The sequence below is a fragment of the Microbacterium sp. 70-16 genome, from assembly GCF_001898315.1.
Classification (GTDB): Bacteria; Actinomycetota; Actinomycetes; order Actinomycetales; family Microbacteriaceae; genus Microbacterium.
In genome coordinates this window covers 56,177-113,847 of record NZ_MKTQ01000026.1, presented here as the reverse complement: position 1 = coordinate 113,847, position 57,671 = coordinate 56,177, and the positions used below count along the sequence as shown (strand labels likewise).

The 57,671-nt window shown below is 70.9% G+C and carries 41 protein-coding genes (2 of these 41 running past the window's edge); 27 read left to right on the top strand and 14 right to left on the bottom strand.

Features of this window, described 5'->3' with window-relative positions:
* Both BGO46_RS11330 and BGO46_RS11325 read right to left on the bottom strand, forming a co-directional pair.
* Positions 1-529 carry the 5' portion of a PadR family transcriptional regulator gene (locus BGO46_RS11330; protein WP_292673887.1) on the bottom strand. Its footprint begins 95 nt before the window's first position, so the window shows 529 of its 624 coding nt (coding positions 1-529); the start codon lies at positions 527-529; the stop codon falls past the left edge of the window.
* A gap of 2 nt (positions 530-531) precedes the next feature.
* On the bottom strand, positions 532-1,422 hold the full coding sequence (locus BGO46_RS11325; RefSeq protein ID WP_292673890.1) for a DUF4097 family beta strand repeat-containing protein: 891 nt from the start codon (positions 1,420-1,422) through the stop codon (positions 532-534).
* Between the two features lie 174 nt (positions 1,423-1,596).
* On the opposite strand from BGO46_RS11325, the gene BGO46_RS11320 reads away from it, so the two are divergent.
* Positions 1,597-2,355 carry a MerR family transcriptional regulator gene (locus BGO46_RS11320; RefSeq protein WP_292673893.1) on the top strand — a complete coding sequence of 253 codons (759 nt, stop codon included), beginning with the start codon at positions 1,597-1,599 and terminating at the stop codon, positions 2,353-2,355.
* A 61-nt stretch (positions 2,356-2,416) separates the two neighbouring features.
* Here the strand turns inward: BGO46_RS11320 and BGO46_RS11315 are convergent, their stop codons facing one another.
* Entirely contained in the window at positions 2,417-2,578 is a 162-nt protein-coding gene (locus BGO46_RS11315; RefSeq protein WP_292673896.1) for a hypothetical protein, read from the bottom strand.
* A gap of 170 nt (positions 2,579-2,748) precedes the next feature.
* Between BGO46_RS11315 and BGO46_RS11310 the strand changes: the two genes are divergently transcribed.
* The 4 genes from BGO46_RS11310 to BGO46_RS11295 all read left to right on the top strand — a co-directional run bounded on the left by BGO46_RS11310 (position 2,749) and on the right by BGO46_RS11295 (position 9,458).
* On the top strand, positions 2,749-3,180 hold the full coding sequence (locus BGO46_RS11310; protein WP_292673899.1) for a CrcB family protein: 432 nt from the start codon (positions 2,749-2,751) through the stop codon (positions 3,178-3,180).
* On the top strand, positions 3,177-3,554 hold the full coding sequence (crcB, locus tag BGO46_RS11305; RefSeq protein WP_292673902.1) for a fluoride efflux transporter CrcB: 378 nt from the start codon (positions 3,177-3,179) through the stop codon (positions 3,552-3,554). Before BGO46_RS11310 ends, crcB begins: the two co-directional genes overlap by 4 nt.
* A gap of 214 nt (positions 3,555-3,768) precedes the next feature.
* On the top strand, positions 3,769-6,993 hold the full coding sequence (locus tag BGO46_RS11300) for an efflux RND transporter permease subunit (RefSeq protein WP_292673905.1): 3,225 nt from the start codon (positions 3,769-3,771) through the stop codon (positions 6,991-6,993).
* A gap of 350 nt (positions 6,994-7,343) precedes the next feature.
* Positions 7,344-9,458 carry a DEAD/DEAH box helicase gene (locus tag BGO46_RS11295; RefSeq protein ID WP_299986070.1) on the top strand — a complete coding sequence of 705 codons (2,115 nt, stop codon included), beginning with the start codon at positions 7,344-7,346 and terminating at the stop codon, positions 9,456-9,458.
* 105 nt (positions 9,459-9,563) lie between these two features.
* On the opposite strand, the gene BGO46_RS11290 is transcribed toward BGO46_RS11295, so the two are convergent.
* Complete coding sequence (locus tag BGO46_RS11290) at positions 9,564-10,604, bottom strand: Rv2578c family radical SAM protein (protein WP_292673911.1); 1,041 nt, start codon at positions 10,602-10,604, stop codon at positions 9,564-9,566.
* 146 nt (positions 10,605-10,750) lie between these two features.
* Here BGO46_RS11290 and BGO46_RS11285 point away from each other — a divergent pair, with 146 nt between their 5' ends.
* Positions 10,751-11,914: an acyl-CoA dehydrogenase family protein gene (locus BGO46_RS11285; protein WP_292673913.1), complete on the top strand. Its 1,164-nt coding sequence runs from the start codon at positions 10,751-10,753 to the stop codon at positions 11,912-11,914.
* A gap of 73 nt (positions 11,915-11,987) precedes the next feature.
* Here BGO46_RS11285 and BGO46_RS11280 read toward each other — a convergent pair whose 3' ends face one another.
* From BGO46_RS11280 to BGO46_RS11255, 6 genes are all read right to left on the bottom strand, one after another.
* Positions 11,988-12,866, bottom strand: a complete 879-nt coding sequence (locus tag BGO46_RS11280; protein WP_292673916.1) for a siderophore-interacting protein — start codon at positions 12,864-12,866, stop codon at positions 11,988-11,990.
* Positions 12,867-12,881: 15 nt separating this feature from the next.
* Positions 12,882-13,703 carry an energy-coupling factor transporter transmembrane component T gene (locus tag BGO46_RS11275; protein ID WP_292673918.1) on the bottom strand — a complete coding sequence of 274 codons (822 nt, stop codon included), beginning with the start codon at positions 13,701-13,703 and terminating at the stop codon, positions 12,882-12,884.
* Positions 13,700-15,538 carry an ABC transporter ATP-binding protein gene (locus tag BGO46_RS11270; protein WP_292673921.1) on the bottom strand — a complete coding sequence of 613 codons (1,839 nt, stop codon included), beginning with the start codon at positions 15,536-15,538 and terminating at the stop codon, positions 13,700-13,702. Before BGO46_RS11270 ends, BGO46_RS11275 begins: the two co-directional genes overlap by 4 nt.
* Before the next feature lie 124 nt (positions 15,539-15,662).
* Positions 15,663-16,211 carry an ECF transporter S component gene (locus tag BGO46_RS11265; protein ID WP_292673924.1) on the bottom strand — a complete coding sequence of 183 codons (549 nt, stop codon included), beginning with the start codon at positions 16,209-16,211 and terminating at the stop codon, positions 15,663-15,665.
* Between the two features lie 167 nt (positions 16,212-16,378).
* Positions 16,379-17,329, bottom strand: a complete 951-nt coding sequence (locus BGO46_RS11260; protein ID WP_292674245.1) for a pirin family protein — start codon at positions 17,327-17,329, stop codon at positions 16,379-16,381.
* Positions 17,330-17,402: 73 nt separating this feature from the next.
* A complete protein-coding gene (locus BGO46_RS11255; protein ID WP_292673927.1) occupies positions 17,403-17,777 on the bottom strand; it encodes a GNAT family N-acetyltransferase in 375 nt (124 codons plus the stop codon).
* A gap of 130 nt (positions 17,778-17,907) precedes the next feature.
* On the opposite strand from BGO46_RS11255, the gene BGO46_RS11250 reads away from it, so the two are divergent.
* Entirely contained in the window at positions 17,908-19,116 is a 1,209-nt protein-coding gene (locus BGO46_RS11250) for a glycoside hydrolase family 3 N-terminal domain-containing protein (RefSeq protein ID WP_292673929.1), read from the top strand.
* Between the two features lie 340 nt (positions 19,117-19,456).
* Entirely contained in the window at positions 19,457-22,105 is a 2,649-nt protein-coding gene (locus BGO46_RS11245; protein ID WP_292673931.1) for a DEAD/DEAH box helicase, read from the top strand.
* 40 nt (positions 22,106-22,145) lie between these two features.
* On the opposite strand, the gene BGO46_RS11240 is transcribed toward BGO46_RS11245, so the two are convergent.
* Complete coding sequence (locus BGO46_RS11240) at positions 22,146-22,664, bottom strand: DUF4262 domain-containing protein (RefSeq protein ID WP_292673933.1); 519 nt, start codon at positions 22,662-22,664, stop codon at positions 22,146-22,148.
* A 111-nt stretch (positions 22,665-22,775) separates the two neighbouring features.
* Here BGO46_RS11240 and BGO46_RS11235 point away from each other — a divergent pair, with 111 nt between their 5' ends.
* The 17 genes from BGO46_RS11235 (at position 22,776) to BGO46_RS11155 (ending at position 53,215) form a co-directional block, all read left to right on the top strand.
* Positions 22,776-23,033, top strand: coding sequence for a type II toxin-antitoxin system VapB family antitoxin (locus tag BGO46_RS11235; protein WP_292673936.1), 258 nt, complete (start codon positions 22,776-22,778; stop codon positions 23,031-23,033).
* A complete protein-coding gene (locus BGO46_RS11230) occupies positions 23,030-23,437 on the top strand; it encodes a type II toxin-antitoxin system VapC family toxin (RefSeq protein ID WP_292673937.1) in 408 nt (135 codons plus the stop codon). Before BGO46_RS11235 ends, BGO46_RS11230 begins: the two co-directional genes overlap by 4 nt.
* A 94-nt stretch (positions 23,438-23,531) precedes the next feature.
* Positions 23,532-25,622, top strand: a complete 2,091-nt coding sequence (gene recQ, locus BGO46_RS11225; RefSeq protein WP_292673939.1) for a DNA helicase RecQ — start codon at positions 23,532-23,534, stop codon at positions 25,620-25,622.
* 214 nt (positions 25,623-25,836) lie between these two features.
* Entirely contained in the window at positions 25,837-27,942 is a 2,106-nt protein-coding gene (locus BGO46_RS11220) for an acyl-CoA dehydrogenase (protein ID WP_292673941.1), read from the top strand.
* Between the two features lie 217 nt (positions 27,943-28,159).
* The gene (locus BGO46_RS11215) at positions 28,160-28,738 is read left to right on the top strand and encodes a DNA-3-methyladenine glycosylase I (RefSeq protein ID WP_292673942.1); all 579 of its coding nucleotides are present in this window, start codon (positions 28,160-28,162) and stop codon (positions 28,736-28,738) included.
* A gap of 125 nt (positions 28,739-28,863) precedes the next feature.
* Positions 28,864-31,209 carry an excinuclease ABC subunit UvrA gene (locus BGO46_RS11210; protein WP_292673944.1) on the top strand — a complete coding sequence of 782 codons (2,346 nt, stop codon included), beginning with the start codon at positions 28,864-28,866 and terminating at the stop codon, positions 31,207-31,209.
* A gap of 303 nt (positions 31,210-31,512) precedes the next feature.
* Positions 31,513-37,611 (top strand): Ig-like domain-containing protein, encoded by a 6,099-nt coding sequence (locus BGO46_RS11205; RefSeq protein WP_292673946.1) that lies wholly within the window; start codon positions 31,513-31,515, stop codon positions 37,609-37,611.
* A 47-nt stretch (positions 37,612-37,658) separates the two neighbouring features.
* Positions 37,659-38,630 carry a MoxR family ATPase gene (locus tag BGO46_RS11200; RefSeq protein ID WP_292673948.1) on the top strand — a complete coding sequence of 324 codons (972 nt, stop codon included), beginning with the start codon at positions 37,659-37,661 and terminating at the stop codon, positions 38,628-38,630.
* The gene (locus BGO46_RS11195; RefSeq protein WP_292673950.1) at positions 38,630-40,003 is read left to right on the top strand and encodes a DUF58 domain-containing protein; all 1,374 of its coding nucleotides are present in this window, start codon (positions 38,630-38,632) and stop codon (positions 40,001-40,003) included. The genes BGO46_RS11200 and BGO46_RS11195 overlap by 1 nt, the downstream gene beginning before the upstream one ends.
* The gene (locus BGO46_RS11190) at positions 40,000-42,348 is read left to right on the top strand and encodes a transglutaminase-like domain-containing protein (protein WP_292673954.1); all 2,349 of its coding nucleotides are present in this window, start codon (positions 40,000-40,002) and stop codon (positions 42,346-42,348) included. Before BGO46_RS11195 ends, BGO46_RS11190 begins: the two co-directional genes overlap by 4 nt.
* Complete coding sequence (locus tag BGO46_RS11185) at positions 42,345-43,610, top strand: RDD family protein (RefSeq protein WP_292673957.1); 1,266 nt, start codon at positions 42,345-42,347, stop codon at positions 43,608-43,610. Before BGO46_RS11190 ends, BGO46_RS11185 begins: the two co-directional genes overlap by 4 nt.
* The gene (locus tag BGO46_RS11180; RefSeq protein WP_292673960.1) at positions 43,607-44,434 is read left to right on the top strand and encodes a protein phosphatase 2C domain-containing protein; all 828 of its coding nucleotides are present in this window, start codon (positions 43,607-43,609) and stop codon (positions 44,432-44,434) included. Before BGO46_RS11185 ends, BGO46_RS11180 begins: the two co-directional genes overlap by 4 nt.
* Positions 44,431-45,825, top strand: coding sequence for an FHA domain-containing protein (locus tag BGO46_RS11175; RefSeq protein ID WP_292673963.1), 1,395 nt, complete (start codon positions 44,431-44,433; stop codon positions 45,823-45,825). The genes BGO46_RS11180 and BGO46_RS11175 overlap by 4 nt, the downstream gene beginning before the upstream one ends.
* Positions 45,822-47,510: a serine/threonine-protein kinase gene (locus BGO46_RS11170; protein WP_292673966.1), complete on the top strand. Its 1,689-nt coding sequence runs from the start codon at positions 45,822-45,824 to the stop codon at positions 47,508-47,510. The genes BGO46_RS11175 and BGO46_RS11170 overlap by 4 nt, the downstream gene beginning before the upstream one ends.
* A complete protein-coding gene (locus tag BGO46_RS11165) occupies positions 47,507-48,289 on the top strand; it encodes a hypothetical protein (protein WP_292673969.1) in 783 nt (260 codons plus the stop codon). Before BGO46_RS11170 ends, BGO46_RS11165 begins: the two co-directional genes overlap by 4 nt.
* On the top strand, positions 48,286-52,761 hold the full coding sequence (locus tag BGO46_RS11160; RefSeq protein ID WP_292673971.1) for an FtsK/SpoIIIE domain-containing protein: 4,476 nt from the start codon (positions 48,286-48,288) through the stop codon (positions 52,759-52,761). Before BGO46_RS11165 ends, BGO46_RS11160 begins: the two co-directional genes overlap by 4 nt.
* Positions 52,762-52,918: 157 nt before the next feature.
* Positions 52,919-53,215 (top strand): WXG100 family type VII secretion target, encoded by a 297-nt coding sequence (locus tag BGO46_RS11155; RefSeq protein WP_292673974.1) that lies wholly within the window; start codon positions 52,919-52,921, stop codon positions 53,213-53,215.
* A gap of 214 nt (positions 53,216-53,429) precedes the next feature.
* Here BGO46_RS11155 and BGO46_RS11150 read toward each other — a convergent pair whose 3' ends face one another.
* The 3 genes from BGO46_RS11150 to BGO46_RS11140 all read right to left on the bottom strand — a co-directional run bounded on the left by BGO46_RS11150 (position 53,430) and on the right by BGO46_RS11140 (position 56,727).
* Positions 53,430-53,855 (bottom strand): dehydrogenase, encoded by a 426-nt coding sequence (locus BGO46_RS11150; protein ID WP_292673977.1) that lies wholly within the window; start codon positions 53,853-53,855, stop codon positions 53,430-53,432.
* A 61-nt stretch (positions 53,856-53,916) separates the two neighbouring features.
* Complete coding sequence (locus tag BGO46_RS11145) at positions 53,917-55,674, bottom strand: sodium:proton antiporter (protein WP_292673980.1); 1,758 nt, start codon at positions 55,672-55,674, stop codon at positions 53,917-53,919.
* Positions 55,675-55,704: 30 nt separating this feature from the next.
* Positions 55,705-56,727 carry a malate dehydrogenase gene (locus tag BGO46_RS11140; RefSeq protein WP_292673983.1) on the bottom strand — a complete coding sequence of 341 codons (1,023 nt, stop codon included), beginning with the start codon at positions 56,725-56,727 and terminating at the stop codon, positions 55,705-55,707.
* Between the two features lie 69 nt (positions 56,728-56,796).
* Between BGO46_RS11140 and BGO46_RS11135 the strand changes: the two genes are divergently transcribed.
* Both BGO46_RS11135 and pip read left to right on the top strand, forming a co-directional pair.
* On the top strand, positions 56,797-57,666 hold the full coding sequence (locus BGO46_RS11135) for a neutral zinc metallopeptidase (protein WP_292673986.1): 870 nt from the start codon (positions 56,797-56,799) through the stop codon (positions 57,664-57,666).
* A protein-coding gene (pip, locus tag BGO46_RS11130; protein WP_292673988.1) for a prolyl aminopeptidase crosses the window boundary here: on the top strand, positions 57,663-57,671 show its 5' end (the start). It continues 1,005 nt past the right edge of the window; the window shows 9 of its 1,014 coding nt (coding positions 1-9); its start codon is at positions 57,663-57,665; its stop codon lies beyond the right edge, outside the window. The genes BGO46_RS11135 and pip overlap by 4 nt, the downstream gene beginning before the upstream one ends.

Sequence of the window (57,671 nt, the reverse complement as noted above, 5' to 3'; positions counted from 1 at the left end):
CGAGGTGCGTGCGCAGGTCGGCCCGCACGTTCGCGCGGAACTCGCCCACGAGCGCTTCGGCCCGGCGCAGCTGCTCGCGCGAGTCGGCGCGCGTCGCGTCCTCGGCCGCGGTCGCGGTGCGGGCGTGCGATTCCGACGTCACGCGGTCGGTCTGGGCGGCCGCGGCCAGGTCGGCGCGCAGGCTCTTCATCGCCTCGCGCACGCTGCCGCGCACTTCGTCGGCGATGAGCCGCACGCTGTCGGCGAGGCCCGCCTCGATGCCCTCGAGGTCGCCCGCGCGGGCGGCGACTTCGGCGCGCCCGGCATCCGTGATCTCGTAGACGGTCTTGCGGCCGTCGACGGTCTTGGTGACGAGGCCCTCTTCTTCGAGCTTCGCCAGCCGCGGATAGATCGTGCCGGCGCTCGGCGTGTACGTGCCGCCCGTGCGGTCGGACAGCGCCTGCATCAGGTCGTAGCCGTGCCTCGGCGACTCGTCGAGCAGGTTCAGCAGGTACAGGCGCAGGTCGCCGTGGGAGAAGACCGGGGCCATGTTCACGCCTCCTCAGACGGGAACTCGGCCGGGAACTCCGCCGCCAGCTCGCTGGGCGCCTCGGCCGGGACCTCGGGCGCCGCATCGACCGTGCGCCGCAGCACCGTCAGCGCTCCCGACACCGAGTTGGCGCGCACGTCGGCGAAGCTGCCGCTGAGCTCGCCCACCGAATCGACCCAGTTGGTCGGGCCGCTGCTCGAACGCTTCACGCCGTCGACGAGAACCCGGCCGCTGACGCTGCGTAGCACATAGTTGGCCGGCAGCCCCTCGTCGAGGCGCACGGTGCTCTCGCCCGAGACGGTGTTGAGGTTGATGGCATCCACGCGCCCCGTCGTGTCGACGAGCAGATCGCCGGAGACGGTGTCGATGGATGCCTTTCGGATCTGCCCCGTCGCCGCGACGTCGCCCGACACGGAGTTCGCGCCGAACGTGCCGTCCAGCCCGCGGATCTGCACGTCGCCCGAGACGGCGTTGACCGACAGGTCGCCCGCGATGCCGTCGACGATGATGTCGCCCGACACGGTGTTCAGGCGCGCGCCGGACTGCAGCCCCGCGACGAACGCGCTCGCCGAGACGACGCCGAGGTTCAGGGCGATGCCGCGGGGGACCGCGACCGAGATCTCGGCCTTGGGGCCGGAGGTGCCGAAGTTGCGGAACACCTCGAGGAAGTTGTCCCAGCGCAGTTGCGGGTGGTCGATTTCGACGACGTCGCCGGATGCCTCGATGCGCAGATCCTTGATGGTCACACCGTGCACCTCGATGCGCACGCCCGGTTCGTCGTGCGCGACGACGTCGATCTGGCCGCCGACCATGCCGACCTTGAGCTTGCGGATGCCTTCGAGGTCGATCACCCGGGTCTCGCCCGGCTTGATGAGCCACTTCTCGAGTGTCATGGGTCCTTCTCCTGGGTTGATGCGGCGCGAATCGAGATATATCGCGTTTCACGACAATAACACGATATATCGCGAGTTGGAACCCCGCCCGGTCGTTGAGCGAGCGAAGCGAGACGAAACGTCGTGACCACAGCGCTTGACCTTGACGTGACGTCAACCTTTACCGTTGCTGTCATGAACGATTGGTCGATCCAGCAGATCGCGAAGCTCGCCGGAACCACGAGCCGGACCCTCCGGCACTACGACGACATCGGGCTGCTGACCCCCTCAAGCGTCGGCGCGAACGGCTACCGCCGCTACGACAGCACCGCCCTCGTGCGCCTGCAGCGCATCCTGCTGCTACGCGAACTGGGGCTCGGGCTGCCGCAGATCGGCGAGATCCTCGCCCGCCCGACGGCCGAAGAGGATGCCCTCGCGCACCATCTCGAGTGGCTGCGCGCCGAGCAAGACCGCCTCGCCCGGCAGATCGCCGCCGTGGCGTCGACCATCACCGCACTCAAGAAGGGAGAAGAGCCCATGGCCAAAGACATGTTCGACGGGTTCGATCACACGCAGTACCAGGACGAAGTCACCGAGAAGTGGGGAGAGCAGGCGTACGCCGACTCCGACCGCTGGTGGCGGGGGATGGATGCCGCCGAGCAGGCCGACTGGAAGGCCCAGGTCGCGGCCCTCAACGCAGCGTGGCAGGATGCGTCGTCCCGCGGCATCCTGCCCGACTCGGACGAGGGGCAGCAGCTCGCCGCCCGCCACGTCGCGTGGTTGCGCGGGATCCCGGGCACGCCGGCAACCCAACCCGACCAGCTCGCCGGGTACGTCCGCGGTCTCGGCGACATGTATGTCGCCGATCCCCGCTTCGCTGCGAACTACGGCGGCGCCGCCGGCGCGAGGCTCGTCCGCGATGCGCTCGCCGCCTACGCCGACGCGCACCTCTGAGCGTGACGACGATGCCCCTGCCGACCCGTCGGCAGGGGCATCGTCGTGGCGGGGACGGCGACTATGCCCGTCCGCCGCGGACGACGCGCAACAGGAACGCGATGAGGGCGATGACACCCACGATGACCGCAACCCAGAGCAGCCAGTTGAGCGCCGAGCTGAGGCCGCCGACGATGGCGAGCACGATGGCGACCACGATGATGATGATCAGGGCGATGTTCATGATTGTCTTCCCTTCCCCGGCTGGTGCGCCGGAAGCGATTTCAGAAACTACTCCTTGATGCGGCATCCGTCAGCCCCCTTGCGTGTGAGCGTGGGCGGGGGTAAGACACGCCCGCGCGAAGCGCCGTCGGGTGCACGGGGAATTCACAGGCGCGGCTCTACGGTGGGGGGATGACGGCGCCTCGCTGGTTCTCTCCGGCCGCGCTGCTGCTCGTGATGGCGGGCGGTGCGGCGGGCGTCGCGGCGCGCGCGCTGCTCACGGTTCCGCTGACCGGCCAGAGCCACCCGCTTGTGATCCCCGCGGTGACACTGGGGATCAACCTGCTCGGATCGTTGCTGCTCGGCGTCGTGATCGGCTGGCTGGATGACAGGCATCCGCGGGCTCGCCTGTTCCTCGGCACGGGGATGATGGGCGGCTTCACGACCTACAGCGCCTTCGCCGTGCAGTCCGTGACCGTCTCGACCGCATCGCCGCTGGTCGGCCTGACCTTGATCGCCCTCTCGCTGTTCGGTGGAGCGCTCGCCGCCGCCGTCGGACTCGGCCTGGGGCGACGCATCGTCGATCGCCCCGGCGAGATCGAACGAGCGGAGGATGCCGAATGAGCGGGCTCGACTGGGCGCTGCTGATCGTCGGTGGCGGACTCGGCGCGGGCGGGCGGTATGTGCTGGACGGCGTCATCATGCGGGGGCGCACGGGGGTCTTCCCCCTCGGCATCCTCATCGTCAACATCACCGGATCGTTCCTGCTGGGACTGCTCACGGGGCTCGGCATGGCGATCGCGCCGACGTGGGTGTCGATCATCGGCGTCGGTGTGCTCGGCGGGTTCACGACCTTCAGCACCGTCTCGGCCGAGACGGTGCTGCTCGCGCAGCGCGGCCGGCGCGATTGGGCCTGGCTCAATCTGCTCGGAACCCTCGTCGTGTGCGTCGTCGCGGCGGCGCTCGGGCTGATGATCGGCGGGCTGTTCCCGCGCTGAACACCGGGCCGAACAGCGGGCTGAACGGGGTGCGCACCCCGCGCTGGGCACCGGGCTCACCCGCGCTGGACACCCGGGTTCCCCGCAGGGAAATGCCGGGATAACCCCCTGTCGGGGCGGCACGGCCACCGTGGCAGAATGGCCTGGATACACGCGTGTATCGGACCTCGCACAGCACCCGCGCTCGCGCGGACCCCCACAGCAAAGGCCCTCCGTGTCGAACCTCGCCGTCCTGAGTCTGCGCAACCGCGCCCTGATCGCCCTCATCACGATCGTCGCCGCCGTCTTCGGCGGCATCGCGCTCACGAGCCTCAAGCAGGAGCTCATCCCCTCGATCGAGTTCCCGCAGCTGTCGATCGTCACGACCTACCCGGGCGCCTCGCCCGACGTTGTGAACAACGACGTGTCGACGCCGATCGAGACGGCGATCCAGGGGATCCCGGGGCTCGAGTCGACGACGGCGACCTCGACGACTAACGCGTCGATCATCCAGGCATCCTTCACGTACGGCACCGACCTCGCGACGGCCGAGCAGAAGATCCTGCAGTCGATAAACCGCATCAAATCCACCCTGCCCGACAGCGTCGAGCCGAACGTCGTGTCGTTCTCGATCGACGACCTCCCTGTCATCGCCCTCGCCGTGACGGGCTACGACGACGCCGCGACGATCCAGGCGCAGCTCGAGGCGAGCGTCGTCCCCGAGATCGAGGATGTCGACGGTGTCGCCGCCGCCGCGATCGTCGGCGGTCAGGGTGAGCGCGTCACGATCACCCCCGACCCCGCGAAGCTCGCGGCCGCAGGCTTTGCGCAGAGCGCCATCACTGACGCGCTCGACCAGAACGGCGTGCTGTTCCCCGGCGGGTCGGTCACCGAGGGCGACCAGACCCTGACGGTGCAGACCGGCACGAAGCTCACGAGCGTCGACGAGCTCGCGGCGCTGCCGCTCGTGCCGACGGATGCCACGCAGCTCGCCGCCGGACAGGTCACGATCGGCGACGTCGCGACGGTCGCGCTCGGCCAAGACCCGGTGACCTCGATCTCGCGCGTCAACGGCGAGCCGGCCCTGACGATCTCGATCACGAAGCTGCCCGCCGCCAACACGGTCGACGTCTCGCGCGCCATCACCGACCTGCTGCCGCAGCTGCAGGATGCCATCGGCGCGAGCGCCGAGTTCACGGTCGTCTTCGACCAGGCGCCGTTCATCGAGCAGTCGATCGAGGCGCTCGCGCAGGAGGGCCTGCTCGGCCTCGTCTTCGCGGTGCTCGTGATCTTCCTGTTCCTGCTGTCGGTGCGCTCGACGTTCGTCGCGGCGATCTCGATCCCGACGAGCGTGCTGATCACGTTCGTGGGCATCCAGGCGTTCGGCTATTCGCTGAACATCCTCACGCTCGGCGCGCTGACGATCGCGATCGGACGCGTCGTCGACGACTCGATCGTCGTGATCGAGAACATCAAGCGGCACTACGTCGGCGATGCTGACAAGAAGACCTCGATCCTGCTGGCCGTGCGCGAAGTGGCGGCGGCGATCACGGCATCCACCATCACGACCGTCGCGGTGTTCCTGCCGATCGCCTTCGTCGGTGACATGACCGGCGAGCTGTTCCGGCCGTTCGCGCTGACGGTCACGATCGCGATGGCGGCTTCGCTGTTCGTCGCGCTGACGATCGTGCCGGTGCTGGCGTACTGGTTCCTGAAGCCCGGCAAGCCGCTGCTGGGCGCAGACGGCAACCCCATCGATCCTGAGCACGAGGATGCCCCGCCGTCTCGCCTACAGAAGGGTTACCTGCCGATTCTGCGCTGGACGCTGCGCAACTCGTGGGTGACGCTGCTGATCGCCGTGCTCGTGCTCGGCGGGACGATCGCCGCAGCACCCCTGATGAAGACGAACTTCCTGGGTGACAGCGGGCAGAACACGTTCACCGTCACGCAAGAGCTCGGTGCCGCCGCCTCGCTGGATGCCGAGGACGCCGCTGCGCAGACGGTCGAGGCGGCCCTGCTCGGCGTCGACGGGATCACGACGGTGCAGACCTCGATCGGGTCGAGCGGGTCGGCGATCCGCGACGCGTTCGCGGGCGGGTCCGCCGGGATCACCTACTCGATCACGACCGATCCGTCGGCCGGTCAGGAGCAGGTGCGGGCCGACGTGCAGGATGCCGTCTCCGGGCTCACGGACGTCGGCACGATCACGGTGTCGGCCGGCCAGGGCGGGTTCGGCGGCAGTGACATCGAGGTCGACGTCACCGCCCCCGACGCCTCCACGCTGCAGGCCGCGACCGACGAGGTCGTGTCGGCGCTCGACGGGCAGGCCGACATCGGTCAGGTGACGTCGAACCTCGCGGCATCCCTGCCGTACGTCGCGGTGACGGTCGACCGCGACAAGGACGCCTCGCTCGGACTCTCGGAAGTCACCGTCGGCGCGCTCGTCGCGAACACGATGCAGCCGCGTCAGGTGAGCACCGTCGAGCTCGACGGCACCGGCGTCGCCGTGTACCTGCAGGCCGAGTCGGTGCCCGACACGATCGACGAACTGAAGGCCCTGCAGATCCCGACGGCGGCCGGGCCCCTCGCGCTCGATCAGGTCGCGACGGTCGAAGAGAGTCAGGGCCCGACCTCGATCACGACGCAGCGCGGTCAGCGCACGGCGACTGTCACGGTGACGCCCTCGACCGATGACCTCAACACGGCATCCGCGACCGTCACCACGGCACTCGCGGACCTCGACCTGCCGACGGGCGCGAACGCCGAGATCGGCGGCGTGCTGACGCAGCAGCAGGATGCCTTCGGGCAGCTCGGTCTCGCGATGCTCGCGGCGATCCTGATCGTCTACATCGTGATGGTCGCGACGTTCCGGTCGCTGCGCCAGCCGCTGCTGCTGCTGATCTCGGTGCCGTTCGCGGCGACGGGCGCGATCCTGCTGCAGATCGCGACGGGCGTGCCGCTGGGTGTGGCATCCCTCATCGGTGTGCTGATGCTGATCGGCATCGTCGTCACGAACGCGATCGTGCTCGTCGACCTCGTCAATCAGTACCGCGAGAAGGGGCTGTCGGCGCATGACGCGACGATCGCCGGTGGTTCGCGGCGTCTGCGCCCCATTCTCATGACGGCGCTCGCGACGATCTTCGCACTGACGCCGATGGCGCTCGGCATTACGGGCCACGGCGGCTTCATCTCCCAGCCGCTCGCGATCGTCGTGATAGGCGGCCTCATCTCGTCGACGGTGCTGACTCTGCTCGTGCTGCCGACGCTGTACAACCTCGTCGAGGGAGCGCGCGAGCGCCGCGTGGCGCGGCGTGCTGGTGCTGCGGCGGGTGGTGGCGCGGTCGGTGGCGGCGGCGCGGCGGGTGGTGACGCGGTCGGTAGCGGCGCGGTCGACCTCACGCCGGTGGACACGTCCGACCTGCACCCGCGCCGCGCGCTGCGCGAAGCGCACGAGGACTGAGGCCCGCGCGCGGGGAGTGCGGCGGGTGCGCACCGAATGCGCCCGTTCAGGCCGAGCGCGCCCCCTCTTGTCCCGCACCAGGCGGCGCACTCGGCAACAGCCGGCGCAGTCGCGCGCGGGTCGCGGCCGGGCGGTCTCCCAGGGTCACCCGGTAGAGTTGTGCGGTCGGCTCTGGACACTGCGCTGTGCGCGGGTGGGTTTGTGAGTCCAAGGGGCCGATGGTGAGTGCCGTTCGGCACGCATGAACCATCACTGTGAATGGCCCCCGGCCGACGGATGTCCGGGTTGCTCGCCGCGCGATCGCGCCGGCGGGCGCTGTTCTCGTTCGAGACAACCCAGAAGGATCTCCCATGCCCAAGAACAAGAAGCCGGCCGGCGGCCGCGCTCAGAACTTCGAGCCCCGCTACGGCTCGAAGACGAACTATCAGGACGCGAAGCGTCGCCCCGGTCAGTCCTCCGCCGGCAAGCCCGGCAGCAAGAGCCCCGGCCACCGCGGATACCGACCCGAAGCCGAGGATGCCCCCGCCAAGAAGCAGCGCTGGGGTGCGCAGGAGCGTGCCGGACGCGACGAGGCCCGGGGCATCCGCACGCATGCGCGCGACGACCGCCCGCGTCGCGACGACCGTCCGTCGTATCGTGACGACCGTCCCGCCCGGTCGTACGACGACCGCCCGCGTCGCGATGACCGCCCCTCGTACCGCGACGACCGTCCGTCCCGCAGCGGCGACCGCCCCGCTCGCTCGTCCGACGACCGGGGCCGCTCGTACGACGCCCGCCCCCGTCGCGACGACCGTCCGTCGTACCGTGATGACCGTCCGGCGCGCAGCGGCGACCGCCCCGCACGCTCGTACGATGACCGCCCGCGCGGCGAGCGTCAGCCCCGCGACGACCGCCGCACCTTCGGTGATGCGCGGCCGTCCTTCCGTGAGGACCGTCCCCGTCGCGACGACCGTCCCGCGCGCTCGTACGACGACCGTCCCTCGCGCTCGTACGATGACCGTCCTCGTCGTGACGTTCGTCCCGCCCGCTCGTTCGACGACCGCCCGCGTCGCGATGACCGTCCCGCTCGCTCGTACGACGACCGTCCCCGCCGTGACGACCGCCCCGCGCGTTCGTTCGACGACCGTCCCCGCCGTGACGACCGCCCCGCCTACGGCGGCAACCGCTCCGACTGGCACCAGGACGCGAAGGATGCCGCGAAGCGCAAAGCTTACGAAGAGCACGCCGACACCGTCCACGAGAAGCTGCAGGCTCAGGCCGTGCAGGCCGAAGCGGTCGCCGATGTGACGTTCGGAAGCCTCGGGCTCGGTGACAACATCGTCCGCACGCTGGCCGACCTCGGCGCGGCGTCCCCGTTCCCGATCCAGGCCGCGACGATCGCGCCGATCCTCGAGGGCAAGGACGTGCTCGCGCGCGGTCGCACCGGTTCGGGCAAGACGATCGCCTTCGGCGCGCCGCTGGTCGAGTCCGTCCTGCGGAGCCAGGCCGGCAAGCGCCGTGAGTTCGGCCGCAGCCCGAAGGCCCTCATCCTCGCGCCGACGCGCGAGCTCGCGCTGCAGATCGACCGCACGATCCAGCCGATCGCGCGCAGCGTGGGCCTGTTCACGACGCAGATCTACGGCGGCGTGCCCCAGGCGCGTCAGGTCGGTGCCCTCAAGAAGGGCGTCGACATCATCATCGGTACGCCGGGCCGCATCGAAGACCTGCAGAACCAGGGCAAGCTCGATCTGTCCGAGATCCGCATCGTCGTGCTCGACGAGGCCGACCACATGAGCGAGCTGGGCTTCCTCGAGCCGATGCAGCGCATTCTGCGCCTCGTTGCCGACGACGCGCAGAAGCTGCTGTTCTCGGCGACGCTCGACCGTGAGGTCGCGGCGCTCGTCGACGAGTTCCTCGTCGAGCCGGCCGTCTACGAGGTCGCCGGCGAAGATCAGGATTCCGGCACGATCGATCACCGCGTGCTCGTGATCGACCACCGCGACAAGGCCGAGATCCTCACGAGCCTCGTCGACCGCGAGGGCAAGACGCTCGTCTTCGCCCGCACCCGCGCGTACGCCGAGATGCTCGCCGAGCAGTTCGACGACGCGGGCATCCACGCCGTGGCCCTGCACGGTGACCTCAACCAGGCCAAGCGCACGCGCAACCTCGAGCGCCTCACGTCGGGCCGGGTCAATGTGCTCGTCGCGACGGATGTCGCTGCGCGTGGCATCCACGTCGACGACATCGATCTGGTCATCCAGGCGGATGCCCCGGACGAGTACAAGACCTACCTGCACCGCTCGGGCCGCACGGGCCGCGCGGGTCGCAGCGGCACGGTCGTGACGCTCATCACGCGCCAGCGTCGCCGCCGCATGACCGAGATGCTCGAGCGCGCCGAGATCGACGCACCCTTCGAGGACGCGCGCCCCGGCGACGACCTCATCGAAGAGCTGGCCGGTCGCCAGCTCGCCGACGTCGACGCCTGACCCGCCTCAGCCTCGACCCGACGCAAAACGCCGCTTCCGCCGCCGCGGGGCGGCGTTTTGCGTCGGGTCGGCGCGCGCCGGCGTGACCTCGCGCGAACGCCGCGGTCAGAACAGCCTGGCCGGCTCCGCCGGGCGCCCGGTCGTGCGCACCGGACCCGGCCGGGTCGGGCGCGTCTCGGCATCCTCTTCCGCCCCGCCGGCGAGCCGGTGCTTGCGCAGCAGCGGGCGCACGCGTGCCGACAGCAGCTTGCGATACCCGACGGGCGCGTACGCCGAGACGCCCGGGTACAACCCGCGGTAGGCCGGCACCAGCTCCGGATGCTCGCGCTCGAGCCACTGCCAGAACCACTCCTTCGCCCCCGGACGCAGGTGCAGCGCGCCGAACACGACGCGGGCCGCACCGGCCTCACGGATGCGCGCGAGCGCGTGGTCGAGCATCGCGGTCGAGTCGGTCAGGTGCGGCAGGATCGGCATCAGGAACACCGTCACGCGGAAGCCCGCGTCGGTCGCCGCGCGCACGGTCGCGAGCCGCGCGGCCGCCGTCGGCGTGCCCGGTTCGATGGAGTCTTGCAGGGCGTCGTCGAACACGGCGATCGACATCGCGATCGAAATCGGGACGGATGCCGCGGCATCCGCCAGCAGCGGCAGGTCGCGTCGCAACAGCGTGCCCTTCGTGAGGATCGACAGTGGCGTGCCCGACTCGGCGAGGGCGGAGATGATGCCCGGCATGAGCCGGTAGCGGCCCTCCGCGCGCTGATACGGGTCGGTGTTCGTGCCGAGTGCGACGGGCTCGTGCACCCAGCCCGGCCGCGCGAGTTCGCGCCGCAGCACATCGGCGACGTTGACCTTCACGACGACCTGGCTGTCGAAGTCGCGCCCCGCGTCGAGGTCGAGGTAGGTGTGCGTGTTGCGCGCGAAGCAGTAGCCACATGCATGAGAACAGCCCCGGTACGGGTTGACCGTCCAGTCGAAGGGCATCGCCGAGGCGGACGGCACGTGGTTGAGCGCCGACTTCGCGTGCACCTCGTGGAAGGTCATGCCGGCGAACTCGGGCGTCGTGACGCTGCGCACGAGACCGCCGAGCGACTCGAGGCCGGGCAGGGCGGAGGCATCCGTTTCTCCGAGAGTCTGACCCTGCCATCGCATTCCGATATTAGAACATAGATACGAGACTTGTGACAAGGGCACAATGAACTCGGTTGACCGCGATTGAAACGCCGTATCATTGTTCGTGGGATGCAATCCCATCCACTTCACACTCGACGACGAGACACGAGAGGCAGGGCCGCACCATGGAGCGCGACATCTACGACGAGGACCACGAGGCGTTCCGCGACGTCGTCAAGGAGTTCCTTAAGCGCTACGCGACCGAAGAGAAGCGCAAGCAGTGGGAGGCCGACGGTGAGATCGACCGCGCCACGATGCTCGCGGCCGGCGAGTCGGGAATCATCGGTCTGAGCGTTCCCGAAGAGTTCGGCGGCGCCGGCATGCTGCAGGACTACCGCTTCCGCGCGATCGTGCTCGAAGAGACGATCATGGCCGGGCACGGCTCGCTGGCCGGCGCCTTCGGCATCCAGGATGACCTCGCCGTCCCCTACATCGTCCACATGGGCACGCAGGCGCAGAAGGAGAAGTGGCTGCCCGGCATGGCGACCGGCGAGATCCTCGGTGCGCTCGCGATGACCGAGCCGGGCGCCGGATCGGACCTGCGCGGCATCAAGACGACCGCCAAGAAGGTCGACGGCGGCTACATCGTCAACGGCGCGAAGACGTTCATCTCGTCGGGCAAGACCGCCGACATCGTCGTCACCTTCGTCAAGACCGGCGAGGGCAACCGGCCCGACGCCTTCAGCCTGCTCATCCTCGAGAACGGCATGGAGGGCTTCGACCACGGCAAGAAGCTCGAGAAGATGGGCTTCCACGGATGGGACACCGCCGAGCTCTCGTTCACCGACGTCTTCGTCCCCGAAGAGAACCTCATCGGCGGCAAGGAAGGCCTCGGCTTCATCCAGCTCATGATGAACCTGCCGCTCGAGCGCCTCTCGATCGGCGTCGCCGCAGCCGCCGCCTGCGAGGCCGCGTTCCACTGGACGCGCGACTACGTCATCAGCCGCGAGGCATTCGGTGAGCGCATCGCCGACTTCCAGAACACGCGCTTCAAGCTCGCCGACATGGCCACCACCGTCGACGTCACGTGGGTCTACAACGACCGCGCCATGATGCTCTACAAGGACCAGAAGCTCACGGCCGAAGAGGCCGCGAAGGTCAAGTTCTGGTCGACCGACCGCGAGGCCGAGGTGCTCGACATCGGCGTCCAGCTGCACGGCGGCTACGGCTACATCACCGAGTACCCGATCGCCCGCGCCTACCTCGACGCCCGCGTGCACCGCATCTACGGCGGCACGAACGAGATCATGCGCGACATCGTTTCGCGCCAGATCGTCGGCAAGCGCTGATTCAGACGACGGATGCCGCGACCAGCCCGATCGGGCGGTCGCGGCATCCGTCGTTTTGGTTGTACCGCGCGGCTCAGTGCGCGCCTGCGGCGGGCTGGGCCTGCTGGGACTTCGGCGCGGGCGATGCCGCGCCGACCCGCCAGTAGCCGACGAAGCTGATGCGGTCCTTGTCATGGCCCTGCGCGACCAGGTGGCGCCGCGCGGCGGTCGGCAGCGACTGCTCGCCGACGATGAAGGCATGCGTGTCGGATGCCGGTGCGGGCAGCGCCTGCAGAGCCTCGAGCGCCATCGTTCCGGGCTTTGTGCCCTCCGGCCGCACGATCCAGCGCACCTCGACGCCCGCGGGGTGGTCGAACTCGAGGATGTCGTCGGCGGACGGCGCCTCGATGATCGCCAGACCCGTTGCGGACGACGGCACGCTGTTGCAGATGCTCGCTACGGCGGGCGCACCCGTCTCATCAGCCACAAGCAGCAGTTTTTCGGTACCGCGATCCGGGTTGAAGCTCAGTCCCTCGTCGATCACGACGACCGACTCGCCCGGCACCACGGCATCCGCCCACCGTGACGCGGGCCCCGCCTCAGGACCCGACCCGTGCAGCACGAAGTCGACGTCGATCTCGGACCCGCCCGACGCGCCCGCCGCCCGGTACGCGCGCACCGAGTAGTTGCGCATGACCGGCCGCATGCCGTCGGGGATGCGCAGGTACTTGAGGTACCCGAAGATCTTGTTGGCCTTCGCGGGGATCCGCTCGAGCCCCTCGTCACTGCCGGCCCCCGTGTTCGACAGGAAGATGCGGAACCACTGGTCGTACCCGAGCGGCGCGAACTTCGCGATCTCGCCCCCACCGAGCGTGACGCGCACCCACCGAGGGCTGAGCCGCTCGGTGCGCAGCACCTCGAGGTGGATGAGGTCTTGCGACGCGGGCTTGACCAGGCGGCTGGCGCGTGCCATACGGGGTCCTTTCGATCAGGATGCCGCGGGCACAGCCCACGGGAAGAAGTACCAGAGGATCGCGGCCGAGACCGCCCAGAAGACGAGGACGAACACGGTGTCGCGCGCCCGCCACGGCACGAGATGCCGTTCGGTGCGGTCGGGGTGCGCGCCGAAGGCGCGGGCATCCATCGCCAGCGCGACGCGCTCGGCATGCCGGATCGCTCCCGCCAGCAGCGGCACGATGTAGCCCCACCAGCGAGCGATCGCTGCGAACGGGCCGCGCCCGCCGTGCGCCCCGCGCACGCGGTGCGCCTGGCGGATGACGTCGAGTTCGTAGCCGAACCGCGGCACGAATCGGAACGCCGCGAGCGCGGTGTAGCCGATGCGGTACGGCACCCGCAGCTGCTGCACGAGCGACCGCACGAGGTCGGGTCCGTTCGTGCTGATGCCCGCGATGAGCGCGAGCGCGACGATCGCGGCGAGGCGCACGCCGGTCGCCATGCCGGTCGCCACGGCGCCGCCGTAGAGCGTCCAGCCGCCGATCTGCAGGATCGTGACGGAGGTGTCGACGCGTGCGGCATCCGCCCACAGCGACATTCCGAGGCCGACCAGCAGTGCGGCGGCGGGGATCGCGATCAGCAGCACGAGAACGAGGCGGCCGGTCATGCGGGCACCCGCGAGCAGCACGGCATACGCCAGGGCGAGGAAGGCGAGCGGCGTCGCGAGATCGCGTGCGAACACCAGCAGGACGATGGCGGGCAGTGGAGCGGCGATCTTCGCGAGCGGATTGAGCGCGAACAGGAAGCGCCCCGGCGCCACCACACGGGCGTAGGGGTCGAACGTCGTCGCGGTCACGAGGCGCCCTCCGTGTGCACGTCCGCCACGCGTGCGGCGCTGTGCGGCAGGTCGGCGAGGCGCGTGACCCCGGCAAGCGACGGATGCCTCGTCAGTCCCGCGAACGCGCGACGCAGCGGCGGCTGGCGCAGACCGGCCGCCTGCAGCAGCGCCTCGTCGGCGAAGATCTCGGAGGTCGGGGCATCCGCCAGGATCGTTCCGTCGCCGACGACGATCGTGCGGTGCGCGTACTCGGTGACCAACTGCATGTCGTGCGTCACGACGAGGATCGTGGTGCCCGCCTCGCTGAGCCCGCGCAGCAGGTGCATGAGCTCGTCGGCGCGGGCGCGGTCCTGCCCGAAAGTCGGCTCGTCCAGCGCCAGTACGGGGGCACCGGCGACGAGCGCCGTGCCGACCGAGAGTCGGCGCTTCTGACCGCCCGAGAGAAGGAACGGGTGGACGTCGGCCTTGTCTTCGAGGCCGAACCGGCGCAGCACCTCGAGGGTGCGCTCGCGCACCTCATCGGCCGGGAGCTTCTGCAGCCGCAGGCCGTGCGCGAGCTCGTCGAAGACCGTGTGGGCGATGAACTGGTGCTCGGGGTTCTGGAACACGAACCCGATGCGCCGCGACAGCGAGCGCAGGTCGATGCGCGCGACGTCGACCCCGTCGACCCGCACCTGGCCGCGCGGAACCCGCACCACCCCCGCGATCGACTGCAGCAGCGTCGTCTTGCCCGCGCCGTTCGCGCCGACGATCGCGACGAACTCGCCCGCGGCGACGTCGAGGTCGACTCCGTGCAGGACCTCGGTGCGCCCGCGGCGCGTGCGCAGCCCCCGCACCCGGATCAGCGGCTCGGTCGCGGCGGCCGTGTGTTCGGTATTCAGTCTCGACGCTGCGGAATCAGCTGAAATCGGGTCTTGGGGCCCGCTGAATGGCGTGGAGACTGAATTACGAACGGCGGATGCCGGCGCCTCGGCCGCCTCGAGGCCCGCGCGCAGCTCGGCGGGGTCGAGCGGCAGCGGGTCGAGCGACCAGCCCGCGGCGCGCAGGCGCAGCGCGGCGATCGTCGCGACGGGCAGCCACACGCCCATCGCGTGCAGCTCGTCCGCCCGGCCACGCAGCACGTCGTCGACCGTCCCGTCGGCGACCGTGTGGCCGTCGTGGTCGAGCACGACGACGCGGTCGGTGATCGCCGTCGCCGCGTCGAGGTTGTGCTCGACGAGCACGATCGCGCGGTCGCCCGCGGCGACGAGATCGCCCAGGGCGGCGTAGACCTCGTCGATCCCCTGGGGGTCGAGGTTCGCGGTCGGTTCGTCCAAGACGAGCAGGGGGGAGCCCATCGCGAGCGCGCACGCGATCGCGAGGCGCTGACGGCCGCCGCCGGACAGGCGGTCGGGGTTCTCGTGACGGCGGTCCCACAGTCCGACGCGGCGCAGCGCATCCTCGCTGCGCGCGAGGACCTCGTCAACGGGCATCCGCAGGTTCTCCGGACCGAAGGCGACCTCGTCGAGCAGCGTGCCGGTCACGAGCTGGGCATCCGGGTCTTGGAACACCATCCCGACGTGCGTGCTCAGCGTCGCCACCGGCGTCGTCCGCGTGTCGAGGCCGTCGACGAGCACGGTGCCGTCGATCGTCGCGGGCACCGCGTGCGGGATGAGCCCGTTGAGGGCCAGCGCGAGCGTCGACTTGCCCGCGCCGCTCGGGCCGAGCAGCAGAACGACCTCGCCGCGGGCGACCGAGAACGTCGCGCTCGCGGGTGTCGCCGTCGCCGATCCGTCGTGGCGGATGCCGAGGTCACGGACCTGCAGGAGCGGAACCGGGCGTGGCGCGGCCGCTCCAGATGCGGCAGAGGTCACGGGTGGTCCCAGCGGTCAGGAGAAGGAAGTCCCTCCTAACTTAGCCGACCCTAACCTCACTGGCCAGAATCGCGTCAGCGCCCGGCCGCCGAACGTGCCGTCAGCGCCCGACCGGGTCGCATCGTCAGCGCTTGACTGTCGCCCGAGCGACGCCCGCGCGCCGCAGCGCGGTGCCGATCGCGAGCCCCACCGCTGTCCAGGCGACCGGGCCGAGGACGAACGCGACGACGAACGTGATCCCGGCCCACGGCGAGAGGGATGCCACGTCGAACGCGAACCACATCGGCACGGCGAGCACGGCGCCGGTCACGAATCCCGACAGCAGGAACCGCCAGGTTTCCCAGTGGCGATAGCGCGTCAGCGCCGAGACGCCCTCCTGCACACCGCCGAACACGAGCGCCGCCATGAGGTAGCGGCCCGCCATCACGGGCACGAACGCCGACGCGATGAGCGCGGCGAGCGCGTGCGTGATCAGCGCGACCCAGGGCAGTCGGAGCACCTGCTGGGCGATGACGCCGGGCAGGGCGTGGAATCCGAGGACGAGCCCGTACACGGGGATCGCGAACGCGGCGCTCAAGCCGTGCAGGGGCGACCACAGCGCCGTCGCGATTCCCGTCGCCACGCCGATGGCCGCGCACACGAGAAGCACACGCGTAGAGAGGGTTCGGGCCACCCACTCAGATTACCCGCCGCCGGAGGATGCCCGACCGTGGGAAATGCGGCCATCAACTCCGCAGATTGTCACGAAGTCCGCAGTCAGACGTCGCTGAGGCTGCGGAGTTCGTGCGATTCTGCGGAGTTCGTGCATGGGCGTGGGGGCGCGGCGGTGCGATGGATGCCTCAGACGCGCCGTCGCCGCGGCGTGAGCCGCACGCTCGGCAGCGGCGGAGCAGGGATGCGGTCGTCGCCGTGGCCGACCACGTGACCGAAGCGGTCGGCGGATGCCTCCCACTCCTCGCGCGCCTGGACGACCTCGTCGTGCGAGCGTGCGACGAAGTTCCACCACATGACGATGTCGTCCTCGAACGGCTCGCCGCCGAGCAGGAACAGCGTCGCGTCGCTGGTCGCCCGCACCGTGACGGTGTCGCGACTGGTGCCGAGATAGAGCAGGTTCTGATCGGCGAGGGTGATCTCGCCAGCATCCGACCCCGCCTCGACCGTGGGGGCGCCGGTGATTCCGACGAGGGCGTGCTCCCAGGCGGGGTTCAGGGGCAGCGCGGTGGTCGCGCCGGCCTGAATCCGGATCTCCGCCCCGACGATCGGGGTGTACATCTTCGCGGGCGAGGCTACGGTCGCAAAGGTTCCGACGACGACGGTCGCCTCCGCGCCGGCGAGGTGGACGGTCGGCAGGTTGTCGATGCGCTCGAAGTCGCGGGCGCCGTGGCGGCGCGAGTCGGGCAGCGCGACCCACAGCTGCAGCGCGTCGAGGGGCACCTCACCGTCGCCGACCGAGTACTCGGAGTGGCTGATGCCCGCGCCGCTCGTCATGATGTTGAGCACCCCGCGGCTGATCACGACGTCGCTGCCGATCGCATCGCGGTGGCGCACTTCACCGACGAACGGCCACGTGACCGTCTGCAACCCGATGTGCGGGTGCGGCTCGACGCGCATGCGCGCGATCTGGGGTCCGAATCTGTCGAGGAAGCACCACGCACCGACCATCGGCAGGTCGCGCTGGGGCAGGCTGCGGTGGACTTCCATGCCGCGCACGCCGCCGAGCGGCACGTCGCGGGCTTCCAGCAGGAGGGCCCGCGGGCCGGGGGCGCCGCGCGTTTTGTCGCCGTGGGCCATGTCGGCAGCGGTCGCAGGAGGCGTGGGGATGCCGTCGTCCTGCGCCCCGGCATCCATTCGACTCATGGCCGTGTCAGTTCTTCGGCGTGCCGACGCCCTCGTCGCCCGGGTGTGCCTCGGGTGCGGGCACGGCGGCTGCGCGCTCGTGTTCGCGGCCACGCCAGTGCACGTCGAGCCCCGGCACGTCGTGCTTCTCGAGGTAGCGCACGACGAACGGGCACACCGGCACGACGGTCTCGCCGCGCGCGGCGACGTCGGCCATCGCGCCGCCGACGAGCACAGAGCCCAGTCCGCGTCCGCCGAAGGCGGGGTCGATCTCGGTGTGCGGGAAGACCAGCCGACCCTCATCGTCGGGGGCGAACTCGGTGAACCCCGCGACGACGCCGTCGACGCTGATCTCGTAGCGCTCGCGCGCGTCGTTGCGGGTGACATGGACGTCGTCGGTCATGGCGGACTCCTCGCTTCGGGTACTCCTTCCAACGTAGGTGCGCGCGGGGATGTTCCGCCAGGGGCGGTGGCCGGGGCAATCCCGGGGCGTCCGGGTGTGGGTGGGGTTTCGTCGCCGCGAGGCGGGCACGATGATGGATGCCATGCGTCGCGCCGCTGCCTTCGTCGTGCTCGCCCTCGTGGCGGCGCTGTCGGGCTGTGCGGCATCCGCCCCGGCGCCGACACCGTCGAGTTCTGCCGCGAGCGTGACCTCCACCCCGACTCCGACGCCCACCCCCACGCCAACCCCGGATCCGCTCGCGGCGCTGAGTCTCGAGCAGCGCGTCGGCCAACTGTTCATGGTCGGAACTGACGTGTCGTCGGCGACGCCCGCGACCGTCTCGGCGATCACCGATCGGCACGCGGGCAGCATCTTCTTGCACGGGCGCACGCGCGGCGGCGCTGCGGCGGTGGCCGCCGTCGTCGCACAGTTCACGGCGCTCGCGCCCGTCGCTGCGGGCCTGCCCGACGGGGTCGGGCCGACCGGAGGCATCCGGCTGTGGGTCGCGACCGATCAGGAGGGCGGCGAGGTGCAGGTGCTGCGCGGGCCGGGATTCGACGACATGCCGTATGCGATCCGACAGGCTGATCTGCCCGACGACCAGCTCGAGGCGCAGGCGGCGCAGTGGGGCGCCGAGCTGGCCGTGGCGGGCGTCGACATGAACCTCGCGCCCGTGGCCGACATCGTCACGAGCCACGACGCGCGGTTTTCCAACCCACCGATCGGAGCGCTCGGCCGGCAGTACGGCTACGACGCCGCGACCGTGCAAGCCAAGGCGGGCGCGTTCGCGGCGGGGATGCGCAGCGCAGGCATCCTGCCCGTGTTCAAGCACTTTCCGGGGCTCGGGCACGTCACCGCGAATACGGACACATCGGCAAACGTCGTGGACTCGACCGTCACGGCCGATGGCCCGGACGTCTCCGTCTATCGGCCACTCACGGCCGCGGGGCCGTCGGTCGTCATGATGTCGACGGCGTACTACGAGAACATCGACGCGTCGGCGCCCGCGGTGTTCTCGCCGACTGTCGTGGGGCTCGTGCGCAGCACCGTCGGGTTCGACGGCGTCGTGATGACCGACGACCTGTCGGCCGCCGCGGCGGCGCGTCCGTGGCCGCCCGCCGACCGGGCGATCATGGCGCTCAGCGCCGGAGTCGACGTCGTGCTCGTGTCGGCCGACCCGGGCGTGTACGCCGAGATGTACGACGCCGTGCTGGCGCGGGCGCAGTCCGACCCCGCGTTCGCGGCGCGCGTCGACGAGGCCGCCGCGCGGGTCGTGGCGGCCAAGCTCGCGCAGCCGTGACGCGGGTGTGGGTGGCGTGGACGGGCGGGCTGCCCGGTGGGGCGAACGGGCGCGGGTGCGCGTGCGGGCAGAGCCGCGGTGTGGGCTGGGCGACGGCGTGCGGGCGGGTGCGCCGCAATAATTCAGGAGATGCGCAGCCCGTGCGATGCTGAACCGGCCAGAACGCGGCATGTCGGCGGAGTTTCGAGCCGCGGCTCCTGAGTTATTGCGGCGGCCTTGCTGGTGCGGCCTCGCGGGTGCGGTGGCCTCGCGGGTGCGGTGGCCTGCCGCAGCGGCGGCGTCGCCGCAGCGCGCGGGTGCGGTGGCCGCGCTGTTTCCGCGGGTGCGGCAGACTCGAGGGGTGACTGACGCGCCCCGCCTGCTCGACCTCGTTTCGGCGGGCGCGACCGCGGATGCCGTGTACGACGGCTTCGTGACGTGGGCGGCGGGGCAGGGGCTCACGCTGTATCCGGCGCAGGACGAGGCCGCGATCGAGCTCGTGTCGGGCGCGAACGTGATCCTGTCGACGCCGACGGGCACCGGCAAGTCGCTCGTCGCGATCGCCGCGCACGCGGCGTGCCTGGCCACGGGCGGTCGCTCGTACTACACGGCGCCGATCAAGGCCCTCGTCAGCGAGAAGTTCTTCGCCCTCGTCGAGATCTTCGGAGCCGAGAACGTCGGCATGGTGACCGGCGACTCGTCGGTCAACCCCGACGCGCCGATCGTCTGCTGCACGGCCGAGATCCTCGCGAACATCGCGCTGCGGCAAGGTGCGGATGCCCCCGTCGACCAGGTCGTCATGGACGAGTTCCACTACTACGGCGACCCCGATCGGGGCTGGGCGTGGCAGATCCCGCTGCTGCTGTTGCCTCGCGCGCAGTTCCTGCTGATGTCGGCGACGCTCGGCGACGTCACCGACATCGCCGACGACCTGGCGCGACGCACCGGCCGTGCGGTCGCGCAGATCACGGGTGTCGAGCGACCCGTGCCGTTGCACTTCTCGTACGAGCGGCGGCCGGTGCACGAGGTTCTCACGATGCTCGTCGACGAGCGCGAAGTGCCCGTCTACATCGTGCACTTCGCGCAGGCGGCCGCGCTCGAGCGCGCGCAAGCGCTGGCATCCGCCCCGCTCACAACGCGGGCGCAGCGCGATGAGATCGCCGAGGCGATCGGCGGATTCCGCTTCACGACGGGGTTCGGCAAGACGCTGTCGCGGCTCGTGCGCGTCGGGATCGGCGTGCACCACGCGGGCATGCTGCCGCGGTATCGACGCCTGGTCGAGACGCTCGCGCAGCGCGGACTGCTGCGGGTGATCTGCGGCACCGACACCCTCGGCGTGGGCATCAACGTGCCGATCCGCACGGTCGTCGTCACTGCGCTCAGCAAGTACGACGGCACGAAGATGCGGCAGTTGTCGGCGCGCGAGTTCCACCAGGTCGCCGGCCGCGCCGGGCGTGCGGGCTACGATCCGTACGGCAACGTGGTCGTGATGGCCCCAGAGTGGGAGATCGACAACGCCGTCGCCCTCGCCAAGGCAGGCGATGATCCGGCCAAGCGCAAGAAGATCGTGCGCAAGAAGGCCCCGACAGGCGTCGTGAACTGGGGTGAGGGCTCCTACGAGCGCCTCATCGCCGCCGCGCCCGAGCCGCTCGTGCCGCAGCTGAAGCTCACCGCCGCGATGCTCATCAACGTGATCGGACGCGGCGGAGACGTCTTCGGCAACGTGCGTTCGCTCGTGTTCGACAACCACGAGCCGCGCGCGCGGAAGTACGAGCTTGCGCGGCGCGCGATCGCGATCTTCCGCACGCTGATGGATGCCGAGATCGTCGAGATCGACCGCGGGGCATCCCCGGTCATACGCCTCACGGTCGACCTGCAGCCGAACTTCGCGCTCAACCAGCCGCTGTCGCCGTTCGCGCTCGCCGCCGTCTCGTTGCTTGCGCCGGAGGACGATGGGGCTGGCCCCTCGACGGGCTCGGGGGCCAGCGCGGACTCGGGGGCGAGTGCGGGCGGCGACCCCTCGACCAGCTCACCCACCAGCGCACCCACCAGCGCACCCGCCAGCGCACCCACTGGCGGCGGAGTCGGCACGGGGCACTATGCGCTCGACGTCGTGAGCGTCATCGAGGCGACGCTCGATGACCCGCGGGCGATCCTCGCACAGCAGGAGTACAAGGCGCGCGGCGAAGCCGTCGCCGCGATGAAGCGCGACGGCATCGAGTACGACGAGCGCATGGCGCTGCTCGAGGAGGTCACTTGGCCCAAGCCCCTCGCGGAGCTGCTCGACCAGTCGTTCGAGGTGTTCGCGTCGAGCCAGCCGTGGGTGCGCGACTTCGAGCTGAGCCCCAAGTCGGTGGTCCGCGACATGTTCGAGCGGGCGATGTCGTTTGCAGAGTTCGTCTCCTTCTACCAACTGCAGCGCAGCGAGGGCCTTGTGCTGCGGTACCTGTCGGATGCCTATCGCGCGATCCGCCAGACGGTGCCTGCCGAGGCGCGCACCGATGAGCTCATGGACATCATCGAGTGGCTCGGGGAACTGGTCCGCCAAGTCGACTCGAGCCTCGTCGACGAGTGGGCGGCGCTGATCGACCCCACCATGCCGTTGCCCGAGGACGGCAGCCCCGTCGTTCCGCCGGCGCCGCCGTCGATCCTCACCAACGAGCGCGCCTTCACGGTGCTCGTGCGCAACGAGCTGTTCCGTCGCGTGCAGCTCGCCGCCCTGCAGGACGACGATGCGCTCGTCGCCCTCGATCCCGACACGGGCTGGCCCGAAGCGCTGGATGCCTACTACGACGACCACGACGAGATCCGCACGGGCGGCCCCGCGCGCTCGCCGCGGCTGTGTGTCATCGACACCTCTGACGCGTCGTCCGGCGTGTGGCGCGTCGAGCAGACGATCGACGACCCGGCGGGCGACCACGACTGGCGCATCCGCGCGGAGGTCGACCTGCAGGCATCCGTCGACGAAGGCGCCGCGGTCGTGCGCGTCACCGAGGTCGTGCGGCTGTAAGCGACCGGCGGTGCGCGCGGCCGGTGGTTGGGCGAGCCGGTCATGTCAGGGCATCCCATTCACCGGGCCGCGGCTGTCGCTTGCGCGCCCCCGAGAACGAGGGGTCGGACGGAAACCGGCCCCGCTTGTCGGGGTAGGCCAGCTGCAGAGCCGGCACCGAGAACTCCGCGGGCCGCCGGTAGTGGCAGTTCGCGTTGAACACGATGTCGCCGGGGTTCGGCACCGCCTCCGGCAGGACACGGCCCCACCCGGGAACAGCGGTCTCGACGCCAGGCATGAACCGCCCGCCGTCGTAGACGAAATCCGTCGCCGCGTTCAACGTCCGCGATGAGCCCGGAATATCGAGCCCCGTGACGATCAGCTCGGGGTGCCCGATGCCGAACAGCCCGACGGTGTAGGCGAACGGACAGTCAGAGACGGGCGCGCAGCAGCCCGGTACCGAGCAGCGTCCGCCTCCGATCATCTGGATCGAGACGCCGTACCGACGGATCTGATCGGCGATGTGCGCGTCCTCCTGGTCCATCCAGGCAGCGAGGTCGGGCGGGATGATGTCGGTCATGTCGTACTCCCCTGTGGGTCCAGGGCACGTTCTTGTTCATGTCGCGCACGCTAACGACCCCCTCAGACACGCAATGGTAGAAAAGAGGATGCCGAGGGTAGAATCGGTGCCATGAGTCTCAACATCAAGAATGAGGACGTGCATGCGGCCGTCCGCGAGCTCGCCGAGCGACTGGGCGTCAGTCAGACCTCGGCCGTCGAGCAGGCGGTGCGTGCACGCCTGGAAGAGCTCAAGGCCGACGCCGAGCGTGAAGAGCGGGTCGAGCGCTTCTTCGCAGCCGTCACTGCGGCGCAGGACGCGTTCGAGGGCGTCGATCTCGAACCCTTCGCACGCGATCTGTACGACTCCGAGACGGGGCTTCCGGCGTGATCGTCGACTCGTCCGCGATCCTCGCCCTGATGCTGCGCGAACCCAGTGCCGAGGCGGTGGCGGCTGCCGTCGCCGCAGCGCTCGCGCAGTCGGAGCGGGTCGCGATCTCCGCGGCGACGCTCGTCGAGGCATCCGTCGTCGCCGACAGCCCGCGAGACCCGGTGCGATCCGCCCGCTTCGACGCGATCATCGAGGGATTCGGGGCCGAGATCGTCCCGGTCACGGCGACGCAGGCGGCTCTCGCGCGCCAGGCCTACCGCGACTACGGCAGGGGATCCGGGCATCCGGCGCGGTTGAACTTCGGCGACTGCTTCTCGTACGCGCTCGCCCGCGAGCGCCGCGAGCCGCTGCTGTACGTCGGCGACGACTTCGCCCGCACCGACATCGCCTCGGCGCTGGGCTGAACTGAGCTGGGCTGATCCGTGCCGGCGCTGGTCTGACGGCAACGCCGACGGACCCGATGGCGGCAACGTCGGATGCCCCGGTTAGCCTGGTCTGGTGAGTGACGCGACCTTCTCCGATCCGTACGCGGATGTGCCGTGGGACGTCGACGAGCTCATGCCGCCCGACGACTATGACGCGCCGCCGCCGCCCGAGTTCGACGGCTACGCCGGTGCGCTGGCGCGCGCCATGGCGTCCGCCGGCCCGGCCGGAGCCGGGACGGCCGTCGACCCGGCCGCACCGACCGCCGGGGGCCCCGCCGCCCCCGGAGCCGGCTCCGCCCCGAGAGTGCCCGCACAGCCGGCATCCGTCCTCTCACTCACCAAGCGCGACCACACCGGCGAAGACCCGCGGGCGGTGCTGAAGGACGTCTTCGGCTACGACGATTTCCGCGGTGATCAGGCTGCGATCGTCGCGCAGGTGGTCGGCGGTGGCGACGCGGTCGTGCTCATGCCGACCGGTGGCGGCAAGTCGATCACCTATCAGGTGCCGGCGCTCGTCCGCCCCGGCACGGGTCTGGTGATCAGCCCGCTCATCGCGCTGATGCACGACCAGGTCGACGCCCTCGTCGCCAACGGCGTGCGCGCCGCCTACCTCAACTCGACGCAGTCGCCGGCCGAGCGCGCGGGCGTCGAGCAGGCCTACCTCGCGGGCGAACTCGATCTGCTCTACGTCGCGCCCGAACGCCTCAGCGTCACCGCCACGACCGCGCTCCTGCAGCGCGGCCGGCTCAGCGTCATCGCGATCGACGAGGCCCACTGTGTCAGCCAGTGGGGTCACGACTTCCGCCCCGACTATCTCGCGCTCGGCGACCTCGCCGAGCGCTTCCCCGGCGTCCCGCGCATGGCGCTCACCGCGACGGCCACGCGCGCGACCCACCAGGAGATCACCGAGCGCCTCCACCTCGACGCCGCGCAGCACTTCGTCGCGAGCTTCGACCGGCCGAACATCCAGTACCGCATCGCGCCGAAGGTCGACCCGCGCCGCCAGCTGCTGGACTTCATCCGGTCGCAGCCCGAGGGCGCGGCGGGCATCGTCTACGCGCTCAGCCGCAAGTCGGTCGAGCAGACCGCCGAATACCTGCGCACGCAGGGAATCGATGCCCTGCCGTACCACGCGGGGTTGGATGCCGCGGTCCGCGCTCACCATCAGGGGCGGTTCCTGCGCGAAGACGGCGTCGTCATGGTCGCGACGGTCGCGTTCGGGATGGGCATCGATAAGCCCGACGTCCGCTTCGTCGCGCACATCGATCTGCCGAAGTCGGTCGAGGGCTACTACCAGGAGACGGGTCGCGCCGGTCGCGACGGCGAGCCGGCCGTCGCATGGATGGCGTACGGACTCGGCGACGTCGTGCAGCAGCGCCGCCTCATCGACCAATCGCCGGGCGAGCGTGCGTACAAGCAGCGCCTCGGTCAGCACCTCGACGCGATGCTCGCGCTGTGCGAGACGGTGTCGTGCCGCCGGCAGAACCTGCTCGCGTACTTCGGCCAGGCATCCGACCCGTGCGGCAACTGCGACACGTGTCTGCAGCCCGCCGACACGTGGGACGGGCTCGTCCCCGCGCAGAAGCTGCTGTCGACGATCGTGCGGCTGCAGCGCGAGCGGAACCAGGCATTCGGTGCCGGGCACCTCGTCGACATCTTGCGGGGCGCGTCGACGGAGCGGATCCGCCAGCAGGGGCACGACAAGCTCGCCACGTACGGCCTCGGCGCCGATCTCAGCGACCAGGACTGGCGCAGCGTCATTCGTCAGTTGCTCGCGCGCGGCATCATCGTGGCGCGCGGCGAGTACGGCGTGCTCGCCATCGGCGAAGAGGGCGCGGCCGTGCTGCGCGGCGAGGCGGCGGTGCCGTTGCGCCGCGACGTGCTCGGTCGCGGCGGTGGCGGGTCTCGCGCGCGCAAGGCCGCGGCGACAGAGTCGGTCGCTGAGGGCGATCGCGATCTGTTCGAGGCCCTGCGTGCGTGGCGCGCCGGCGTCGCCAAGGAGCAGGGCGTTCCCGCGTACATCGTGTTCGGGGATGCCACGCTCCGCGCCCTCGCCGATCAGCGCCCGGCATCGGTGGCAGCGCTCGAGGGCATCACCGGCATCGGCGCCAAGAAGCGCGAGGCGTACGGCGAGGCCGTGCTCGAGGTCATCGCCGGGGCGTGAGGCCGGGGCATCTGCCTCAAAACACCCCACCGCGCCCCGCCACGCACACGCAGTGACACTGAGTCTCACCGAGCGTGGGTGTGGGTGTCATACAACAAAGGCTGCACACGGGTGTGCAGGTGTTTGTAGGTCATCGGCAGACCAATTGCGGCGGGGGTGTGGTCGATCTACCGTCGAGAATGACCTCCTCTGCCCGCCTGTGAAAGGTACGCCGATGACCGACGCCGCTGTCCGCTCGAAGAAGCCCGCCACCAGCAAGCGCACTCCCGCCGGTGGCGCGCCCACGGCCGCGCATTCCGCCGAAGAGGCGCATGAGCCGCGGATCGATGTCGACGCGGTCACCGATCTGCTGCTCGGCACGTGGTCGCAGACGCGGCGCGAAGCGCGCGAGATGATCAAGGATCCCGCGTTCTGGCGCATCGACGGCCAGTCGATGCCCGAGCACCGCGAGCGTGTGCTCAGCCAGCTGCACCTGCTCGTCGAGCACGGTGGCTCGCGCCGCGCGTTCCCCGAGGAGTACGGCGGTCTGAACGACAACGGCGCGAACCTCGCCGGCTTCATGGAGCTCGTGCTCGCCGACCCGAGTCTGCAGATCAAGTCGGGTGTGCAGTGGGGCCTGTTCGGCTCGGCCATCTTCCAGCTCGGCACGAAGAAGCACCATGACGAGTGGCTGGCCGGCGTCATCGACCTGACGATCCCGGGCGCCTTCGGCATGACCGAGATCGGGCACGGTTCAGACGTCGCCGCGATCGGCACGACCGCGACCTACGACCCCGACACCGAGGAGTTCGTCATCCACACGCCGTTCCGCGCCGCGACGAAGGAGTACCTCGGCAATGCGGCCCTGCACGGCAAGGCGGCGACGGTGTTCGCTCAGCTGATCACGGGCGGCGTGAACTACGGCGTGCACTGCTTCTTCGTGCCGCTCCGCGACGACGAGGGCGGCATGCTGCCCGGGGTCACCAGCGAGGATGACGGCGTCAAGGGCGGCCTGAACGGCATCGACAACGGCCGGCTCGCCTTCGACCACGTGCGCATCCCGCGGTTCAATCTGCTCGACCGCTATGGCCAGGTGGCCTCCGACGGCACGTATACGAGCGACATCGCGAGCCCCGGCCGCCGTTTCTTCACGATGCTCGGCGCGCTCGTGCAGGGCCGCGTGTCGCTCGACGGCGCCGCGACCGAGGCCACGGCCCTCGCTCTGTACATCGCGCTGACGTATGCCAACCAGCGTCGCCAGTTCGACTCGGGCGCCGGCACCGACGAGGTGGTGCTGCTCGACTACGGCAAGCACCAGCGCCGCCTGCTGCCCCTGCTCGCACAGAACTACGCACAGTTCTTCTCCAACGACGAGCTGCTGCGCAAGTTCGACGGTGTGTTCTCGGGTCGCACCGACACCCCCGAAGAGCGCGAGGATCTTGAGACCCTGGCCGCCGCGCTCAAGCCGCTGAGCACGTGGAACGCGCTGTCGACCATCCAAGAGGCACGTGAGGCGTGCGGCGGATCGGGCTTCATCGCCGAGAACCGTTTCGTCGGCCTGCACCAGGACCTCGACGTCTACGTCACTTTCGAAGGCGACAACAACATCCTGCTGCAGCTGGTCGGCAAGCGCCTGCTGGCCGACTTCGCGAAACAGTTCAAGGGGGCGGATGCCGCAAAGTTGGCATCCTTCGCTGCGAAGCAGACTGCGGGCAGGGTGTTCCACGGCGCGGGGCTCCGCCGGCTCGGCCAGGCCGTCACCGACTTCGGCTCCACGGCCCGCTCGGTCGAGCTCGGCCTGCGCGCCGAACAGCAGCACGAGCTGCTCGCGGGACGCGTCGAGCAGATGGTCGCCGACATCGCGACGCGCCTGCGGCCCGCATCGAAGGCGTCGCCGGCCGAAGCCGCAGCGACCTTCAATGCCAACCAGGCTGAGTTGATCGAGGCGGCGCGCGCGCACGGCGAGCTGCTGCAGTGGGAGGCCTTCAGCGACGGCGTCGCCAAGATCGAGGACGAAGGCACCGCACAGGTGCTCACCTGGCTGCGCGACCTGTTCGGCATGCACCTGATCGAGAAGCACCTCGCCTGGTATCTGATCAACGGCCGCCTGTCGACGCAGCGCGCGGCATCGGTTTCGCGCTACATCGACCGGCTGACGCTGCGGCTGCGTCCGCACGCGCAGGACCTCGTGGATGCCTACGGCTTCGCGCCCGAGCATGTGCGTGCGCCCATCGCGTCGGGCGCTGAGCGTGAGCGTCAGGAAGAAGCCCGCGCGTACTACGCGGCCCTCGCCGCGTCGGGTGAGGCTCCCGTCTCGGAGAAATCGCTCAAGAAGAAGTGACGCGGGCTACCGCAGGGCCCCACCCCAAAGTAACGGAACGATAACGATGACCCGTCGTCGTGTCTCGATTCGTGCCCGCCGGACACATACACAGTGAAGGCCTCGCGAGGCGACACCCGCCACTTCGGCTTCGAGCGGGTGTAGCGCTGCCTTCTGGGGCCGCGCTTCGGGTGCGCGGCCCCATCTCGCGGGGCGCGCGGCGCCGTAGCCTTGCGGGATGGGTGATCTGCGCATCGGGACTGACGGCGTCGCGCGCTGCGGGTGGGTCGGCGACGACCCGGAGTACCGCCGCTACCACGACGAGGAATGGGGTCGGCCGCTGCACGGCGACCGGGCGCTGTTCGAGAAGATGTCGCTCGAGGGGTTCCAAGCGGGGCTGAGTTGGATCACGATCCTGCGCAAGCGACCGCGCTTCCGTGAGGTGTTCGCGGGCTTCGACCCCGCCGTCGTGGCGGCCTTCGGAGACGACGACGTCGAGCGACTGATGACGGATGCCGGGATCATCCGAAATCGCGCGAAGATCCTCGCCACGATCGGCAACGCCCGGCTCGTGCTCGGCATGGCGCCGGGCGACCTCGACGCGCTCATGTGGTCGTTCGCCCCCGACCCTCGACCTGAGGCCGAGCGCCCGCGGGGGTTCACTGAGGTGCCGGCCGTGACCGAGGCATCCGACGCGATGTCGAAAGCGCTACGGAAGGCCGGTTTCCGGTTCGTCGGGTCGACCACGATGTACGCGCTCATGCAGTCGGCCGGCATGGTCGACGACCACCTCGTCGGCTGCCACCGCGCGGTGTGACGCGCCAGCTGCCTCGTACGCAACTGCAAGGGATCGCGCGCAACACGCCGCGCAGCGGCGCTCGCGCGCGGCGTGTCGGCCGCGCGGCCTTGCAGTTGGCGCGCGGCCACAGTGAGACTGTGTCAATGGCATCCAGCAACGTCGCCGACTCGCACGAGGTGATCCGCGTCGTCGGGGCGCGCGAGAACAACCTGCAGGCGATCGACGTCGAGATCCCCAAGCGGCGGCTCACGGTCTTCACGGGCGTCAGCGGCTCGGGCAAGTCGAGCCTCGTCTTCGGCACGATTGCGAACGAGTCGCAGCGGCTCATCAACGAGACCTACCCGACGTTCGTGCAGCAGTTCATGGGCCAGCTCAGTCGTCCCGACGTCGATCAGCTCGAGAACATCAGCCCCGCGATCGTCGTCGATCAAGAGCGCATGGGCGCGAACGCCCGGTCGACGGTCGGCACGGCGACCGACGTGCACGCGATGCTGCGACTGCTTTTCAGCCGCATCGGCGTGCCGCACGTCGGGTCGCCGCAGGCATTCTCGTTCAACGTGCCGTCGGTGTCGGGCGCGGGCGCCGTGACGTTCGAGAAGGGCGGCACGAAGGTCAAGGAGCGCCGCTCGTTCGAGATCACGGGCGGCATGTGCCCCGGCTGTGAGGGCCTCGGCCAGGTCAGCGACATCGACCTCGACGAGCTGCTCGACCGCTCGATCTCGCTGCTCGACGGCGCGATCAAGGTGCCGGGTTACGTCCCCGACGGGTGGATGGTGAAGGGCTTCACCGAGTCCGGATTCGTCGACCCGCACAAGCCGATCGCCGACTACACCGAGCAGGAACTGCAGGACTTCCTCTACAAAGAGCAGACGAAGGTCAAGATCTCGGGCATCAACATGACCTACGAGGGGCTCGTCCCCAAGATCACGAAGTCGATGCTGCAGAAGGATCGCGACAGCCTGCAGCCGCACATCCGCGCCTTCGTCGACCGTGCCGTCAAGTTCATGCCGTGCCCGGCATGCGACGGCACGCGGCTCAACGACGGCGCGCGGTCGTCGAAGATCGAGGGCATCAGTATCGCGGATGCCGCGGCGATGCAGATCACCGATCTCGCCGCCTGGGTCGCGTCGGTCCAGGATGCCTCCGTCGCGCCCCTGCTCGCGGGTCTGCGTCAGACCCTCGACTCGTTCGTCGACATCGGCCTGGGCTACCTCTCGCTCGACCGCGCGAGCGGCACGCTGTCGGGCGGCGAAGCGCAGCGCACGAAGATGATCCGCCACCTCGGCTCGAGTCTGACCGACATGACCTATGTCTTCGACGAGCCGACGACGGGTCTGCACCCGCACGACATCCAGCGGATGAACGAGCTGCTCCTGCTGCTGCGCGACAAGGGCAACACGGTGCTCGTCGTCGAGCACAAGCCCGAGGTCATCCAGATCGCCGACCACGTCGTCGACCTCGGCCCCGGCGCCGGTCGGCACGGCGGGCGTATCACGTATGAGGGGGATGTCGCGGGCCTGCGCGCGAGCGACACCATTACGGGCCGCCACTTCGACCACCGTGCGCGACTCAAGCCCGAGACCCGCACCTCGACCGAGGCCCTCGAGATCCGCGGCGCGACCCTGCACAATCTGCACGATGTCGGCGTCGATGTGCCCCTCGGCATCCTCACCGTCGTCACAGGCGTCGCGGGGTCGGGTAAGTCCTCGCTCATCCACGGTTCGCTGCCGCGCCGCGACGACATCGTCGTGGTCGACCAGACCCCCATCAAGGGATCGCGCCGGTCGAGCCCGGCGACCTACACGGGCATCCTCGACGACATCCGCAAGGCCTTCGCGAAGGCCAACGGCGTGAAGCCGGCGCTGTTCAGCGCGAACTCCGAAGGCGCGTGCCCCGCCTGCAAGGGGCTCGGCGTCATCATCACGAACCTCGGCTTCACGCAGAGCGTCGAGACGCGCTGCGAGCTGTGCGAGGGCACCGGGTTCAGCGACGACGTGCTCGAGTACACGCTCGACGGCAGGAACATCGCTGAAGTGCTCGCGATGTCGGCCGACGAGGCCGCGGCGTTCTTCGCGAAGGGACCCGCGCACACGATCCTTGCCCGCATGATCGACGTCGGGCTCGGGTACCTCACGCTCGGCCAGGCGCTGAATTCCCTCTCCGGCGGTGAGCGGCAGCGCCTCAAGCTGGCGATCGCGATGGCCAAGCCAGGGGTCGTCTACGTGCTCGACGAGCCGACCACGGGCCTGCACCTGGCCGACGTCGAGGGCCTGCTGGGGCTGCTCGACAGGCTCGTGGATGCCGGCAATTCGGTCATCGCCATCGAGCACCACCAGGCCGTCATGGCGCACGCCGACTGGATCATCGACGTCGGCCCGGGCGCGGGCCGTGACGGCGGCCGCATCGTGTTCGAGGGCACCCCCGCCGATCTGATCGCCGCGGGCAGGACCCTCACGGCGCAGCACCTCGCCACCTACGTCAGCGCGTGAACCGCGCCCGCTGATTCGCGACTGCAAGGGATCGTGCGCGACACGCCGCGCTGAGCCGCCGATCGACGGCGTGCCGGCCCCGCGGCCTTGCAGTTCGCGCACCCGCCCCGCGCACCCGCCCGGCAGCCCCACCCGCAGCCCACCCCCAGCACAGGCATGGGCAGTCCTCCCCCTCGTCGAGGGTTCTCGCCGCGAGTGGCCGTGTCGTAGGCTGTCTGAGTCCACACGCCGTGTGCGGCCTGCTTCAGCACCAGGTCCCGACGCCACGCAACGAAAACCGAGCCCGGGGGGAGCCGAGCCGACATGAAGTCGTTCGCGTGGCTTCGATCGCGCCCGAAAGCGCTGATCTCGACGGCCATCGTCACCGTCGCCGCCCTCACGGTGGGCTTCTTCGCCCTCTCCTACGAGGGCAAGCCGACGACCGAGGTCGATCTGCACGACGGCGGCGTCTGGGTCACGAAGCAGTCCAGCCTGCTCGTCGGACACTTCAACCACGAGTCGCGGGTGCTCGACGGCGGCCTGCGCACCGCCTCGGCGACGTACGACATCCTGCAGAGCGGCTCGCGCATCATCGTCGTCGACACCGCCGACGCGTCGATCTCGGCCGTCGACCCGGCGCGGGTCATGCTCTCTGACTCGGCCGATCTCGCACCGGGTTCGACGGTGGCGATGGGGGCATCCACCGTCGCGGTACTCGAGCCGTCCGGCACGCTGTGGACCAGCCCCTTCACCGCCGTCAGCGGCATTGGCGCCGAGGGGTCGGAACCCGTCGCCGACGAGGGCAAGAACGCGAAGGTCGCCGTCGGCGTCGACGGCACGGTCTATGCCGTCTCGGCCGAAGAAGCCGTGCTGCGCTCGTACGGTCCGGGCGACGACGGCACCACGGTCGAGAAGTCCTCGCGCGGGCTCGACGGCATCGCGAAGGACCACACGCTGTCGATCACGGTCGTCGGCACGACCGCATTCGTCCTCGACGAAGACACCGCGACGCTCTACGGCGGCGACGGGTCGAAGACCCAAGTGCCGGCGGATGCCGTGTTGCAGCAGCCCTCCGGCACTGCCGACGCGGTCACCCTCGCGACCCCCACCGACCTGGTGCGCGTGCCGCTCGGCGGAGGCGAGACGGTCACGATCTCGGCCGAGAGCGCGGGCGACCCCGCACAGCCCGTCTACGTCGCCGGCTGCGCCTACGGCGCGTGGTCGGGGTCGGGCCGCTTCGTGCGCGATTGCCCGGGCACGGCCGACGACCTCGTAGAGGACGTCGGCGGCATCGAGCCGACGAGCCAGCTGCGGTTCCGCACGAACCGCGATGTCGTCGTGCTCAACGACGTGTTCGGCGGCGCCGCCTGGATGGCATCCGATTCGTTGCAGCGCGTCGACAACTGGCAGGACATCACGCCGCCCGAAGGCGAGGGCGACGAGCAGGAAGAGACCACCGAAGAGACGGTGGTGACGAGCCTGCCCGAGCGCACCGACCAGAACACGCCGCCCGTCGCACAGGATGACGAGTACGGCATCCGTCCCGGCCGCACGACGGTGCTGCCGGTGCTCGACAACGACACCGATGCCGACGGCGACGTCCTCGTCGCCTCGGTGTCGCAAGAGCCCGGCTTCGGCACGATCGAGCCGATCTACAACGGTGCGGCGCTGCAGATCACGACGCCCGACGACGCGACGGGGACGACGACGTTCCGCTACACCGTCGAAGACGGGCGCGGGGGCGAGGCCACGGCATCCGTCACCCTCACGGTGCACCCGCTCGACGTCAACTCTCCGCCGGTGCAGAAGCGCACGACGCCCATCACGGTCGAGTCCGGCGGGACGGCCTCGTACAACGTGCTGCCCGACTGGATCGACCCCGACGGCGATGACATCTTCTTGCTCGACGTCGCGCCTGACGGCGGCGATGAGGCTGACTTCACTTCGGATGGGCGCATCACCTACCGTGCGATCGGCGGCGTGCAGGGCCGCAAGGATGTGCCGATCGTCGTCTCCGACGGCACGGCAGAGGGCGCGGGTATCGCGCGCTACGACATCCGCCCGCTCGGCACGACGACACCGATCACGAACGCCGACCACGTCGTCACGCGCGTCGGCCGCCCGATCACGGTGGCGCCGCTGACCAACGACACCAGTTCGGGCAGCGAGCAGTTGCGCCTGACCCGCGTCGATGACGTGGACGGCGCCACGATCGTCCCCGACGTCGCGGCCGGCACCTTCTCGTTCTCGTCGTCGACCGCCGACACCTACTACGTGCAGTACCTCGTGGCCGCCGGCCCGAACTCCGTCCCGGGCCTCGTACGCGTCGACGTCCTGCCCGAGTCCAACACCGACCTGCCTCCCATCGCCGTCCGCGACGTCGCGCTGCTGCCCGCCGGTGGCGACGTGCTCGTCAACGTGCTCTCGAACGACACCGACCCGTCAGGTGGCGTCCTCGTCGTGCAGTCGGTGACGGTGGATGCCGGGTCGGGCATCGCCGCAGCCGTGCTCGGCCACGAGACCATCCGGGTCAGCGACCTCGCGTCGGTCGACCAGCAGGTGCGCATCGGCTACACGATCTCGAACGGATCGCGCTCGGCCGACGGTGAGATCGTCGTGATCCCCGTGCCGGCGCCCTCGCGCCTGCGCCCGCCGGTCGCCGAAGACGACCAGGTCGTCGTGCGCGTCGGCGACACCGTCACGATCCCGGTGCTCGACAATGACTACCACCCGAACGGCGACACGATCCACGTCGCTCCCGAGCTCGTCGAGCCGCTCATCGATCCCGCCGACGGCGAGGCCTTCGTCTCAGAGGAAACGGTGCGCTTCCGCGCCGGCGACGAGCCGAAGACGGTCTACGCGACGTACGAGGTCGTCGATTCGACGGGCCAGCGCGACGCCGGGTACATCACGATCCAGATCCTGCCGCGCAACGACGAGGCGAACTCCGCACCCCGGCCACGCGACCTCACGGCGCGCACGCTGAGCGGCGCAAAGGTCGAGATCCCGGTGCCGCTGGACGGCATCGACGACGACGGCGATTCTGTCGAACTCGTCGGCATCGCGGATGCCCCGACGAAGGGCCGCATCGTCGAGACCGGCACCGGGTCGTTCACCTACCAGGCGTTCGAGGACTCGGTCGGGGTCGACACCTTCACCTACCGCGTGCGCGACCGGCTCGGTGCGGAGGGCACTGCGCCCGTAGTGATCGGCATCGCGCCGGCCGCCTCGACCAACCAGGCTCCCTACGCCGTGCGCGACACGGTCGTCATGCGCCCCGGCCGCGAGGTCGCCGTGCCGGTGCTGCAGAATGACTCCGACCCCGACGGCGACGAGTTCGGGTTCGCGCCCGATGACACCCTCACCGTCCCCAGCGACGTCGAGGGGCTCAAGGCGCGCACGAGCGGCAAGTACCTGCTCATCACGGCGCCCGACCGCGAACTCAACACGTCGGTGCAGTACGCGATCACCGACGTGCGCGGGCTGCGCGCGTCCACGAGCGTGCAGATCACGGTCGACGAGAACGTGCCGCTCGAAGCGCCGATCGCGCGCGACGACCGGGTGCTGGCGGAGGACGTCGGCGACGACGGCACCGCCCTCGTCGACGTGCGCGAGAACGACGACGACCCCGACGGCACCAAGAGCGCGCTCACCGTCACGCTCGGCACGGGCGGCGAGACCGCGCAACTGACGCGCGACGGCAAGGTCAAGGTCACGATCGGCGACGCCGCGCAGCTGATCACGTATACCGTCACCGACGCCGACGGACTCCAGGCATCCGCCTTCATCCGCGTGCCGGCACTGGTGACGCTGCCGCCGAGCCTCATCTCGACGGTTCCCGTTGAGGTGAAGAGTGGCGAGACGATCGAGCTGCCGCTGAAGGACTACGTGCGCGCCGCGGGCGGCAAGGACGTCGTGATCACCGAGGCCGCGAAGGTCCAGGTCGCGCATGGCAACGGTGCCGGCCTCATCAAGGATCAGCACACGCTCGTCTACACGTCGGCTGACCGCTACTTCGGCACCGACGCGCTCACCTTCGAGGTCACCGACGGCACCGGCCCCGACGACCCCGAGGGTCGCAAGGCCGTGCTGACGATCCCGATCACGGTGCTGCCACCCGACAACCAGCCGCCGACGATGGTCGGCGCCGAGATGAACGTCGCTCCGGGTGAGGATGCCACGACGCTCGACCTCGCGGCGCTGGCGACCGACCCCGACCCCGAAGACCAGGGCAACCTCACCTTCGAGCTCAAGGGCAGCACGCCGGACGGGCTGACCGCGGCGGTGGCGGGCACGACGCTGAGCGTGTCGGCCGCCACGAACACCGCGAAGGGCACGAGGGCGCTGCTCACGGTGACTGCTTCCGACGGTGAGGCCGAGCCCGCCGAGGCCACCATCTCGGTGCTCGTGAGCGCCTCGACCCGTGAGCGGGCGAGCGCCAACGACGACGTCATCGAGCAGTCCGATCAGGGCTCGACGGAATCGGTCGAGGTGCTCGCCAACGACGTCAACCCGTTCCCCGACACACCGCTGAAGGTCACCGGCGCGGTGCTCGAGAGCGGTCGGGCGACCGTCGCCGTCAAGGGTGACCGAGTCGAGGTCACGAGTGATGAGGCCTATGTCGGTGTCGTCGTGGTGCGCTACACGATCATGGATGCCACCGACGACATCGATCGCGCCGCCGAGGGCCGCATCCGCATCACGGTGCAGGGTCGCCCGGATGCCCCGGGCAAGCCCGTCGTCTCGAGCGTGCAGAGCCGCACCGTTGTTCTCTCGTGGACGCCACCGATCGACAACGGCTCGCCCATCACGGGGTACACCGTGACCTCGACGACGAGCTTCTACACGAAGGAGTGCGCGTCGACGACGTGCACGCTCGATGGGCTGACCAACAACGTCGAGTACACCTTCGTCGTGACGGCGACCAACAAGGTGGGGGTCTCCGACCCGTCGGTGCCGTCTGAGACGGCGCGCCCCGACGTGCGCCCCGACACTCCGGCACCGCCGACGCTCGTGTTCGGTGACCGCAGCCTGAGCGTGTCGTGGACGGCACCGCGCACGGAGGGCTCGCCGGTCGAGAGCTACACGCTGGAGATCTCGCCGGCGCCGCCGTCCGGCATCGTGGAGAAGACGGGCGTGACCGGCACGAGCATCGTGTGGGACGGGCTCGAGAACGGCACCGCGTATCGCGTGCGCGTGCGTGCCCACAACCGCGCCCCCGAACCGAGCGAGTACAGCCCGTGGTCGGCCACGATGGTGCCGGCAGCCCCGCCGTCGGCCGCCGATGCGCCCACGACGACGCTGCTGAGCCCGGTCGGCGCACAGGCGCAGATCCAGGTCAACTGGAACGCGCCGGCGAACAACGGCGACGCGATCGCGGGCTACCAGCTGCGCGTCAAGCAGGGCTCGACGATCGTGAAGACCGTCAGCGTGCCCGCGGGGCAGACCAGTCAGGCCGTTGTCGTGGACACGTCGACGACGGACTACACCTTCGACGTGCGCGCCTCGAACAAGGCGGGCTGGGGTGACTACAGTGCGACCTCGGCCCCGCGCCGCGGTGTCACCGCCCCGAACGCCCCGACCGCCGTCGCGGCGACGGCAGGCGACAACCAGGTCGGCGTGACGTGGACGGCCGGGGCCGCCAACGGCGCGGCATCCGGTGAGATCCGCTACGAGTACTCGGTCAACGAGGGCGCGTGGAACGGCTCGTGGGCCGCGGGCGGCACGGGCGGGTCGGGCACGATCGGCGGCGGTCAGACGAACAACAACGGCAGCTACTCGGTGCGCGTGCGTGCCGTCTCGACCGTCGGCGGATCGCAGTTCGCCAGTGACGCCTCGAACACGTCGAACGCCGTCGCCCCGTACGGGTCGATCGGCAACCCGACCGCACAGGCGAGCGCGAGCGGCACGACGATCAGCATGACGTGGGCGTCTCCGGCCCGGAACGGTCGCGACATCACCACCGAGATCAACACGGGCGACGGTCGCGGTTGGCGTACGGTCGCGGCGAACGGCACCGAGAGTTACAGCGTCGGGTACAGCACGACGCGCACCCTGTCGGTGCGTACGAGCGCCGCGGGGCAGACGACGACGGCATCCGCCTCGGCGACCTCGGCGGCGCCACCGCCGCCACGCGTGTGGGTCAGCCGCGGTGACTTCGAGAACGTCGGCTGTGATTTCGGCTGCTACCGATACGTCGTGAACACGCAGAACTTCCCGGCGGGCAACTACCAGATCGACTGCTGGAACGACGGCGGCGGATCGGCGGGCAAGTTCGGCACGCGGTACTCGTTCAACCTGCCGGCCAACGGCTCCGTTCAGCTGTACTGCTGGAGCGGCGCCGAGGGGTACAACGTCTGGGTCGACATCATCGGCTGGGGCGGGTCGGTCGACACCGAGAAGCAGTGGTGGCCGCGCAATTGAGCCGCGCCGCGCACACGAGACATCCACGAGAGACAAGGAACGAACCGATGAGCATGACCCCCGAACAGGCGGCGTGGTTCCGCGACACCTTCACGCGATTGGTCGACAACGTCGATCAGGCCCTGCTGGGCAAGCGCGAGGTCGTGGGGCTCGTGCTGTCGGCGATGCTCGCCGAGGGGCACGTGCTGCTCGAGGATGCCCCCGGCACAGGCAAGACGAGCCTCGCGAAGGCGCTCGCGGCGAGCGTGCAGGGCACGAGCACGCGCATCCAGTTCACGCCCGACCTGCTGCCCTCCGACGTGACCGGCGTCACGATCTACGACCAGCAGAACCACCGCTTCGAGTTCCACCGCGGCCCCGTGTTCGCCTCGATCGTGCTCGCCGACGAGATCAACCGCGCCTCGCCCAAGACGCAGTCCGCGCTGCTCGAGGTCATGGAGGAGTCGCGCGTCACGGTCGACGGCACCCCGCACGAGGTCGGTCGCCCGTTCCTCGTCATCGCGACGCAGAACCCCATCGAGCAGTCGGGCACGTACAAGCTGCCCGAGGCCCAGCTCGATCGCTTCATGCTGAAGATCTCGATCGGCTACCCGACCCTCGCCGTCACCGAGCGCATCCTCGTCGGCGCCGTCGACCGCAACCCCTCGGCGGGGCTGTCGGCTGTCATCACGACCAAGGCCGTCGCCGACATGGCTGACCTCGCGGCATCCGTGCACATCGACCCCGCGGTCGCGCGCTACACCGCACAGATCGTCGAGGCGACGCGCGCGTCGGATGCCACGCGCCTCGGCGTCTCGGTGCGCGGAGCGATCTCGATGATCCGCGTCGCGAAGGTCTACGCTGCCTCGCAGGGGCGCCACTTCGTGATCCCCGACGACATCAAGACCCTCGCCGTGCCGGTGTGGGCGCACCGGCTCGTGCTCGATCCCGAGGCCGAGTTCGCCGGCACGACGGCGGAGGCCGTCGTGCAGCGTGCCCTCGCGACCGTCGAGGCGCCGCTCGCGCGGGCCGCGAGCTGATGGCCGTCACGTCGGAGACCGTCACCCCGTCGCGCCGCGCGCGTCGGGGCGATGGTGCGTCCGACGCGGCATCCGACGCCCTGTTGCCGCAGCCGGGCGACGCCTCTGAGGCCGCGGACGACATGACCCTCGCCGCGCCGCGCGCGGCGACGCGAGCCGAGGTGTGGCGCGAGCGGTTCGAAACGGCGCGGCACGTGACAGCGCGCGTGCTGCGCACGATCGCCGAGGTCATCCGCCCGCTGGGCTGGGTGCTGATCGCCGGCGCCGTCGTGCTGTGGTGGCTCGCCCTCGCGTTCGGCTGGCAGGAGATGCTGATTGCCGCCGTCGTCGTGACGGTCGTGCTGCTGGTCAGCATCGCCTTCCTGTTCGGGCGCACGACCTACGAGATCCACCTCGACCTCACACGCACGCGTGTTGTGGTCGGTGAGCGCGCGGTCGGTGGCCTGACCCTCGCCAACCGCACGGCCCGCACGATCCTGCCCGCCGAAGTCGTGCTACCGGTCGGTCATGGTCGCGGCGTGTTCCAGGTGCCGCGCCTGCACCCCGGCGCCGAGCACGAAGAGGTCTTCGCGATCCCGACGACCGCGCGCGGTGTGCTCGAGGTCGGCCCCGTGAGCGTGCGCCGCGGCGACCCGATCGGTCTGTTCGAGCGCACGCACGATCGCCGTCAGGCCGTCGACCTGTTCGTCCACCCGCGCACGACGGCGCTCGATGGGCTCTCGCTCGGTCATCTGCGCGACCTCGAGGGACTGCCGGTGCAGCACCTGGCGCGCGACGACGTGTCGTTCCACGCGCTGCGCGAGTACCAGCCGGGTGACGACCTGCGCCACGTGCACTGGAAGTCGACCGCCCGCGCGGGCGAGGTCATGGTGCGCCAGTACGAAGAGACGCGGCGCTCGCACTTCGTCGTGGGGCTGTCGACGCACCCCGACGAGTACCGCGACCCCGAAGAGTTCGAGCTCGCGATCTCGACCGCCGGTTCGGTCGGGATGCGCGCGCTGCGCGACTCGCGCGTGCTCGAGGCGCGCACGCAGGACGGCCCGCTGCGCTCGCCCACGCCGCGCCGCCTGCTCGACGAGCTGTCGCTGCTCGGCCACTCGCGCCCCCGCCAGGGTGGCATCGTCGCGCTCGCCGGTGCGATCGCCGCGCACGCGCCGCAAGCTGCCGTCGTCGTGCTCGTGACGGGGTCGAAGACGGATGCCTCCGACCTGCGCCTCGCATGCTCGCGCCTGCCCTACGGCGTGCGCGCGCTCGCCGTCGTCGCGGACTCGCGCGTCGATTCGCCCGAGCTCAAGCGCATCGCCGAGGCCGACGTCATCACCGTCGGCACGCTCGACCAGCTGCCCACGGCCGTGCGGAAGGTGCTGTCATGACCGCCGCACGCCCGGTTCGCATCATCGTGCTCGACCTGATCGCCGCAGCACTGCTGCTGACCGTCGCGATCATCGGGTTCGCGACGACCTTCGACGGCCCGCAGTATCTCGTCGCGGGCTTCGGGGGGCTCGCGCTCGGGCTCGCGCTGGCGTGGGTCGGCATGCGCTGGCGGTGGGGCATCCTGAGCCTTGCCGGTGCCACGATCGGCGCGTACTTCGTCTTCGGCGGCGCGCTCGCTCTGCCCCACACGGCGCTGTTCGGCGTCGTGCCGACGCTCGAGACGCTGCGCGAGCTCGCCCTCGGCGCGATCACGTCGTGGAAGCAGCTGCTGACGACCGTGCCGCCGGTCGCGGCGGGCGACGGTCACCTCGTCGTGCCGTTCATCCTGACGCTCGCAGGCGGCGTGCTCACCGGTTCGCTCGCGCTGCGCGCGCGCCCCGCCGCGTGGGCGCTGCTGCCTGCGCTCGCCGTGCTCGTCACGAGCATCCTCCTCGGCGTCGCCCAGCCCACCGCCCCGCTGATCGAAGGCGTCGCGTTCGCCGTCGTCGCCGTCATCTGGCTGGCACTGCGCCACGCGTGGGACGGCGACCGCGCCGCCGTGCGCGTCGAGTCGGCGGGGGTGTCGGATGCCACTTCCGTGCGCAGCTCGCGCCGCCGGCGGCTCGTCGCCGCGGGCGCCGTGCTCGCCATCGCGGCCGGCACGGGCGTGGCGACGGCGGCGTTCGCCGCCCCCGCGACCCCGCGCTTCATCCTGCGCGACTTCGTCATCCCGCCGTTCGACATCACGCAGTATCCGAGCCCGCTGCAGTCGTTCCGCGGCTACGTCCGTGACGACGCGGACGCGACGTTGTTCACGGTGTCGGGCCTGCCCGAAGACGCGCGCGTGCGCCTCGCGACGATGGACGCCTACAACGGCATCGTGTACGACGTGGCCGATGACGGCGCGGGCTCCTCGAGCGCATTCACGCCCATCCGGTCGAACATGTCGCCGGATGCCACGGGCACCGCCGCGACCCTGCGCTTCGACATCACCGACCTCACCGGGGTGTGGGTGCCCGACGTCGGTGCGCCGCGAGACTTCACCTTCGAGGGCGACCGTGCGACCGACCTCGCGCGCTCCGCCCACTTCAACGACGCGACCGGCACCGCCGTCGTGCCGTCGGGCCTGGCCACCGGCGACGCCTACACGCTGCAGACCGTCATCCCGACACTGCCCAGCGATGCGGCGCTCGCCGAGGTGCCGTTCGCGACGATCACGATGCCCAAGCAGTCCGGCATCCCCGAGAAGATCGCCGATCTGGCATCCAAGGCCACGGCCGACGCCGAGACGCCCATCGAACGTGCGCGCGCCCTGGAGAGCTGGCTGCACAGCGACGGGTTCTTCAGCCACGGGCTCGCTGACGACGTGACGTCGCTGTCGGGTCACGGCGCGAACCGCATCACCGCGCTGTTCGGGGGCGATCAGATGATCGGCGACGACGAGCAGTACGCCGTCGCGATGGCGCTGATGGCCACGCAGCTCGGCATGCCTGCCCGCGTCGTGATGGGCTGGTACCCCGGCAAGGACGACAACACCGACACCGTGTTCACGGCGACGGGCGACAACCTGCACGCGTGGGTCGAGATCGCCTTCGCTGGCTACGGCTGGGTGCCGTTCGACCCCACGCCCGACGAAGACAACCAGCCCAACGACCAGACCACCAAGCCACAGGCCAACCCGAAGCCGCAGGTGCTGCAGCCGCCGCCTCCCGCGCAAGAGCCGGCAGACCTGCCCGCCGCGATCGCGGAAGACCGCCAGCAAGACGAAGAGCAGCAGAGCGGCGTCGACTGGCTCGGCCCCGTGCTGCTGTACGGTGGCATCGGCGTGGGCGTCATCGCACTGCTGGCGGCTCCGTTCATCGTCATGGGCATCGTCAAGGGTGCGCGGCGCGCGCGTCGCCGCGGGGCCGCGCGCACCGCCGACCGCATCTCGGGCGGCTGGGACGAGCTCGTCGACTCGGCCGTCGATCTGCGCGCTCCCGTCGTCGCCGGGGCGACCCGCGCCGAGAGCGCCGCGGTCGTCGGCGCGGCCTTCGACCAGCCGCGCATCGCGACGCTCGCGACGCGCGCCGATGTCGAGGTGTACGGCCCGGACGACCCGTCGGCAGAAGACGTCGAGGCGTTCTGGCGCGAAGTGGACGATATCGTCGGGGGGATGAGAGGGTCCACGACGCTGTGGCAGCGGATGCGTGCGCGGCTGAGCCTGCGCTCGCTGCGTCGTGCCGCCGCGAGCCGCCGCGCCGCGCGTGCGGTCGATGCGGCCGCGTCCGCCGATGCCACGGGGGCCACGGGGAGCGACGCATGACGGGCACGGATGCCGCGCAGCGGCCCACCGACTACCGGGCGCCCGCGTGGCGGCCCGCCGCGGTCGGCCGACGCGTCGGCGCCTATCTGATCGACAGCGCGATCGCGTTGCTCGTGCTGCTGATCGCGGTCGGCATCTTCGCCGGCATCTCCTTCGCGACCGGCGGCGGGTTCCCGCTGCCCGTCGCCGCGCTCGGCGGGTACGTCGTACTGGGCGCGTGGCTGCTCGTCTACACGCTCATGCAGGGTGGCAACGGCTCGCTCGGCATGCGCGCGCTCGGCCTGCGCCTGGCGCACGTCGCCGACGACGGCCCGCTCGGATTCGGCCGGGCGCTCGGCCGGAACCTCGTGTGGGGACTCGGCAGCAGCATCGTCGTCGGGGTGTTCTCGCCCCTGTTCGACGGCTCGCCGTGGCATCGCGGCTGGCACGACAAGGCATCCGGTGCCGTCATGACCGACGTCGCGGGGCACGGGCCGGTGGTGGCCGCGCCGGTGGTGCCTGCGGCGGTGACCGCGGCGCCGGGAGCACCTCAGGCGGTGCAGCCCGGCGTCGCGCTGCCGGGCGCGGCGGCACCGAGTGCCACGCCGTCGGGTGCGCCGTTGCCGCCTCCGCCGCCTGCGCCGACGGGTGCGGCATCCGTTTCGGGCCTGCCGGCCGCGCCGATCCTGCCCGGCGCCGACGCGCCCGAACTCGCGGACGTCGTGCCGGTCCCGCCCGCGCGGCCTGCGCCGCAGGCATCCGGTCTCATCTCGTTCGTCCCGGGAGTCTCCGACCCCGAGACCTTCGACGCCCCGCCGCCGGCCGCGGCACCGGGCATCCCCGTCGTCGACGCTCCGTCGTCGTCGGCAGCGGCTGCGCCGCCACCAGCGGATGCCCGCGGCGCCGCACAGCCTGTGCTCGACGACCCGCTCGACCAGACCCGGATCTCGACCGGTGAGCGCCCCGTCGCGCGGCTGACGTGGGACGACGGCACCAGCCAGGCGCTCTACGGCCGCACCGTGTTCGGTCGCAACCCCGCTCCCGAGACCGGCGCGATGGTCTCGCCCGTGCGCGACGAGACGCTGTCGCTGTCGAAGACGCACTTCGAGCTCGCCGTCATCGACGGGGTGCTGTGGGTGACCGACCGGCACTCCACGAACGGGGTCGTGATCCGCCGCGGCACGCAGCGGCAGCAGGCGGTCGCCGGCGAGCCCGCGCGCGTGCGGATGGGCGACGTCCTCGAGTTCGGTGACCGGCACGTCGTCGTCGAGGTGGCGCCGTGACCGAGACACCCATCCTCGTGCGCTGCGGCGCCGCGAGCCACACCGGGCTGCGCCGCCGCATCAACGAAGACGCCTACCTCGCCGAGGCGCCACTCTTCCTCGTCGCCGACGGGATGGGCGGTCACGACGCGGGCGACCGCGCTAGCGCCGCCGTCGTCGCGGAGTTCGCGCGCCTCGTCGGCCCGCCGGCGCTCGGCATCGACGACGTGCGGGCGTCGCTGCGTCGCGCGCGCAGCCGCGTCGAGGCCATCGCGAGCGACGGACGCGCCGCCGGCACGACCCTGACCGGCGTCGTCGTCGCCGAGGTCGGCGGCGTCGGCTACTGGCTGACGGTCAACGTCGGCGACTCGCGCACCTACCGGTTCGCGAACGGCATGCTCGAGCAGATCAGCGTCGACCACTCCGTCGTGCAGGAACTCGTCGACGCCGGCGTCATCACGGGCGCCGAAGCGGGTTCAGACAGTCGCCGCAACGAGATCACGCGCGCCATCGGTGCCGGCAGCGACGGTCAGGCGGACTACTGGATGGTCCCCGCCGAGCCCGGCGACCGCATCCTCGTGTGCTCCGACGGGCTCTCGGGCGAAGTCAGCGCTGAGCGCCTGCGCGAGATCCTCGACGACGAGTCCGATCCGCAGGATGCCGCGACGCGCCTCATCCACGAGGCGCTGCTGCACGGCGGCCGCGACAACGTCACCGCGATCGTCGTCGACGCGGTCGCCGTCAGCGGTCACGACGACCTGTATGACACGGCGCCCGCCGGCGCGCGCCGCGCAGAACCCGACAGTGACACCCGCCCGCGCGGCGGAGCGAGGGGAGACCTGTGATCCGCGACACGCACGTGCGGTACCGTCCCGCCGCCGGCGGCTGGTGGGTCGCGTCCGAAGGTGCCGCCGTGGCGGTGCTCGCCCCCGTCGTCACCGAGACGGCGATCGCCGCCGTCTGGCGGGGGATCGGCGACGGCGGCCTCGGCGCTGTGCTCGAGTCGCTCACCGGAGCGTTCGGCACGTCGCTGACGGCGATCCCGCCGTTCGCGCTCGCGGTGGCCGAACCCGGCGGCGTGCGCGTCGCCGTCCGAGGCACCCTCGCGATGCTCGTCGAGGGCGAGGCGGCGGAAGAGATCTCCGGCGAAGGCGTCGCGACCTGGACCGAGCGCTTCATCCCGGGTGCCACGCGAGTCTCGATCGGCGCGCTCGCCGAGGCATCCGGCCCCCTCGTTCCGCTGCGATCGGGCGTCGCGGTGACCGACCTCGTGGTTGTGGACGTGGCTGGCGCAGGCGGCGCTGATGCCAGCGGCGCTGGCGCCGCGGCGGCCCCCTCCGCGGCTGCGCAGATCTCCGCAGATGTGACGGCCGCAACGGCGGATCCCTGGGCGGATGAGGCGGGTGCTGCCGCGGAAGAGGCGGAAGACGCGGTGGATGCCCCGGTCGCGGCCACCGACGCCGCGACAGGTGAGGCGGATGCCACGGGGCTCGACACCCTGATGCCGCTCGCGACGGCGGCTCCCGAAGTCGAGCAGCCCGCCGACGAGTACGACCTGCTGTGGGGCGAGACCGTCGCCCGGCCGATCTCGGCGGCGGCTGTTGCGGTTGCCGAAGAAGGGGCGGATGCCCCGCCTGCGCCGTCCGCGCCGCCGATCGAGTCCGTGCCGCTCACGCCCGCGCACGTCTCCGCCGCACCGGCCACTGCGCCGGCCGCCGCCCCGGCCGCACAGCCCGCCACAGACGCCACAGACGCCGCCGCACAGCCACCCGCCACGCAGCCCGCGCTGGGTGACCACGACGGCGAGACGGTGTCGGTCGCCCAGGTCCGCGCGCTGCGCAACGCCGAGCGCGAGCGCTACGAGTCGACCGACAACGTGCCGGCGCGCCGGCCCACGCGCGGACGCATCGTGCTGTCTACCGGCCGCATCGTCGAGATCGAACGCCCCGTCATCATCGGGCGCCGACCCAAGTCGACGCGCACGTCGGGGTCAGACCTGCCGACGCTGGTCGCGGTCGACAGCCCCGAGCAGGACATCTCGCGCAGCCACGTCGAGATTCGCGCCGAGGGCGAGCACGTGCTCGTGACCGACCTCGACACCACCAACGGCACCGTGCTGCTGCGCGGCGGTCAGGACCCCGTGCGGCTGCACCCGAGCGAGCCGACAATGGTCGTCACGGGTGACGTGCTCGACCTGGGCGACGGCGTCACGGTCACCTTCGAGGATCTCGCGTGAGCGCCAAGCGGCCGCCCGCGCCGCCGCCCGCCCTCGCGGGGTTCACCTACGTCGACGTGCTCGGCTCGGGCGGGTTCGCCGACGTATACCTGTTCGAGCAGCACCTGCCGCGCCGCCGCGTCGCGGTCAAGGTCATGCTGCCCGACCGCATGGCCGGGGGCTCGGCAGAGGAGTTCGCGGCCGAAGCCAACGTCATGGCGCTGCTGTCGACGCACCCCGCGATCGTCACGATCTACCAGGCGGGCGTCTCTGACGACGGCAGGCCGTACCTCGTCATGGAGTACTGCCCGCGCCCGAACCTGCAGGTGCGCTCGCGGGCCGCCGCGTTCTCGGTCGCCGAGGCACTGCGCGTCGGCGTGCAGGTTGCCGCAGCGGTCGAGACGGCGCACCGCGCGGGCATCCTGCACCGCGACATCAAGCCGGCGAACATCCTCGTCACCGAGTACAACCGGCCGGCGCTGACCGACTTCGGCATCGCGACGACGGCGGAGGCCGAAGAATCCACCGGCGGCATGTCGATTCCGTGGTCGCCGCCCGAGTCGTTCACCGACGAGTCGGCTTCGGGCGTCGCGACCGATGTCTATGCGCTCGGCGCGACGGTCTACACCCTGCTCGCGGGGCGCTCGCCGTTCGAGCAACCCGGCGGCCGCAACGGCGGCGCCGACCTGATCCAGCGCATCGAGACGCAGCCCGTGCCGCCCCTTGCGCGGGCGGATGCCCCGGCATCGCTGCAGCTCGCCCTCGAGCGGGCCATGGCCAAGCGCCCCGGCGACCGCTTCGAGTCGGCCGTCGCGTTCGCCCGCGCGCTGCAGCGCGTGCAGATCGAGCTGTCGCACTCGGTCACGCCGATCGACATCCTCGACGACAGCCCGCCTGACGCAGACGAGGACGATGCCGACGGCGAGCTGACCCGCGTGCGCGGCATCGTCAGCATCGAGCCGCAGACGAACCCTGCCGCCGGTCCCACGCGTCGTCGCGACCAGACGGATGCCCCGACCTTCAGCGGCGCGCCGACCTTCACTGACCCCCAGGGCTTCACCGACCCCCAGTCCGCCGACTCCGATGACCGCACGCTCCTGCGTGGGCCGGTCGCGATCGCGCCGACACCGCAGCGGGGCGTCCCGGTCGCCGACGACCCCTCGTCGACGGTCCGCCGCGCGCCGCGCATGATCGATCGCGCGCCCGCGCGCGAGGTCGCCGCGCCGCACGACACTGCGCCGCCGGCGCACGACACCACGACGCAGCCCGGCCGGCCGCGTTCGCGCCGCGGACTGTGGATCGGCCTGGGCTCGGTCGCCGCGGCCGTCGTCATCATCGGCGGGGTCGCGATCGCTGCGAGCCTGCTCGGCGGTGGTGATGGCGGTACGGATGACCCGCAGACCTCGCCTTCGGCATCCGCCGTCGTCCCGCAAGACCCGGCGGCCGGGGCCGTTCCTGCCGTCGCCGACCTGACCGGCACGGTCGAAGGCGGCAACGCCGTCTTCACGTGGACCAACCCCGATCCGCAAGACGGCGACGGGTACCTGTGGCTGCCGTACACGCTCGCCGGCGACGGCCAGGCCGCGCGGGTGACCGAGCCGACCGTTACGCTGCCGGTCGATCCGGGCGGCACGACCTGCATCGCGGTGCGGATCATCCGGGCCGGCGGCACGTACGGAGCCGAGACGAGGAAGTGCACGCCGTGACCGACGTCGACGACACCGTTCCGCCGGCGGCGCCTGGCGCGGGCGAGCCGGTACCCAGCGACCTCTCCGTCGAGTTCGCCGGCGAATACCTGACCGTGCCCGCAGGCAGCCGGTTCACGATCGGCCGTGAGGGCGACCTCGCGATCGACGACAACCGCTTCCTGCACCGGCACTTCCTGTCGATTGAGCAGTCCGGGGGGCTGTGGTGGCTCGTCAACATCGGCACGCGCCTGTCGGCGACCGTCACCGACACCGAGGGTCGCGTGCAGGCCCAGCTCGCTCCGGGCGCGCGGCTGCCGATCGTGTTCGGCATGACGACGGTCGTCTTCAGCGCGGGCCCCACGACGTACGAGCTCACGGTGCACACCGCGCAACCCGCCTTCCGTGAGACGCGGCACGAAGAGAGCGTCGACGGCGAATCCACGATCGGCGCCGTGCCGCTGACCCCCAGTCAGAAGATCCTCATCGTCGCGCTCGCCGAGCCCGTGCTGCGCCGCGACGGCACCGGCATGAGCGAGCTGCCGTCGTCGGCGGCGGCCGCGCAGCGGCTGGGCTGGAGCATCACGCGTTTCAACCGCAAGCTCGACAACGTCTGCGACAAGCTCGACCGGCAAGGCGTGCCCGGGCTGCGCGGCGGCGTCACGACCTCGGCGACGAACCGTCGCGTGCGGCTTGTCGAGCACGCCGTCGCGTCGCGCATCGTGACGCGCGACGACCTGCCGATGCTCGACAACCAGCTCGAATCCGACCGCGCCGACGCGGCGAAGGGAGACGCATGAAGCTGCGCACGACGCTCGTCCGACACGGCGGCGAGGCTGAGGACATCGTCATCACGGCCGACGCGGATGCCACCGTCGGCGATGTCGCGCGCACGCTCGCCGAGGTCGATCCGCGCGGCCGGGTCGCCGCGCAAGAGCTCTCGCTCGAGGCATTCGGCACGATCGCGCAGGGTCCGGGTGAGGTGCTGGATGCCGCAGCGAGCATCTCGCACGTGCAGCTGGCGGCCGGCTCCGCTGTGCGCATCGTTCCCGCCGACTACGAGCCGCGGCGGGCGATCGGCGAGGTGGCCATCGTCTCGGGGCCGGGCGCGGGGCGCACGGTTCCGCTCGAGCGCGCCGTCGTCGTGATCGGTCGCGACGCGTCGTGCGACATCGTGCTCGATGACCCGCTCGTCTCCAAGCGCCACGCGCGCCTCGAAGTGGGACTCGGTCGGGCCGAGCTCATCGACCTGAACTCCGCCAACGGCATCCTCGTCGACGGCGCCCCCGTCACCTATCTGACCGCCGCCGACGGACAGATCGACGCCGTCCTCGGCGACACGCGCCTGCAGATCAGCGCCCACACGGGCGCCGCCGAGGCGCCCACCACCTGGCGGCAGGTGCCGTTCGTGCGCTCGCCGCGCGTCGAAGAGCGCTACAGCGGCGAAGAGCTGCCCGGCACCGACCTGCCGGCGCAGCCCGCCGCCCAGATGTTCCCGTGGCTCGCGATGATCGCGCCGGTGTTCATGGGCCTCGCGCTGTTCTTCATCATGCACAACGCCATGGCGCTCGTCTTCGTCGCGGCATCCCCCTTGCTCATGCTCGGCACGTGGCTCACGACGCGGCTGCAGGCGAAGGCTCAGCTCGATCGCGACAAGGAGCGGTTCGAGCAGCAGCTCACGCGGTTGCAGAGCCGGCTTGAGGCCGAGCGCGAGACCGAGCGGACGGTGCGTCGCGGCGAAGTGCCCGAGCTGGATCCGATCTGCGCCGACGCGCTGGCGGCGGGGCCGCTGGTGTGGACACGCCGCCCCGAGCACTGGTCGTTCCTGCACGTGCGCCTCGGCGACGGCACGTCACCCAGCCGCAACACGGTCGCCGAGTCGTCCAAGCGCGACGCGGCGATCCCGTCGTACGTCGAGCGTCTCGACGAGGCCGTCGCCCCGTTCGCCGTCGTCGATGACGTCCCGATCCTCGAGTCGCTGCCCGAGGCCGGCGCGCTCGGCATCGCCGGCGACCCCGCCCGCGTCGGCGACACCGTGCGCGCCCTGATTGCACAGACTGCCGGGCTGCACGCCCCCTCCGACGTGCACATCGCCGCCCTGCTCGGACCCGCCTCGCGCCCGGCGCTGGCCGACCTGAAGTGGCTGCCGCACACGTGGGCGACCGAAGACCTGCTCGGCACGGCCCCGATCGCCGACAACGCGGCGACCGGATCGCGCCTGCTCGCGCAGCTCGAAGAGCTCGTCGACACCCGCACGAAGCAGCTGCGCCGCCTGCGCGCCCTCAAGGCAACGGATGCCGCGACGGCTGCCGGCGCCGAGGTGGGCGAGTCGCGCGGGCGCGACGAAGAGGTTCCCCTCCCCGCGATCGTCGTCGTCATCGCGCCCGACGCCGCCGTCGACCGCGGCCGGCTGATCCAGCTGAGCGAGCGGGCCGCCGGCAGCGGCATCCTGCCGATCTGGCTCACGGCGCGCACCACAGACCTGCCCGCCTCGTGCCGCACGTGGGTCGAGGTGCCCGCCGCGGGCGCGGACAGTGCGGGGAGTGCAGACGGTGCGCACTTCGTCCGCCTCGGCACGGTCATCTCGCCGCTGCGCGTCGAGGCTCTCGACGCCGCCCGCTTCGGCGTCGTGGCGCGGGCCCTCGCCCGCATCACCGACCTGGGCGACGTCGCCGAAGACGCCGGCGACGTGCCGCGCACGATCTCGCTCGTGCAGCTGCTCGGGTCCGAGATGGCCACGAGCGCCGACGCTGTCATCGACCGCTGGACCCAGAACGCGTCGATCCGCGCGACCCGCTCGGGCACCGGCTACCAGCCCAAGCTGCGCGCCCTCGTCGGCCAGGGCGCCCAGGGCGCCCTGCACCTCGACCTGCGCCAGCAGGGCCCGCACGCTCTCGTGGGAGGCACGACCGGCTCGGGCAAGAGCGAGTTCCTGCAGGCGTGGGTGCTGGGCATGGCCGCCGAATACAGCCCCGAGCGCGTCACGTTCCTGTTCGTCGACTACAAGGGCGGGTCGGCCTTCGCCGACTGCGTCAACCTGCCGCACTGCGTGGGCCTCGTCACCGACCTGAGCCCACACCTCGTGCGCCGGGCGCTCACGAGCCTGCGCGCCGAGCTGCACCACCGCGAGCACCTGTTCAACCGCAAGAAGGCGAAAGACCTGCTCGAGCTCGAGAAGGCCGCCGACCCGGATGCCCCGCCGGCGCTCGTCCTCGTCATCGACGAGTTCGCCGCGCTCGCCAAAGAGGTGCCCGAGTTCGTCGACGGCGTCGTCGACATCGCCCAGCGCGGCCGGTCGCTCGGCATCCACCTCATCATGGCGACGCAGCGCCCCGCGGGTGTCATCAAGGACAACCTGCGCGCCAACACGAACCTGCGCGTCGCTCTGCGCATGGCCGACGAGACCGACTCCGACGACGTCATCGGGTCGAAGGAGGCGGCGCTGTTCGACCCGGGAATCCCGGGCCGCGGCATCGCGAAGACCGGCCCGGGCCGCATGAGCCTGTTCCAGTCGGCCTACGCGGGCGGGTGGAGCCTGCGCGCCGAACCCGAGGCCACCGTCGAGATCCGGCCGTTCCGCCTCGGCGACGCCCCCGCGTGGGAGAAGCCCGCGCCCGAAGAGGCGAAGGTCGAGACCGAAGACCTCGGGCCCAACGACCAGCAGCTGCTCGTCGCACGATTCGGCGATGCCGCGCAGCTCGCGCGCATCGTACCGCCGCGCCGTCCGTGGCTCGACGAGCTCGCGACGACGTTCGACCAGACGAAGCTGCACCAGCGCACCGACGCCCGCCTCGTGCTCGGCGTCGTCGACGTGCCCGAGCGGCAGGACCAGGTGCCGTTCTTCTTCGAACCCGACACCGAGGGGCACCTGGCGATCTTCGGCACGGGCGGATCGGGCAAGTCCGTGGCCCTCCGCACCCTCGCCGTCTCGGCGGGCATCACGCCGCGCGGCGGCCCCGTGCACGCCTACGGACTGGATGCCGCCACCGGCGGCCTACGCATGCTCGAGTCGCTGCCGCACGTGGGCGCCGTCATCTCGGGCGACGACGCCGAGCGCATCGAGCGGCTGTTCGGCACGCTGCGCGCCGAGCTCGACCGCCGCGGCGACGCCTACGCGGCATCCGGCGCCTCGACCCTCACGGAGTACCGCGCGCTCGCCGGCATGCCCGACGAACCCCGCATCCTGCTGCTCGTCGACGGCTTCCCCGCGTTCCGCAACGCCTTCGAGGGCGTTCCCGGGCGGGCCGACGCGTACCGCGCGTTCCAGCAGATCCTCACCGACGGTCGAGGACTGGGCATCCATGTCGCGCTGACCGCCGATCGCGGACAGAGCGTGCCGACCTCGCTGCAGGCGATGATCCAGCGCCGCATCGTGCTGCGCATGGCCGACGAAGACGGCTACGCCCTGCTCGGCATGCCGCGCGACATCCTGTCGCCGGCCTCGGCGCCGGGCCGGGCGATCGTCGACGACCACGAGGCGCAGATCGCGGTCATCGGCGGCACCTCCAGCACGAAGGACCAGCAGATCGCGATCGACCGGATGGCCGAGGCGATGGCGCGCCGCGGCACGCGAGCAGCGCCCGGCATCCGCGCGCTGCCGACCGAGTACGCCATCGGAGCTCTGCCCGCGACGACCGCGACGGGTGTCGCGATCGGCCTGTCCGACCTCGACCTCGGGCCGTTCGGCATCGAGCCGTCCGGTACGTTCATCGTCGCGGGCACGCCGGGAGCGGGCCGCTCGAACGCCGCGACGGCGATCGCGCTGCAGACGCTGCGCGCCCGACCCGACACCCCGGCGTTCTACATCGGCGACAAGCGGTCGCCGCTGCAGGATGCCCTGCCGTGGGCGGCCACCGCCGACAGTGGCTCGGCAGCGATGGCCGTGCTGTCGGCCGCGAGCGACGCCGCCGACGCCGTCGCCGACGGGGGAGCGGTGCCGCTGGTCGTGCTCGAGGGCATCGGCGAGTTCGCGACCTCGATCGTCGAGATGAACCTGTCGACGCTCGTCAAGCGCGCCGGCCGCGGCGAGGTCTTCTTCGTCGTCGTCGGCGAACTGAGCGAGTGGACGAGCAACTTCGGTCTACTGGGCGAGATCAAGGCCGCGCGCCGCGGTGTCGTGCTGCAGCCCGAGACCATCGACGGCGAAGTCGTGCTCAAGACGCCGTTCCCGCGCCTCGTGCGCGGCGAGCTGCCCGTGGGCCGAGGCATCCTCGCCAATCGTGGCAAATCGGTGCGCATCCACTTCCCGCTCGCGACGGAGGCGTCCGCGTGATCGGGGCGGCCTCGTGAGCGGGACATGGGGAGTGCTCCCCATGGGCGGATCTGGCGCAACCGCATATCGTCGTTTCCAGAAAGACCTCCCGGCATGATCGCCGGGTCGGACACCTGACCTCCCGGCACCGCCGGGCTGATAATGAAGGGGGCCCCTCATGGCCAATCTGAATGTCACCTACGACCAGATGAACAGTGCTGCCGCGCGTCTGCGCGATGGCCAGAGCGAGCTCGAGGCGAACCTGCAGCGCCTGCGCCAGCTGGTCGCGCAGCTCGTGCAGGACGGCTTCACGACGTCGCGCGCGTCGGGTGCGTTCGACTCGTCGTACACCGAGTTCACCACGGGTGCGACCAAGACCGTGCAGGGCATCGAGGGCATGGCCGCGTTCCTCGAGAAGGCCGCTCAGGCGCTGCAGTCCACCGACGAGCAGCTCGCCAGCCAGCTCGGTCAGTAAGCAGCCGCCGCGAGGCCCATCGCGCTCCGCCACGACGACAGCGTCGAGCGGGTGCGGTGGGCCTTTCGCGTGCGTGCACCACGAACCCAACTGCAAGGGATCGTGCGCGACACGCCGGCTGCGCCGCCAGATCGGCGGCGTGTCGGTCATGCGGCCTTGCAGTTGCGTCGGCGCGTCGGCGCGTCGGCGCGACGAGCGCGACAGCGCACGAGGCTCAGCGCGAGTGGCCGAGCACCTTCACGATGATGCCGCGGCGGCGCAGCTCGGCGATCGCGTGCGCCTCTTCGTCGACCGTGCGGCCGAGGGCGTGCTTGTCGGCGACCACGACGACATCGCCCTCGACGAGCCTGCCGAACAGGCGGGTCAGGCGCTCGGCCCAGCTTTCGCCGGTCTCGGGGGCGGGGTGCCGGAACCCCTCGATGGGCACGCCGAACTCGGCCAGCGCGTCGCGCTGGGCGATGACGCTCGGCAGGTCGTCGCGCGCGACGACGAGTCCCACGAGGCGTGACCCGGCCGGGCGTGCCGCCCACCAGTCGGTGCCCGAGACGATGATCGGGACGGCCTCGGTCGTCGCCGGCAGCGCGACCGACTCGGCGTAGTCGGCGGGCGCGCGCCCCGTGGCATCCGTCTGGTCGGTCATCTCGCTCCTTCGCCGGCTGAGCCCGGCTGAGCCCGGCGGACCCATTCTCACAGAACGGGCGTCAGTCGTCTTCACGCAGCCGCAACTCGATGCTCAGCTGGTCGGCGTCGAGCTCGGCGAGGGCGTGTCGCAGCGCGTGCGTGCTGAACGTTCCGCCCGACGTGACCTCGAGCAGGCGGGTGCGCATCGCGTCGATCGTCGCGAGGCGCAGCTCGAGCATGTCGCGGGCGACGACGCTCGTCTCCTCACTCGCGGGCTGCGTGTACCGCTGCGCCACGCGCTCGAGCATGGCCGGGTCGAACGGTGTGCCGTCGCGGCGATGCAGATCGGGGTCGGCGAGGGCGGATGCCGCGGCGCCGCGCAGCTCGGCATCCAATCGCTCCTGCTCGGGGATGTCGTTGCTGTCGGGTATCTCATCGAGCTTCAGGCGTTTGACCAGCCAGGGCAGCGTGAACCCCTGCAGCATGAGGCTGACGAGCGCGACGAGGAAGGCGATGTAGATGAAGATGGGGCGGTCATCGACCGTGCGGGGGATCGTCTGCGACGCCGCGAGCGTCACGACGCCTCGCATGCCGGCCCACACGATGATCGTGCCGTGCTTCCAGCCGAGCGGTGACGAGTGGTAATAGTCGAAGTCGGCGAGGGCGCGTGCGACCCGGTCGCGCATGCTGTCGACACGCCGCTCCCGGCGCTCGGGCGATACCTTGATCCGCTTCGTGAGGCGGCGGGGCTTGCCGCGCAGCACGGTGCGCTCGGGCCATCCGTTCTCAGAGATCTCGTCGAGGCGGGCATCCATCTGCTCGAAGCGGCTGCGGTCGAGTCCGTTCGCGCGGTTGCGGCTGGCCCACAGCAGGAACGCGACGTACGCGGCTCGCACGACGAGCACGATCAGCAGTGCGATGAGCGCGACGACAGTCGGCAGCGCGATGCCCTCGTGGCGCTCGATGACGTCGCTGACGATCTGATCGAGCTCGAGGCCCATGATCAGGAAGATGCCGCCCTCGAGCACGAGTTCGATCGTGTGCCAGTTGACCTGGTCGCTCAAGCGTTGTTCCGGCGTGAACCAGCGCTGCGCGCCTTGACCTGCGACAAGCCCCGCGACCACGGCGGCGACCAGGCCCGAGCCCTCGAGGTGCTCGGTGGGCAGATACGCGAGGAACGGCACCGTGAAGGCGATCGCAGTGCTCGCCGCCGAGCTGCGCACCCACGCGCGCAGCCGCAGCGACACGAAGCCGACCGCCCCGCCGATCACGACGGCGATGAACACCGCCCACGCGAACGCGCCGACCGCGCCGGCGAAAGAGAACGTGCCCGCGGCGACGGCCACCAGCGCCGTGCGCAGCAGCACGAGCGCCGTCGCGTCATTGAGCAGGCTCTCGCCCTCGAGCATCGTCGTGACGCGTGGGGCGATGCCGAGCCGCTTCGCGATGCCCGTTGCGACGGCATCGGTCGGACTCAGGATCGCGCCGAGCGCGACGCCCAGCGCGAAGCCGACGCCGGGCAGCACGAGCGAGAAGAACCAGCCGAGGATCAGCGAGGTGATCACCACGAGGATGACCGCGAGCCCCGTGATCGGGGTGAAGTCGCGCCGGAACTCGATCGCCGGCAGGCGCACCGCGGACGCGTACAACAGGGGTGGCAGGATGCCGATGAGGATGAGCTCGGGATCGATCTCGGGCACGTCGATGAACGGCAGCAGCCCGACCGCGAGGCCCAGCGCGACGAGCAGCAGCGGGCCTGCGACGCCGAGCCGCTCAGCGAGCGCCGTGACGACGGCGACCGCGATGACGGCGATGAGGATGACGAGCAGCAGATCCAACGGCGGCGAGTCCTTTCGGTCGGGTGGTGCTCAGAGCGCGCCGAGGGCGCGGACGGCGTCGCGTTCGGCGACGAGTTCGGCCACCGACGCGTCGATGCGGCGGCGGGCGCGTTCGTCGAGGTCGAGGCCTTCGACGATGCGGTACCCCGAGCCGTCGCTCGTGACGGGGAACGACGAGTACAACCCCTCCTGCACGCCGTACTCGCCACGTGAGAGCACGGCCGCCGACGTCCACCCGTCGCCCGTGCCGAGCACGCTGTCGCGGATGTGTGCGATCGCGGCGTTCGCGGCCGACGCCGCCGACGACGATCCCCGCACCGAGATGATCTCGGCCCCACGGCCCGCGACGCGCGGAACGTAGACCTCGTCGAGCCATTTCGCAGCGGCGTCAGCGCCGCCGAGCCGCTCGGCGAGCACGTCGCGCGCGGCGCGGCCCGCGACGGTCGCGTGGTCGACATCGGGGAACTGCGATGCCGAGTGGTTGCCCCAGATCGTGACCCCGCGGATGCCGCTCGCTGCGGCATCCGTCGCCTGTGCGAGCTGCGCCGTCGCGCGGTCGTGGTCGAGGCGGGTGAGGGCGGCGAACCGATCGGCGGGGACATCGGGGGCCGATGCCGCGGCGATCAGCGCGTTCGTGTTCGCGGGGTTGCCGACCACGAGCACGCGCACATCGTCGGCGGCGACGGCGCCGATCGCGGCGCCCTGCGGGCCGAAGATCCCGGCGTTGGCCGCGAGCAGATCGGCGCGCTCCATGCCGGCGCTGCGGGGCCGCGCGCCGACGAGCATCGCGATGTTCGCACCGTTGAACGCCGTGCGGGCATCGTCGGTGACCTCGACGCCTGCGAGCAGGTCGAACGCGCAGTCCTGCAGCTCGAGCGCGGCGCCCTCGGCGGCCTTGACGCCCTGCGGGATCTCCAGCAGGCGCAGGCGCACGGGCCGGTCGGGGCCGAGCATCGCGCCGGCGGCGATGCGGAACAGCAGCGCGTAGCCGATCTGGCCGCCCGCTCCCGTGACGGTGACGGTCGTGGGTTCCTGGCGTCGCGCGGCATCCATGTCCTGAGCCTAAATGACGCAGGTGGTGTGGTTCCTATGGGCCGCGTACGTACCGCGGTACGGTGAGGCATGACGTTCAACAGCAACGCCGATGTGAGCGGGAGTGGCGCGAAGCGGCGCGGTCCCGGTGGCGGCGCCATCGCCGGCGGCGTCGGCGGACTCGGCGCCATCGCCGTGATCCTGCTCAGCATCTTCACCGGCGGCGACTTCACGAGTCTGCTCACCGGCCAGGGCAGCGGCGGCTCACAAGCCGGCTCCGAGTCCGAGATCAGCCAGTGCGACACGGGCGCGGATGCCAATGCGAACGACGACTGCCGCCTTGCGGCAGGCTCGCTCGCCATCAACCAGTTCTGGGCGCAGCAGGTGCAGGGCTACCGTCAGCCGCAACTGATCATCGTGGACGGCTCGACCTCGACGGCGTGCGGCACGGCATCCAATGCGACCGGCCCCTTCTACTGCCCGCCGGAAGAGACCGTCTACATCGACCCGACGTTCTTCGACGTGATGCGCCAGCAGTTCGGTGCCGACGTCGGCAACCTCGGTCAGCTGTACGTGCTCGCGCACGAGTACGGGCACCACATCCAGCAGATCACCGGCATCTTCGACCAGTACCCGAGCAACGGCACGGGCCCGACGAGCAACGGCGTGCGCACCGAGCTGCAGGCCGACTGCTTCGCGGGCGCGTGGATCTCGGCGATGACGAAGCAGACGGATGCCAGCGGGGTGCCGTTCCTGCAGGCGCCGACCGAGAGCCAGGTGCGCGACGCGCTGGAGGCGGCAGCCGCCGTCGGCGACGACCGCATCCAGGCGCAGTCCGGGGTCGTCAACCCCGACACCTGGACGCACGGATCGAGCGAGCAGCGACAGCGCTGGTTCGCGACGGGGTATCAGAGCGGCGTGGGCGCCTGTGACACGTTCGCCGCGGGAGGGAACCTGTGAGCAAG

Bases quoted from the DNA above. Each gene is read 5' to 3' on its own strand.
- BGO46_RS11295 (WP_299986070.1), top strand. From the start codon at position 7,344: ATGCCCAAGAACAAGAAGCCGGCCGGCGGCCGCGCTCAGAACTTCGAG.
- BGO46_RS11260 (WP_292674245.1), bottom strand. From the start codon at position 17,329: ATGGCCCACGGCGACAAAACGCGCGGCGCCCCCGGCCCGCGGGCCCTC.
- BGO46_RS11195 (WP_292673950.1), top strand. From the start codon at position 38,630: ATGGCCGTCACGTCGGAGACCGTCACCCCGTCGCGCCGCGCGCGTCGG.
- BGO46_RS11315 (WP_292673896.1), bottom strand. From the start codon at position 2,578: ATGAACATCGCCCTGATCATCATCATCGTGGTCGCCATCGTGCTCGCC.
- BGO46_RS11140 (WP_292673983.1), bottom strand. From the start codon at position 56,727: ATGGATGCCGCGCGACGCCAGGAACCCACGACCGTCACCGTCACGGGA.
- BGO46_RS11240 (WP_292673933.1), bottom strand. From the start codon at position 22,664: ATGACCGACATCATCCCGCCCGACCTCGCTGCCTGGATGGACCAGGAG.
- BGO46_RS11190 (WP_292673954.1), top strand. From the start codon at position 40,000: ATGACCGCCGCACGCCCGGTTCGCATCATCGTGCTCGACCTGATCGCC.
- BGO46_RS11310 (WP_292673899.1), top strand. From the start codon at position 2,749: ATGACGGCGCCTCGCTGGTTCTCTCCGGCCGCGCTGCTGCTCGTGATG.
- BGO46_RS11250 (WP_292673929.1), top strand. From the start codon at position 17,908: ATGATGGATGCCATGCGTCGCGCCGCTGCCTTCGTCGTGCTCGCCCTC.
- BGO46_RS11210 (WP_292673944.1), top strand. From the start codon at position 28,864: ATGGCATCCAGCAACGTCGCCGACTCGCACGAGGTGATCCGCGTCGTC.
- BGO46_RS11155 (WP_292673974.1), top strand. From the start codon at position 52,919: ATGGCCAATCTGAATGTCACCTACGACCAGATGAACAGTGCTGCCGCG.
- BGO46_RS11135 (WP_292673986.1), top strand. From the start codon at position 56,797: ATGACGTTCAACAGCAACGCCGATGTGAGCGGGAGTGGCGCGAAGCGG.
- BGO46_RS11220 (WP_292673941.1), top strand. From the start codon at position 25,837: ATGACCGACGCCGCTGTCCGCTCGAAGAAGCCCGCCACCAGCAAGCGC.
- BGO46_RS11200 (WP_292673948.1), top strand. From the start codon at position 37,659: ATGAGCATGACCCCCGAACAGGCGGCGTGGTTCCGCGACACCTTCACG.
- BGO46_RS11285 (WP_292673913.1), top strand. From the start codon at position 10,751: ATGGAGCGCGACATCTACGACGAGGACCACGAGGCGTTCCGCGACGTC.
- BGO46_RS11320 (WP_292673893.1), top strand. From the start codon at position 1,597: ATGAACGATTGGTCGATCCAGCAGATCGCGAAGCTCGCCGGAACCACG.
- BGO46_RS11280 (WP_292673916.1), bottom strand. From the start codon at position 12,866: ATGGCACGCGCCAGCCGCCTGGTCAAGCCCGCGTCGCAAGACCTCATC.
- BGO46_RS11215 (WP_292673942.1), top strand. From the start codon at position 28,160: ATGGGTGATCTGCGCATCGGGACTGACGGCGTCGCGCGCTGCGGGTGG.
- BGO46_RS11160 (WP_292673971.1), top strand. From the start codon at position 48,286: ATGAAGCTGCGCACGACGCTCGTCCGACACGGCGGCGAGGCTGAGGAC.
- BGO46_RS11290 (WP_292673911.1), bottom strand. From the start codon at position 10,604: ATGCGATGGCAGGGTCAGACTCTCGGAGAAACGGATGCCTCCGCCCTG.
- BGO46_RS11205 (WP_292673946.1), top strand. From the start codon at position 31,513: ATGAAGTCGTTCGCGTGGCTTCGATCGCGCCCGAAAGCGCTGATCTCG.
- BGO46_RS11235 (WP_292673936.1), top strand. From the start codon at position 22,776: ATGAGTCTCAACATCAAGAATGAGGACGTGCATGCGGCCGTCCGCGAG.
- BGO46_RS11325 (WP_292673890.1), bottom strand. From the start codon at position 1,422: ATGACACTCGAGAAGTGGCTCATCAAGCCGGGCGAGACCCGGGTGATC.
- BGO46_RS11185 (WP_292673957.1), top strand. From the start codon at position 42,345: ATGACGGGCACGGATGCCGCGCAGCGGCCCACCGACTACCGGGCGCCC.
- crcB (WP_292673902.1), top strand. From the start codon at position 3,177: ATGAGCGGGCTCGACTGGGCGCTGCTGATCGTCGGTGGCGGACTCGGC.
- BGO46_RS11150 (WP_292673977.1), bottom strand. From the start codon at position 53,855: ATGACCGACCAGACGGATGCCACGGGGCGCGCGCCCGCCGACTACGCC.
- BGO46_RS11255 (WP_292673927.1), bottom strand. From the start codon at position 17,777: ATGACCGACGACGTCCATGTCACCCGCAACGACGCGCGCGAGCGCTAC.